The sequence below is a fragment of the Actinoplanes sp. NPDC051470 genome (assembly GCF_040682035.1).
GTDB lineage: Bacteria > Actinomycetota > Actinomycetes > Mycobacteriales > Micromonosporaceae > Actinoplanes.
On record NZ_JBFBAA010000045.1, the window covers coordinates 1 to 54,784 of the forward strand.

56 protein-coding genes and 1 pseudogene are annotated in these 54,784 nt (G+C 71.3%); 36 read left to right on the plus strand and 21 right to left on the minus strand.

All coding sequences use genetic code 11. From position 1 onward, the window contains the following. Positions 1-88: 88 nt before the first annotated feature. Together AB0M54_RS43725 and AB0M54_RS43730 are read right to left on the minus strand one after the other, a co-directional pair. Positions 89-1,261: a cytochrome P450 gene (locus AB0M54_RS43725; protein ID WP_364478475.1), complete on the minus strand. Its 1,173-nt coding sequence runs from the start codon at positions 1,259-1,261 to the stop codon at positions 89-91. A gap of 88 nt (positions 1,262-1,349) precedes the next feature. Continuing rightward, complete coding sequence (locus AB0M54_RS43730) at positions 1,350-3,941, minus strand: carboxypeptidase regulatory-like domain-containing protein (protein ID WP_364478478.1); 2,592 nt, start codon at positions 3,939-3,941, stop codon at positions 1,350-1,352. 200 nt (positions 3,942-4,141) lie between these two features. Between AB0M54_RS43730 and AB0M54_RS43735 the strand changes: the two genes are divergently transcribed. After that, entirely contained in the window at positions 4,142-5,227 is a 1,086-nt protein-coding gene (locus tag AB0M54_RS43735; RefSeq protein WP_364478481.1) for an RNA ligase RtcB family protein, read from the plus strand. A gap of 13 nt (positions 5,228-5,240) precedes the next feature. Here the strand turns inward: AB0M54_RS43735 and AB0M54_RS43740 are convergent, their stop codons facing one another. Further along, a complete protein-coding gene (locus AB0M54_RS43740) occupies positions 5,241-5,912 on the minus strand; it encodes a response regulator transcription factor (protein WP_364333348.1) in 672 nt (223 codons plus the stop codon). Then, positions 5,909-7,081 carry a sensor histidine kinase gene (locus AB0M54_RS43745; RefSeq protein WP_364333351.1) on the minus strand — a complete coding sequence of 391 codons (1,173 nt, stop codon included), beginning with the start codon at positions 7,079-7,081 and terminating at the stop codon, positions 5,909-5,911. Before AB0M54_RS43745 ends, AB0M54_RS43740 begins: the two co-directional genes overlap by 4 nt. Positions 7,082-7,200: 119 nt before the next feature. Between AB0M54_RS43745 and AB0M54_RS43750 the strand changes: the two genes are divergently transcribed. From AB0M54_RS43750 to AB0M54_RS43770, 5 genes are read left to right on the plus strand one after another with little or no spacing between them, the layout of a single operon-like run. Then, positions 7,201-7,800, plus strand: coding sequence for a VTT domain-containing protein (locus AB0M54_RS43750; protein ID WP_364333354.1), 600 nt, complete (start codon positions 7,201-7,203; stop codon positions 7,798-7,800). 13 nt (positions 7,801-7,813) lie between these two features. Next, complete coding sequence (locus AB0M54_RS43755; protein ID WP_364478484.1) at positions 7,814-8,998, plus strand: glycosyltransferase; 1,185 nt, start codon at positions 7,814-7,816, stop codon at positions 8,996-8,998. Next, positions 8,995-9,663, plus strand: a complete 669-nt coding sequence (locus tag AB0M54_RS43760) for a DUF998 domain-containing protein (RefSeq protein WP_364333360.1) — start codon at positions 8,995-8,997, stop codon at positions 9,661-9,663. The genes AB0M54_RS43755 and AB0M54_RS43760 overlap by 4 nt, the downstream gene beginning before the upstream one ends. Further along, the gene (locus AB0M54_RS43765; protein ID WP_364333363.1) at positions 9,663-10,349 is read left to right on the plus strand and encodes a DedA family protein; all 687 of its coding nucleotides are present in this window, start codon (positions 9,663-9,665) and stop codon (positions 10,347-10,349) included. The genes AB0M54_RS43760 and AB0M54_RS43765 overlap by 1 nt, the downstream gene beginning before the upstream one ends. A gap of 23 nt (positions 10,350-10,372) precedes the next feature. Beyond that, positions 10,373-10,852, plus strand: a complete 480-nt coding sequence (locus tag AB0M54_RS43770) for a response regulator (protein WP_364478487.1) — start codon at positions 10,373-10,375, stop codon at positions 10,850-10,852. 88 nt (positions 10,853-10,940) lie between these two features. Here AB0M54_RS43770 and AB0M54_RS43775 read toward each other — a convergent pair whose 3' ends face one another. Further along, positions 10,941-11,714, minus strand: a complete 774-nt coding sequence (locus AB0M54_RS43775) for an SDR family oxidoreductase (RefSeq protein WP_364333369.1) — start codon at positions 11,712-11,714, stop codon at positions 10,941-10,943. A 408-nt stretch (positions 11,715-12,122) separates the two neighbouring features. Between AB0M54_RS43775 and AB0M54_RS43780 the strand changes: the two genes are divergently transcribed. From AB0M54_RS43780 to AB0M54_RS43795, 4 genes and pseudogenes are all read left to right on the plus strand, one after another. Next, on the plus strand, positions 12,123-12,911 hold the full coding sequence (locus tag AB0M54_RS43780; RefSeq protein ID WP_364333372.1) for an NAD(P)H-binding protein: 789 nt from the start codon (positions 12,123-12,125) through the stop codon (positions 12,909-12,911). A gap of 9 nt (positions 12,912-12,920) precedes the next feature. Continuing rightward, the gene (locus AB0M54_RS43785) at positions 12,921-14,393 is read left to right on the plus strand and encodes a DHA2 family efflux MFS transporter permease subunit (RefSeq protein WP_364478490.1); all 1,473 of its coding nucleotides are present in this window, start codon (positions 12,921-12,923) and stop codon (positions 14,391-14,393) included. 62 nt (positions 14,394-14,455) lie between these two features. Further along, entirely contained in the window at positions 14,456-14,719 is a 264-nt protein-coding gene (locus tag AB0M54_RS43790; protein ID WP_364333378.1) for a helix-turn-helix domain-containing protein, read from the plus strand. A 72-nt stretch (positions 14,720-14,791) separates the two neighbouring features. Next, positions 14,792-15,214, plus strand: a pseudogene (locus tag AB0M54_RS43795) (HipA domain-containing protein); the annotation flags it as partial. Here the strand turns inward: AB0M54_RS43795 and AB0M54_RS43800 are convergent. Beyond that, the gene (locus AB0M54_RS43800; protein WP_364478493.1) at positions 15,117-16,238 is read right to left on the minus strand and encodes a serine hydrolase domain-containing protein; all 1,122 of its coding nucleotides are present in this window, start codon (positions 16,236-16,238) and stop codon (positions 15,117-15,119) included. The pseudogene AB0M54_RS43795 and the gene AB0M54_RS43800 overlap by 98 nt on opposite strands. A gap of 129 nt (positions 16,239-16,367) precedes the next feature. On the opposite strand from AB0M54_RS43800, the gene AB0M54_RS43805 reads away from it, so the two are divergent. Further along, the gene (locus tag AB0M54_RS43805; RefSeq protein WP_364478496.1) at positions 16,368-17,636 is read left to right on the plus strand and encodes a sensor histidine kinase; all 1,269 of its coding nucleotides are present in this window, start codon (positions 16,368-16,370) and stop codon (positions 17,634-17,636) included. A 19-nt stretch (positions 17,637-17,655) separates the two neighbouring features. Further along, positions 17,656-18,300, plus strand: a complete 645-nt coding sequence (locus tag AB0M54_RS43810) for a response regulator transcription factor (protein ID WP_364333387.1) — start codon at positions 17,656-17,658, stop codon at positions 18,298-18,300. 191 nt (positions 18,301-18,491) lie between these two features. Here the strand turns inward: AB0M54_RS43810 and AB0M54_RS43815 are convergent, their stop codons facing one another. Beyond that, on the minus strand, positions 18,492-20,801 hold the full coding sequence (locus AB0M54_RS43815) for an EAL domain-containing protein (RefSeq protein ID WP_364333390.1): 2,310 nt from the start codon (positions 20,799-20,801) through the stop codon (positions 18,492-18,494). 292 nt (positions 20,802-21,093) lie between these two features. On the opposite strand from AB0M54_RS43815, the gene AB0M54_RS43820 reads away from it, so the two are divergent. The 7 genes from AB0M54_RS43820 to AB0M54_RS43850 all read left to right on the plus strand — a co-directional run bounded on the left by AB0M54_RS43820 (position 21,094) and on the right by AB0M54_RS43850 (position 28,311). Further along, on the plus strand, positions 21,094-21,855 hold the full coding sequence (locus tag AB0M54_RS43820) for a DeoR/GlpR family DNA-binding transcription regulator (protein WP_364333393.1): 762 nt from the start codon (positions 21,094-21,096) through the stop codon (positions 21,853-21,855). Between the two features lie 47 nt (positions 21,856-21,902). Next, the gene (locus AB0M54_RS43825) at positions 21,903-23,264 is read left to right on the plus strand and encodes a sugar ABC transporter substrate-binding protein (protein WP_364333396.1); all 1,362 of its coding nucleotides are present in this window, start codon (positions 21,903-21,905) and stop codon (positions 23,262-23,264) included. A 64-nt stretch (positions 23,265-23,328) separates the two neighbouring features. Next, positions 23,329-24,261, plus strand: coding sequence for a sugar ABC transporter permease (locus tag AB0M54_RS43830; RefSeq protein ID WP_364333399.1), 933 nt, complete (start codon positions 23,329-23,331; stop codon positions 24,259-24,261). Beyond that, positions 24,258-25,115 carry a carbohydrate ABC transporter permease gene (locus AB0M54_RS43835; RefSeq protein ID WP_364333402.1) on the plus strand — a complete coding sequence of 286 codons (858 nt, stop codon included), beginning with the start codon at positions 24,258-24,260 and terminating at the stop codon, positions 25,113-25,115. Before AB0M54_RS43830 ends, AB0M54_RS43835 begins: the two co-directional genes overlap by 4 nt. After that, positions 25,112-26,101, plus strand: coding sequence for a zinc-dependent alcohol dehydrogenase family protein (locus tag AB0M54_RS43840; protein WP_364333405.1), 990 nt, complete (start codon positions 25,112-25,114; stop codon positions 26,099-26,101). Before AB0M54_RS43835 ends, AB0M54_RS43840 begins: the two co-directional genes overlap by 4 nt. 73 nt (positions 26,102-26,174) lie before the next feature. Beyond that, a complete protein-coding gene (locus tag AB0M54_RS43845) occupies positions 26,175-27,686 on the plus strand; it encodes an APC family permease (RefSeq protein WP_364478499.1) in 1,512 nt (503 codons plus the stop codon). Between the two features lie 58 nt (positions 27,687-27,744). Next, positions 27,745-28,311 (plus strand): hypothetical protein, encoded by a 567-nt coding sequence (locus tag AB0M54_RS43850; protein WP_364333411.1) that lies wholly within the window; start codon positions 27,745-27,747, stop codon positions 28,309-28,311. 87 nt (positions 28,312-28,398) lie between these two features. Here AB0M54_RS43850 and AB0M54_RS43855 read toward each other — a convergent pair whose 3' ends face one another. Next, positions 28,399-28,905: a hypothetical protein gene (locus tag AB0M54_RS43855; RefSeq protein WP_364478502.1), complete on the minus strand. Its 507-nt coding sequence runs from the start codon at positions 28,903-28,905 to the stop codon at positions 28,399-28,401. A gap of 123 nt (positions 28,906-29,028) precedes the next feature. Between AB0M54_RS43855 and AB0M54_RS43860 the strand changes: the two genes are divergently transcribed. Next, entirely contained in the window at positions 29,029-30,786 is a 1,758-nt protein-coding gene (locus AB0M54_RS43860) for an MFS transporter (protein ID WP_364333417.1), read from the plus strand. Here AB0M54_RS43860 and AB0M54_RS43865 read toward each other — a convergent pair. Continuing rightward, positions 30,783-31,379 (minus strand): TetR/AcrR family transcriptional regulator, encoded by a 597-nt coding sequence (locus AB0M54_RS43865; protein ID WP_364478505.1) that lies wholly within the window; start codon positions 31,377-31,379, stop codon positions 30,783-30,785. The two genes, AB0M54_RS43860 and AB0M54_RS43865, sit on opposite strands and share 4 nt — an antisense overlap. Before the next feature lie 125 nt (positions 31,380-31,504). On the opposite strand from AB0M54_RS43865, the gene AB0M54_RS43870 reads away from it, so the two are divergent. After that, positions 31,505-33,091: an alpha/beta hydrolase gene (locus AB0M54_RS43870; protein ID WP_364478508.1), complete on the plus strand. Its 1,587-nt coding sequence runs from the start codon at positions 31,505-31,507 to the stop codon at positions 33,089-33,091. On the opposite strand, the gene AB0M54_RS43875 is transcribed toward AB0M54_RS43870, so the two are convergent. Further along, positions 33,051-34,013 carry an NAD(+)/NADH kinase gene (locus AB0M54_RS43875; protein ID WP_364478511.1) on the minus strand — a complete coding sequence of 321 codons (963 nt, stop codon included), beginning with the start codon at positions 34,011-34,013 and terminating at the stop codon, positions 33,051-33,053. The genes AB0M54_RS43870 and AB0M54_RS43875 overlap by 41 nt on opposite strands. An 18-nt stretch (positions 34,014-34,031) precedes the next feature. Here AB0M54_RS43875 and AB0M54_RS43880 point away from each other — a divergent pair, with 18 nt between their 5' ends. The 8 genes from AB0M54_RS43880 to AB0M54_RS43915 all read left to right on the plus strand — a co-directional run bounded on the left by AB0M54_RS43880 (position 34,032) and on the right by AB0M54_RS43915 (position 39,639). Next, positions 34,032-34,700: a cyclase family protein gene (locus tag AB0M54_RS43880; protein WP_364478514.1), complete on the plus strand. Its 669-nt coding sequence runs from the start codon at positions 34,032-34,034 to the stop codon at positions 34,698-34,700. A gap of 28 nt (positions 34,701-34,728) precedes the next feature. Beyond that, positions 34,729-35,001 carry a hypothetical protein gene (locus AB0M54_RS43885; protein ID WP_364478517.1) on the plus strand — a complete coding sequence of 91 codons (273 nt, stop codon included), beginning with the start codon at positions 34,729-34,731 and terminating at the stop codon, positions 34,999-35,001. A gap of 59 nt (positions 35,002-35,060) precedes the next feature. After that, the gene (locus AB0M54_RS43890; protein ID WP_364333438.1) at positions 35,061-35,756 is read left to right on the plus strand and encodes a hypothetical protein; all 696 of its coding nucleotides are present in this window, start codon (positions 35,061-35,063) and stop codon (positions 35,754-35,756) included. A 171-nt stretch (positions 35,757-35,927) separates the two neighbouring features. Further along, positions 35,928-36,914 (plus strand): PTS mannitol transporter subunit IICB, encoded by a 987-nt coding sequence (locus AB0M54_RS43895; RefSeq protein ID WP_364333492.1) that lies wholly within the window; start codon positions 35,928-35,930, stop codon positions 36,912-36,914. A 2-nt stretch (positions 36,915-36,916) separates the two neighbouring features. Then, positions 36,917-37,192 (plus strand): PTS lactose transporter subunit IIB, encoded by a 276-nt coding sequence (locus AB0M54_RS43900; RefSeq protein WP_364333495.1) that lies wholly within the window; start codon positions 36,917-36,919, stop codon positions 37,190-37,192. A 76-nt stretch (positions 37,193-37,268) separates the two neighbouring features. Further along, positions 37,269-37,721 carry a PTS sugar transporter subunit IIA gene (locus AB0M54_RS43905; RefSeq protein WP_364333441.1) on the plus strand — a complete coding sequence of 151 codons (453 nt, stop codon included), beginning with the start codon at positions 37,269-37,271 and terminating at the stop codon, positions 37,719-37,721. Further along, on the plus strand, positions 37,718-37,963 hold the full coding sequence (locus tag AB0M54_RS43910) for an HPr family phosphocarrier protein (RefSeq protein WP_364333444.1): 246 nt from the start codon (positions 37,718-37,720) through the stop codon (positions 37,961-37,963). Before AB0M54_RS43905 ends, AB0M54_RS43910 begins: the two co-directional genes overlap by 4 nt. Continuing rightward, complete coding sequence (locus AB0M54_RS43915; protein ID WP_364333447.1) at positions 37,960-39,639, plus strand: putative PEP-binding protein; 1,680 nt, start codon at positions 37,960-37,962, stop codon at positions 39,637-39,639. The genes AB0M54_RS43910 and AB0M54_RS43915 overlap by 4 nt, the downstream gene beginning before the upstream one ends. Here the strand turns inward: AB0M54_RS43915 and AB0M54_RS43920 are convergent. From AB0M54_RS43920 to AB0M54_RS43930, 3 genes are read right to left on the minus strand one after another with little or no spacing between them, the layout of a single operon-like run. Next, complete coding sequence (locus AB0M54_RS43920) at positions 39,636-40,214, minus strand: hypothetical protein (protein WP_364478520.1); 579 nt, start codon at positions 40,212-40,214, stop codon at positions 39,636-39,638. The two genes, AB0M54_RS43915 and AB0M54_RS43920, sit on opposite strands and share 4 nt — an antisense overlap. Then, positions 40,214-40,732 carry a SigE family RNA polymerase sigma factor gene (locus AB0M54_RS43925; RefSeq protein ID WP_364333453.1) on the minus strand — a complete coding sequence of 173 codons (519 nt, stop codon included), beginning with the start codon at positions 40,730-40,732 and terminating at the stop codon, positions 40,214-40,216. The genes AB0M54_RS43920 and AB0M54_RS43925 overlap by 1 nt, the downstream gene beginning before the upstream one ends. A gap of 58 nt (positions 40,733-40,790) precedes the next feature. Next, entirely contained in the window at positions 40,791-41,264 is a 474-nt protein-coding gene (locus AB0M54_RS43930; RefSeq protein ID WP_364478523.1) for a hypothetical protein, read from the minus strand. 293 nt (positions 41,265-41,557) lie between these two features. Here AB0M54_RS43930 and AB0M54_RS43935 point away from each other — a divergent pair, with 293 nt between their 5' ends. From AB0M54_RS43935 to AB0M54_RS43955, 5 genes are all read left to right on the plus strand, one after another. After that, the gene (locus AB0M54_RS43935) at positions 41,558-42,847 is read left to right on the plus strand and encodes an NAD(P)/FAD-dependent oxidoreductase (protein WP_364478526.1); all 1,290 of its coding nucleotides are present in this window, start codon (positions 41,558-41,560) and stop codon (positions 42,845-42,847) included. 58 nt (positions 42,848-42,905) lie between these two features. Next, complete coding sequence (locus tag AB0M54_RS43940; protein WP_364478529.1) at positions 42,906-43,127, plus strand: hypothetical protein; 222 nt, start codon at positions 42,906-42,908, stop codon at positions 43,125-43,127. 74 nt (positions 43,128-43,201) lie between these two features. Then, entirely contained in the window at positions 43,202-43,912 is a 711-nt protein-coding gene (locus AB0M54_RS43945; RefSeq protein ID WP_364333465.1) for a LamG-like jellyroll fold domain-containing protein, read from the plus strand. A gap of 158 nt (positions 43,913-44,070) precedes the next feature. After that, the gene (locus tag AB0M54_RS43950) at positions 44,071-44,910 is read left to right on the plus strand and encodes a helix-turn-helix domain-containing protein (RefSeq protein WP_364333468.1); all 840 of its coding nucleotides are present in this window, start codon (positions 44,071-44,073) and stop codon (positions 44,908-44,910) included. 63 nt (positions 44,911-44,973) lie between these two features. Further along, positions 44,974-45,555, plus strand: coding sequence for a dihydrofolate reductase family protein (locus AB0M54_RS43955; protein WP_354787329.1), 582 nt, complete (start codon positions 44,974-44,976; stop codon positions 45,553-45,555). A gap of 64 nt (positions 45,556-45,619) precedes the next feature. Here the strand turns inward: AB0M54_RS43955 and AB0M54_RS43960 are convergent, their stop codons facing one another. Continuing rightward, positions 45,620-46,780, minus strand: a complete 1,161-nt coding sequence (locus AB0M54_RS43960) for a glycoside hydrolase family 18 protein (protein WP_364333470.1) — start codon at positions 46,778-46,780, stop codon at positions 45,620-45,622. Between the two features lie 94 nt (positions 46,781-46,874). Between AB0M54_RS43960 and AB0M54_RS43965 the strand changes: the two genes are divergently transcribed. Next, a complete protein-coding gene (locus AB0M54_RS43965; RefSeq protein WP_364333472.1) occupies positions 46,875-48,857 on the plus strand; it encodes an alkaline phosphatase family protein in 1,983 nt (660 codons plus the stop codon). Here the strand turns inward: AB0M54_RS43965 and AB0M54_RS43970 are convergent. The 5 genes from AB0M54_RS43970 to AB0M54_RS43990 all read right to left on the minus strand — a co-directional run bounded on the left by AB0M54_RS43970 (position 48,757) and on the right by AB0M54_RS43990 (position 52,445). Next, positions 48,757-49,632 (minus strand): SDR family NAD(P)-dependent oxidoreductase, encoded by an 876-nt coding sequence (locus tag AB0M54_RS43970; RefSeq protein WP_364333474.1) that lies wholly within the window; start codon positions 49,630-49,632, stop codon positions 48,757-48,759. The two genes, AB0M54_RS43965 and AB0M54_RS43970, sit on opposite strands and share 101 nt — an antisense overlap. Next, positions 49,632-50,261, minus strand: coding sequence for an HAD-IA family hydrolase (locus AB0M54_RS43975; RefSeq protein WP_364333476.1), 630 nt, complete (start codon positions 50,259-50,261; stop codon positions 49,632-49,634). The genes AB0M54_RS43970 and AB0M54_RS43975 overlap by 1 nt, the downstream gene beginning before the upstream one ends. 153 nt (positions 50,262-50,414) lie before the next feature. Continuing rightward, positions 50,415-51,167 (minus strand): hypothetical protein, encoded by a 753-nt coding sequence (locus AB0M54_RS43980; protein ID WP_364478532.1) that lies wholly within the window; start codon positions 51,165-51,167, stop codon positions 50,415-50,417. A gap of 104 nt (positions 51,168-51,271) precedes the next feature. After that, entirely contained in the window at positions 51,272-52,015 is a 744-nt protein-coding gene (locus tag AB0M54_RS43985) for a DedA family protein (protein WP_364478534.1), read from the minus strand. A gap of 37 nt (positions 52,016-52,052) precedes the next feature. Then, positions 52,053-52,445 carry a DNA polymerase ligase N-terminal domain-containing protein gene (locus AB0M54_RS43990; protein ID WP_364333483.1) on the minus strand — a complete coding sequence of 131 codons (393 nt, stop codon included), beginning with the start codon at positions 52,443-52,445 and terminating at the stop codon, positions 52,053-52,055. 21 nt (positions 52,446-52,466) lie between these two features. Here AB0M54_RS43990 and AB0M54_RS43995 point away from each other — a divergent pair, with 21 nt between their 5' ends. After that, positions 52,467-52,838, plus strand: a complete 372-nt coding sequence (locus tag AB0M54_RS43995) for a nuclear transport factor 2 family protein (RefSeq protein WP_364333486.1) — start codon at positions 52,467-52,469, stop codon at positions 52,836-52,838. A gap of 537 nt (positions 52,839-53,375) precedes the next feature. On the opposite strand, the gene AB0M54_RS44000 is transcribed toward AB0M54_RS43995, so the two are convergent. Continuing rightward, entirely contained in the window at positions 53,376-54,608 is a 1,233-nt protein-coding gene (locus tag AB0M54_RS44000) for an MFS transporter (RefSeq protein WP_364478537.1), read from the minus strand. Positions 54,609-54,674: 66 nt separating this feature from the next. Continuing rightward, positions 54,675-54,784, minus strand: a 110-nt coding sequence (locus AB0M54_RS44005) for a sigma factor-like helix-turn-helix DNA-binding protein (RefSeq protein WP_364478540.1), incomplete at its 5' end; no start/stop codon positions are given.

The window sequence follows — 54,784 nt, forward strand, 5'->3', positions numbered from 1 at the left end:
CATAAGTCACCGCTTCAACCAAGACCCATCCCACGCCGCTTCGCGCCGCGGGATGCTGCCGCGTATCTGGTCACGGTCGATTTTCGAGTTAGAGGGTGACCGGCAGGTCGTGGAGGCCTCGGAGGAGCAGGCCGGGGCGCCAGGACAGTTCGGAGGGCGGGACGGCCAGGCGGAGGTCGGGGAAGCGGTCGAGGAGCTTGTCGAAGGCGATCACCGCCTCGAGGCGGGCCAGGGGCGCGCCCAGGCAGTAGTGCAGGCCGTGGCCGAAGCCGATGTGGGCGTTGGACGGACGGTCGAAGCGGAGCTCGTCGGGGGCGTCGAAGCGGGCCGGGTCGCGGTTGGCGGCGGCCAGCGCGACCAGCACCACGTCGCCGGCGCGGATCTGCTGGCCGGCCAGTTCGAAGTCTTCGGTGGCGACGCGGCCGGTGGAGAGCTCGACCGGGCCCTCGTAACGCAGGAACTCCTCGATCGCGCCGGGCAGCAGGCCACGGTCGGCGCGCAGCCGCTCCCAGCGGTCGCGGTCGCTGAGCAGCAGGTAGGTGCCGTTGCCGATCAGGTTGACGGTGGTCTCGTGGCCGGCGATGAGCAGCAGGAACACCATTGAGGTGAGCTCGTTCTCGGTGAGCCGGTCATCGCTGTCGCGCACCGCGATCAGGCCGGAGAGCAGGTCGTCGCCGAGGTTGCCGCGGCGGTACTCGATGAGGCCCCGGATGTAGCCGATCAGCGACCCCATGGACGATTGCATGCGTTCCGGGCCGGTCACCTCCGAACCGGACACGATGTCGTTGGACCAGGAGCGGAACTTGTCCTGGTCTTCCGCGGGGATGCCGAGCAGCTCGCAGATCACCTGGATGGGCAGCGGGAACGCGAACGCGTCGATCAGGTCGACCCGGTCGTGTGAGCTCATCGCGTCGAGCAGGGCGTCGGTGATCTCCTCGATGCGGGGCCGCAGCGCCTCGATCCGCCGGGTGGTGAACGTGGCCGCGACCAGCTTGCGCAGGCGGGTGTGGTCGGGCGGGTCGGTGGCCAGCATGTGCCGGCTGATCGCGGTGTCGACGGCATGCGACTGCGGGCCGCGCGGCGCCTTGGACAGCCGCGGGTCGGTCAGCGCCTTGCGCGCGTCCTCATAGCGGGTGACCAGCCACGCGTCGAAGCCGCGGGGCATGCTGACCCGCCGGATCGGGCCTTCGGCCTGCCACTCGGCATAGACCGGATAGGGGTTCGCCGCGAACAACGGGTCAGCGAAGTCCTGCTGGGTCATGGCGCGTCCCCTCCGAGTCGGTAAACGTCCGTTCACACGCTACCCCGCGGCGGGCGGGCGTCCAGATTGGAGGCCCGCCCGCGACGGGTCAGCCGATGGTCAGGTCGAGCCGCTTGGCGCCCTCCGCGGGAACGCTGACCGGGCCCTCGTGCTGCCCGGCGGCCTTGGTCACCGGGTTGGCCAGGTGCCAGTCGATGGTCACCGGCCGGCCGCCGATCACCGTGAACTCGTAGTCGCCGCCCTGACCGGGAACGTCGACCACCGCGAGCAGGTCACCGCTGGCCACGTTGCGGGCCTTCAGCCGGCCGCCGCTCCACGCCGGACCGCCCGGCTTCACGGTGACCGTGCCGCTGACCGTGGTGCCGGCCGACAGCGCCATGTCGTAGGGGGTGGTGGCGCCGCTGGTCAGCGCGATCGTCTCGGCCTGGAAGCGGTTTCCGGTGGCGCCGGAGAACTGCCGCGGCAGGTCCCAGGCCGGGGTGAAGAGCAGCGGCCACGAGTACGGCCCGAGGTCGCGCAACGTGTATCGCCCCTGGTTGTCGGTGGTGGCGAGCGGGGTGCGGGCGGCCCCGGGGAGTTCGTGGGCCAGGACCCCGACGTTGACGCCCGCCACCGGCTGCCCGGCCGGGTCACGGACCACGCCGCTGACCGTGCCGGCCCGGTCGAGCAGCGCCGTGCCGGCCTTGATGGTGTGGCCGGCCCTCACCCGGAACTTGGTCGCCTCGCGTTGGTCGCCGGTGCCGCCCTCGGGGGTGTACCACTGCGACCCGGACGAGCTGGTGCCCCGGACGAACAACTGGTAGACGCCGACCGGCAGGGCCGCGGTGGTGGCCTTGCCGTTCCGGTTGGTGCAGGAGGAGCCGGGCGTTCCGGTGCCGGTTCCCACCTCGACCGCCACGATGCACGCGCTGTCGAACGGCGCTCCGGTCGCCCGGTCGTGAACCTCCAGGTGAAGCCGGCCACCGAGGGTCACCGGCACCGTCACCCGGGTGTTCCCGCCATCGGTGACCGTCACCGCGACGTCGCGGGTGACGAGGTGGTCCTTGTCGCCGCCTCGCGGGGTCAGCGTGAGCAGGGTCGGGCCGGCGGCGAGGCCGGCGGCGGTCACGGTCGAGCCGGGGGTGCAGTATTCGCCGGACTTCGCGATCACGGTGGCGCAGAAGCCGGTGACCGGCGCGCCGGTCTCGGCGTCGACCGCGGTGACGGTGACCGCGCCGCCCCGCTGCCAGGCGGTGTCCACCGTCGCCGTGCCGCCGGACGAGGTGGTGACCAGTCCGCCGTCCTGGGTCAGCTTGCCGGTCGGGTTGGTGAGCGTGAGCCGGTAGGTCTCCGGGAACACACCGTTCATCCGCCAGGTGCCGTCGGGGCCGGTGGTGGCGGTGTAGCCGAGCGTCACGCCGTCGACGGCGGCGTCGGCCCGGACCTTGATGCCGGGCAGGGGCTCGCCGGTCGGCAGGGTCACCGTGCCGGTGAGGGTGCCGCCGGCGGGCTGGTAGGCCCAGATCTGCTTCCGCTTGCCGGGTCGCACCTTGACCCGGGTGGCGTTCTCGATCCGGACCGTGCCCGGCGCGTAGAAGGTGGTGCCGGCGCCCGAGGTGTAGCCGAAGATGTACTCGCCGGGAAGCAGGGTGTTGAAGTAGTTCCGGCCCAGCGTCGTGCCGCGGGTGGAAGCGATCAGCTCACCGTCGTGCCAGACGCCGAACGTCCACCGGGACAGGCGCAGGCCCGGGGTACGCAGCGCCACCCTCAGCTGGCCGGTCGGCCGCATCCGGTCGTGCAGCCGGGTCGGCCGCCCGGCCCTGACCTCGAAGATCTGGGCGTCGGCGCGGTCGATCTGGCCGGGCACCCACTGGTAGGAGGCGATCCTCACCTGCCAGCGGCCGACCGGCACGGTCAGGCTGAAGGTGCCGTCGGCGGCGGTCTGCCCGCCGACGAAGTTCGTGCCGTCGACCTGGTAGGCGTACACCGTCACCGGCCGGGTGGTGCGGTTGATCTTCCCGGTCAGCGTGCCGGTCGGCAGCAGACTCTCGTCGATCGTCAGCCGCTCGCCGGCGGTCAGCGTGAAGGTGGTGGCGGCCGGCGCGCTGCCGGCGTCGTGTCCCCATTGGGTGAGGGAGTTGGCGTTGAACGAGATCGTCAGCGGGCCCGCGGGCACGCCGGCGACCGCGTAGCGCCCGTCGTCGTCGGTGCGGGCGGCCAGGTACAGCTGACCGAACGGCGTGGTGATCGAGGTCGAGCCGTTGGTGACCGGGGCGCCGGCGGCGGTGGTGAGCCGGCCCTGGACGGTGCCGGTCGGGACCTTGCGCTCGTCGATGACCGTGGTCAGGCCGGGCACCACGGTGAAAAGCCCAGCCTGGGCCTGCGGCTTGCCGGGGGCGTACTGGGTCACGCGCTCGTGGGTGAAGGACACCGTGATCGGCCCGGCCGGAACGCTGTTGAGCTGATAGCGGCCGCGCGCGTCGGTGGTCGCCGAGCTGGTGCGGCCGTCGAACTCCGGGCTTCGTGAGGTCACCGACGCGCCGGCGATGGGGGCGCCGGCCTGGTCGGTGAAGACGCCCCGGACGGTGCCGGTCTCGGGTGACGGCGCGACGATCACGTTGGCCGCGGCGGCCGGCGTGGTCGGCGCGACGAGGATCAGGCCGGCGGCGAGCAGGCCGGCGGATAAGAGTCTTCTGAGCATGCGAGTCGAACCCCCGCTGGGTGATGGTCCACTGAGGATCCGAGCCTATGCGAGAACGCTCACCGGGGAGGCCCCTGTGGATGAGCGGAAAATCGATTGCCGGTGGTGATCACGTAGGGCATCGTTTTCGGCATGACGTTCTGACGGAGCACCCACGCCACACACCGCCCGTCCCGCCCGCTTCCAGGGAGAACGTCGTTTTGTCAGTTCACCTCCTCGCGTCCTCGTCCAGCTGGATCGAGTCCGACGCGGTCGCTCAGTGTCACCAGGTGGCCGCCCTCGACGGCATGCTGCACGTCGCCGGGATGCCCGACCTGCACCCCGGCAAGGGCGCCCCGATCGGCGCGGCCATGCGCTCGCGGGTGCTTTATCCCTTCCTGGTCGGTTCCGACATCGGCTGCGGCATCGCGGTCTTCCCGGTCGGCCTCAAGCGGGCCGTCCCCGAGAAGCTGGCCGCCCGGTTCCCCGACCTGGACCGGGCCGTCGACCCGGCCGAGGTGGACGAGGAGATTCCGGCCGGACACACCGACAGCCTGGGTACGGTCGGCCGGGGCAACCACTTCGTCGAGCTGGCCCGGGTCGACGCCGTGCTCGACGCCGTCCACGCCGAGCGGGCCGGCCTGGCCTGGGGCGACCTGGTCCTGATCGTCCACAGCGGTTCGCGCGGGCTCGGCGAGCGCATCCTGCGCGCGCACACCGAGACGCACGGCGCCGGCCCGGCCGAAGATCCGGCCGCCTACCTGGCCGCGCACGACGACGCGGTGCGCTGGGGTTCGCTGAACCGCCGCCTGCTGGCGGCCCGGGTCGGCGAGGCGATCGGCGCCGACATCGGCGAGGCGGTCGTCGACGAGTGCCACAACCTGGTCGAGGTCCTCCAGAACAACGAAGACGACGGCCACTACCTGCACCGCAAGGGCGCGGCCCGGGGCGACGGCCGGGACGTGCTGATCGCCGGCACCCGGGGCACACCCTCGTTCCTGGTCGCGGCGCACGCCGGTCCGGAGGCGAACTGGTCGGTGGCCCACGGCGCGGGCCGCAAGATGTCCCGCTCCGACGCGCTGACCCGGGGCAAGGCCAAGCACACCGTCGAGGAGCTGCGCCGGACGCCGGTCGGGTCGCTGGTGGTGTGCGGCGATCGGCAACTGCTCTTCGAGGAGGCGCCGACGGCGTACAAGAAGATCGAGCGGGTGATCGACGATCTGGTCGCCTTCGGCCTGGCCACGCCGATCCTGAGCACCCTGCCGCTGGTCACCTACAAGACGGCCGAGAAGGGGCGGCGGCGATGAGCGCGCACCTGCCCTAACGGCTGCCCGGAACCACCAGACCGGACTCGTAGCCGAAGACCACCGCCTGCACCCGGTCGCGCAGGCCGAGCTTGCCCAGGATGCGGCTGACGTGCGTCTTGGTGGTCTGCTCGGCGATGAACAACTCGGCCGCGATCTCGGCGTTCGAGCGGCCCAGGGCGATCAGCCGCAGCACCTCGCGCTCGCGGTCGGTCAGGCCGTTGAGCTGGGTCGATCCGGTGGTGGCGCGGGGGCGGGCGGCGACGAAGTTCTCGATCAGGCGGCGGGTCACGCTGGGCGAGAGCAGGGCCTCGCCGCCCGCGACCACACGTACGGCCTGGAGCAGCTCGTCCGGCTCACTGTCCTTGAGCAGGAAGCCCGAGGCGCCCGCCCGCAGCGCCTCGTAGATGTAGTCGTCCAGGTCGAACGTGGTCAGCATCAGCACCCGCGGGTGGTGGCCCTCGGCGCGTTCCGGCCCGAGCAGCGCGCTCGTCGCGGCCAGCCCGTCCAGGACCGGCATGCGTACGTCCATCAGCACCAGGTCGGGCCGCAGGCCACGGGTCTTGTCGATGCCGGCGCGCCCGTTCTCGGCCTCGCCGACCACGGTCATGTCGTCCTGCGACTCGAGGATCGCCCGGATGCCGACGCGGATCATCGACTGGTCGTCCACGATCAGGATCCGGATCACGCCACCCCTCCCACCGGCAGTCTCGCCGCCACCCGGTAACCACCCTCGGGCAGTGGGCCGGTCTCCAATGATCCACCAAGCATGCGAACCCGTTCCCGCATGCCGTGGATGCCGTGCCCGCCCGGCGCCGGGTCGTTCTTCGTCTCGGTCGGGTCATTTCGGATGACCAGCGACAGAGCGCCACCATCGAACGTCACCGACACGTCGGCGGCTGCCCCCGGCGCGTGCCGGATCACGTTGCTCAGCGACTCCTGGACAATCCGGTAGGCCGCGGCGGCCACTGTGTCGGGGATATCCGGGATCACAGACATCGTCAGATCGACGGGTACGCCGGCCAGCCGCGTCGACGCGGCCAGATCCTCGATCCGGTCCAGCCCCGGCACCGGCGCCAGCGTCGCGCCGCTGCTCTCGTCCCGCAGCACCGACAACAGCTGGCGCATCTCCCGCATCGCCGACCGCGCGTTCGCCGCGATCCGGGTGAACTCGGCCTTCGACTCCGGGTCGGCGTTCTTCAGCCGGTACGACGCCGACGTCGCCTGCATGTGGATGACCGACATGCTGTGCGCGACCACGTCGTGCAGTTCGCGGGCGATCCGGGTGCGTTCCTCGGCGACCGCCCGCTGACTCTGCTCGACCGCCACGTCCCGGCGGGCCTCGGCCAGCTGCCGGCGGATCCCGGACCAGTGCCGCACCACCATCGCCGCGATCAGCAGCAGCGCCGAGTCGGTGCTGTAGATGATCATCGTGACGTCGGCGTTGCGGGCGGCCATCCCCCGCGAGTCGAGCACCCCGATCAGGATCAGCATCAGCGAGCTGGCCCACCAGGCGACCATCCCGGCCCGCCAGCTGTGCCGGGCGCCGACCAGGCCCACATGCAGGATCAACGCGATCATCCCCGGAATCGTCAGCGGCCAGGTCAGGCCCGGGTTGACCGGCATGGCCAGGGCGAACGTCGCCACCCCGGCGAACTGGATCACGGTGGCCTCGACCGGCCGGCTGAGCGTCAGCGGGATGGCCACACCCTGCGCGGTCGCGGCCACGAACGAGATGAGCAACGGCACGTCGTACGCCGACGCCGCGATCGGCACGGACACGACCAGCACCGCCACGCCCAGCGTGCCGGTGACGAACCACCAGAGCAGGGTGGGCGACGGCCGTCGCATCCGCATGTCAACCACTACCTGACCGTACCTAGGGGTGAAGAGGCGTCACGTCACTCCGCGGTATGGGTGCGGATGAAACCCCGGAGGGACGCGAGGGGTACGGCCTCGAACCCATAGTCACCGCCATGGATGTGGCACAGGTGCTCTGGAACGCGGTGGTCGACCACCCGTACACCCTGCTGGGACCGCTTGTGCTGGCCGAGGGGCCGGCCGCGACGGTGCTCGCCGGGTCGCTGGTCGGCGCCGGTCTGGCCGCGTTCTGGCCGATCCTGCTGATCGTCGTGGTCGCCGACGTGGCCGCGGACAGCGCGCTCTACCTGCTCGGCCGGTTCGGCACCCGGCCACGGATCGCCCGCCTGCTGCGCCGGCTCGGGCTGACCGAGAAGCGCCGGGTACGGCTCACCGGCGCCGTCGTGGACAACCTGCCCAGGGTGGTCGCCGGGGCCAAGGCGATCGACCTGGCGGCGATACCCGCGTACCTGGCCGCCGGGCTGGCCCGGATCCCGTACCGCCGGTTCGTCGGCTGGGTGGGCCTGGCCAGCGCGATCCGGGCCGGGGTGCTGATCGGCCTCGGCGTGATCTTCGGACGGCAGGCCGCCGACCTGCTCAACTCCCCGGCCACGGCGATCGCCTGCACGGTGGGGCTGGCCGTCGTCGTGACCTCGATCCACCTTCTCGTCCGGCGGTGGGCCGGGCGTCGATTTCGAGTAACACCGGCTCTCTGAGGGGTTTTCTGACATGCGCATTCTCATCGCTGCCGACACGTACGCACCCGACGTCAACGGCGCCTCCTACTTCGCCCAGCGTCTCGCCCACGCGCTCGTCCCGGCCCACCAGGTGCACGTCGTCTGCCCGGCGACGTCGGCCGAGAGCCGCACCGTCTTCGTCGACGGCGTGGTCGAGCACCGGGTCCGGTCGCTGCCGGTCCTGCGGCGCAAGGGATTCCGGTTCTGCGCCCCGGTCGGGCTGGTCACCTCGGCCCGGAAGATCCTGGAGTTCGTCCGGCCCGACGTGGTGCACGCGCAGAGCCACATGCTGCTCAGCCGGGCCGTCATCACCGCCGCCAACGAACTCGGCATCCCGGTGATCGCCACCAACCACTTCATGCCCGAGAACCTGTCGCACTACCTGCCGGTGCGCGGCGCACTGCTGGAGAAGGTGGAGGCGTGGGCGTGGCGGGACTGCGCCAAGGTGTTCACCAAGGCCGACGTGGTGACCGCGCCCACGCCGTACGCGGCCGCGCTGGCCGAGCGCAAGGGTGTGCCCGGGCCGGTGCTGCCGATCTCCTGCGGCATGGACCTGTCCCGGTTCCGGGTGGGCACGCCGGCCGCCGCGTTCCGGCTCAAGTACCGGGTGCCGCAGCGGCCGACCATCGCCTACGTCGGGCGCCTGGACAAGGAGAAGAACCTGGACGTGCTGGTCCGGGCGCTCCCCATGGTCCGCCGCAGGGTCGCCGACGCCCAGCTCGTGCTGATCGGCCAGGGTGACCAGCAGCACCGGCTGGAGGCGCTGGCCCAGCGGCTGGGCGTGGCCGACGGGCTGATCTTCACCGGCTTCGTGGCCGACGCCGACCTGCCCGCCGCCTACTCCGCCGCCGACGTCTTCGTCAACGCGGGCACGGCCGAGCTGCAGAGTCTCGTGGTCCTCGAGGCGATGGCGGCCGGTCTGCCCGTCCTCGGCGCCGACGCGTCCGCGCTGCCGCACCTCGTGCACCACGGCCACAACGGCTTCCTGTTCCCCCCGGGCGACCATGACCGACTCGCCGAGCACCTGACAACCGTGCTGTCCGACCACCACAAGAAGGCCGAGATGGGGGTACGTAGCAGAGCGATCGCCGAGCGACACGACGTGGCCACCACCGTGAAGGAGTTCGAGCGCCTGTACGCGCTGCGGACCCAGCCGGCCGTCCTGGAAGCGGCATGACGCCGCTGGTGATGCTCGGCCTGGCGGTGTGCGTCGTGGCCGGGGTGAGCCTGCACCTGGTGGCCAACCTCGACCCGGTCAACACGATGCTCAGCGACGCGGTGGTGTCGGTGCCCGGTGCGGTGCTGCTCGGCATCGCCTGCGCCGGGCTGGTCGCGGTGGCGGGTTCGCTCGCCGTCGAGGCCGCCCGGCACGGGCCCTGGCGCCGGCTCGTGCCGACCCTGCTCGGTGTGTGGTCGGCCGCGCTGGCGGCGATCGTGGTGTTCCCGACCAACCCGCCCGGGATGCCGGTGGACACGGCGGCGGTGATCCACCGGTACGGGGCGGCGATGCTTGCGGTCGTACCCCCGGTCGTGGGTCTGCTCGTGGCCCGCACCCGCCGGCTGCGGATCGCGGCCTGGACCACCGCCGGGGCCGCCGGGCTCTTCGGCCTGCTGCACGGGCCGGCGGTGCTGCTCGGCGAGGACGTCGTCCCGTACGCCGGCCTCACCGAACGCGTGCTCTTCGCCCTGATCCTGGTGCTGCTGGCGCTGACCGCACGCGAACTTCGACCGCTTACGTCCGTCTCCGCTTCGCCTCATGGCGATCGGCCGGTAACCGCCCTGTCGCCCCCCGCAACCACGATGGTGCCGAACGCACCCCCGACGATCGCCGAGGTGGCGTGATGGTGGATCTGCTCGCGATGATCGAGCCGTGGATGACGTCCCCGTGGATCTACCCGATCACCGCGGGCATGGCGGCGGGCGACGTGCTCTTCCCGGCCATCCCCGCCGAGGGCGCGGTGATCGGCGCCGGGGTCTTCGCCGCCTCCACCGGCACACCCAACATCTGGCTGATCATGGCCGTGGCCGCGGTGGGGGCCATCGTCGGTGACCACATCTCGTACGCGATCGGCCGCAGTGTTCTGGGCCCGCGCCTGATCGGCCGCTCCCGCCGCCTCGCCGCGGCTGTGGCCCACATCTCCCGGCAGCTCGACAAGCGCGGCGGCTCGATGATCGTGGCGTCCCGGTTCATCCCCGGCGGGCGCACCGCGGTCACCCTGGCCAGCGGCACGGCCGGCTACCCGCTGCGCCGCTTCACCCGCGCCACCGTCCTCGGCGGCGTGCTGTGGGCGGCCTACAGCGGCGTGATCGGGCTGCTCGGCGGCACGGCGTTCGCCCACAACCCGGTGGTCGGCATCCTCGCCGGCGTCGGCCTGTCCCTGCTGATCACCGGTGCCGTCGAGGTCGTCCGCGTACTGATGAGACGGCGGGCCGGCCGCACCAGCCCCACCGACCCGGCCAACCTCATTGACCACAAGCCCTCAGCGGATTTCGCGGACGTGCCGAACAGTCCTGCTGTACGGCTCTAGCTTTCTCTGATCGGGGATCCGCCATGGTTACAGTGCTCGTCGCCGACGACGACGCGGACCACCGCGAGCTGATGGCGCTGTCGCTGCGGCGGTTCGGCCACGAGGTGGTCGCCGCCGCCGACACCGGCCACGCCTCCGACCTGATCGCCCGCGGCGGCATCGACGCGCTGCTGCTCGACGTCCGCATGCCCGGCGAGTCCGGCATCGACTTCTGCCGCCGCCTGCGCGTCTCGCCGGCCACCGCCGCCCTGCCCATCATGCTCGTCACGGCCGACGTCAACGACCACCGCATCCTCGCGGCCATGGAAGCCGGCGCCGACGACTACCTGACCAAGCCGTTCCACCGCTCCGAACTGGCCACCCGCCTGGACAACCTGCTGCTGCGGCGCACCACGGCACCCGGCCGCTCGGCGTCCGCGGCCACGGCCGCGATGCTGGCGGCGCGGCACTCCATCCACCAGGCGCCCGCGCGACCGTCCATGCGCCTGAGCCGTGCTTCATGACCCGGCCAGGGCATCGGCGTGGCCCAGAGCGCGCCTGACGGCAGGTGTTGTATGTCGGTGTTCCGCGGCCGACGGTTATGAAACACGCTCAGCGGGCTGACCACCCACCATCGGAGGCGATGGTCTGGCCGGTGACCCAGGCCGCCTCGTCGCTCAGCAACCAGGCCACCAGCTTCGCCGTGTCCGACGGCGTGCTCCACCGCCCGCCCGGCGTGAGCGCGGTGACCTCGGCACGGGTCGCGGCGTCGGCCCAGCCGGTCTCGTTGGGACCCGGGTTGACACAGTTGACCGTGATGCCCCGGGGAATCAGATGCACCGCGAGGCTGCGGGTCACCTCATGCAGGGCCGCCTTGGACGCGATGTAGGGCAGCTCGCCCGGCTGGGCGCCGTGATACTGCCCCGACGTGAAGAACAGCACCCGCCCGCCCGGCCGCGCATCATCATGCTGCGCGGCGAAGGCCTGCGTCAGCAGCAGGGTCGCGCGCGTGTTGACCGCGTAGGTGACGTCGAGCTCGGCGGCGGTCAGCTCCTCGAGCGACTGGCCGAAGCCGCGGGCATGGTTGGCGACGACGGCGTCGACATGGCCGAAGGCCTCGCGGGCGGCCGTGATCAGGGTTGCCGGCGCGCCGGCGTCGGCCAGGTCGGCTTCGAGATGGGCGACGTCGCCGCCGGCCGCCCGGAGCTCGTCGACCAAGGCGTTCGGGGTGTCGCCGCCCCAGGGTTGCTCGGCGTCATAGGGCGTCCACGAATGCAGGAAGACCGAGGCGCCGTCGGCGACGGCCCGGCGGGCGATGGCGGCACCGATGGCGATTCGCCGACTGGCGCCGGTGACGAGCACGACGCGGCCACTCATGGAAGACATCAGCCGATGATCCCCGACGCGGCGCTTCCGCGTTGTCCACAGCCTGTGGACAACGCCGCGAGGGCGGCGGTCGGAGGTGCTAGCTTTCCTGCCCACCCAGTGCCGGGGTGGGGGAGGCGGCGGCTCGTCGATGCGCGCAACCCACCCACCACCGAGGTGGGCGTTGGCGGCGGCGGCGCGGGGCGGGCTGGGCGGCGACGGGCGGGCAACGAGGGGCGCGGCGGCCGCGCGGGGCCTGGCGAGGACCGGGACGCGGCGGTGGAGCTGGGCTGCGGCGAGGGCCGGCGGGGCGTGGGCGGTGACGGGGCTGGGCGGTGACGGGGCGGGCGGAGGCGGGGCGGGCGGAGGCGGGGCGGGCGGGGGCGGCGCGGTTGACTTGAAGTGAGCTTGAGGTGTGAGGGTCTCGGCATGATTCTCGTTACGGGTGCTACCGGGAACGTGGGCCGGCATGTTGCCGTGGGGCTGGCTGAGCGCGGGGCCGAGGTGCGGACCTCCAGTCGCGGCGGTGGGGATGTGCCGGCTGATCTGAGTGACCCGGGCCGCCTCGACCAAGCGCTCGACGGGGTTGACTCCGTGTTTCTCGTCTGGCCGGGACCGGCCGTGCCCGGGATCGCGGAAGCCGTCGCCACGATCACCGCCAGGGTGCGGAAGGTGGTCTATCTGTCGGCGGCGGGGGCCGAGCACGGGTTCTGGGGTGAGGTCGAGAAGGCGGTCGAGCACTCCGGGGTCGAGTGGGTGTTTCTGCGGCCCGGCGGGTTCGCCACGAACACGCTGGGGTGGGCGGGGATGATCCGGGATGACGGGGTGGTGCGGTGGCCGTACGGGGAGGCGCGGCGGGCGTTGATCCATGAGCGGGACATCGCCGACGTCGCGGTCACGGCGTTGCTGAGCGGGGCGCTCGACGGGCGGCGGCCGCATCTGACCGGGCCCGCGAACCTGACGCAGGTCGAGCAGGTGCGGCTCATCGGGGAGGCGATCGGGCGGGATGTGCGGTGGGTCGAGTTGCCGCGGGAGGACGCGCGGCAGCAGTTGCTCGCCGAGTGGGGGAACGAGGGGTTCGTGGACGCGTCCCTGACGTACTGGGCGTCCCTGGTTGGAACCGGCGAACCGGTCACCGAGGACGTTGCCCACATTATCGGGCGCCCGGCCCGTGCGTTTCGCGACTGGTGCAGCGACCACGCCGCGGATTTCCGGTAACACTGACGCATGGATCAAGGTCTTGTCCGGTACGGCACCGCCGCCGGCCGCTGGGTGCTGTTCGCCACGGTGCTCGGGTCGAGTCTCGCGTTCATCGACGCGACGGTGGTCAACATCGCGCTTCCGGCGATCGGCCGAGATCTGGGCGCGGACGCCGCGGATCTGCAGTGGACGATCAATGGGTACGCGCTGAGCTTGGCGTCTCTCATCCTGCTGGGTGGGTCGCTCGGTGATCGGTACGGCCGGAAGCGCGTCTTCCTGGTCGGTGTCGGCTGGTTCGCGGCCGCCTCGCTGCTGTGTGGCGTGGCGCCGAACGTCGAGCTGCTGATCGCCGCGCGGGTGTTGCAGGGCATCGGGGGAGCCCTGCTCACCCCGGGCGCGCTGGCCATCCTGGAGGCGTCGTTCGAGCCGGGCGACCGGGCCCGGGCGATCGGCGCGTGGTCGGGGCTCGGCGGCGTCGGCGGCGCCTTGGGGCCGTTCCTCGGCGGCTGGCTGGTCGAGGTGGCCGACTGGCGGCTGATCTTCCTGATCAACGTACCCGTCGCCGCCCTGGTGTTGATCGTCGCGGCCCGCCACGTGCCGGAGTCGCGCAACCCGGCCGCCGCCCGCCGGCTCGACGTGGCCGGCGTGCTGACCGGGGCGGCCGGGCTGGGTGGGCTGACCTACGGCTTCACCGCGTGGCCGGAGCAGGGGCCGGGCAGCGTCGCGGTGCTCGGGTCGCTGGCCGCCGGGGTGGCCGGGCTGGTGGCGTTCGTGCTGGTCGAGCGGCGGTCGGAAGATCCGATGCTGCCGCTGGGTGTTTTCTCGTCCCGGGCGTTCAGCGGCGCCAACCTGGTCACCTTCCTGGTGTACGCGGCGAACGGCGGCGTCTTCTTCCTGGTCGTGCTCAACCTGCAGGTGGTGGCCGGGTTCAGCCCGCTGACCGGCGGCATCGCGCTGCTCCCGGTGACGGTGCTGATGCTCGCGCTGTCGTCCCGGGCGGGCGCGCTGGCGCAGCGGATCGGCCCGCGCATCCCGATGACCGCCGGCCCGCTGATCAGCGCGGCCGGCCTGGTGCTGTTGTCGAGGATCGGCGCCGGTTCGTCGTACCTGGGGAATGTCCTGCCCGCGGTGATCATCTTCGGGGTGGGCCTGTCGCTGCTGGTCGCCCCGCTCACGGCGACCGCCCTGGGCGCCCTGGAGGACCGCTACGCCGGCATCGCCTCGGGTGTGAACAACGCCGTGGCCCGCGCGGCCGGCCTGCTCGCGGTGGCGGTGCTGCCGCTGGCCGCGGGCCTGGGCGGCGGCAGCCTGACCGAGGCGTCGACGCTGCACCCGGTCTACCGCAACGCCATGCTGATCTGCGCGGGCCTGCTGGTGGCGGGCGGGGCGCTCGCGTTCCTGACCATCCCGCGCCGGATGCCCACCCACCACGCGCCGCGCTCCTTCTGCGACCCGGCGGGCCCACCGGCCCATGCGCACGTACGTGCACAAGCCGATTGATGTGCACGTACGTGCTCATCGGGTAGGGTGTGCACGTACGTGCACACGACAGGAGGGTGGCCATGCGCGTCGGCAATGTGGGCGATCTGGGGCGACACCTGCGTGAGCGTCGCCGTTCCGCCGGTTTCACCCAGCAGCAGCTGGCCGAGCGGGCGGATGTCAGCCGTCGATGGTTGTCGGGCCTGGAGGCGGGCAAGCCGAGCGCCGAGATCGGCCTGGTGCTCCGCGTCGTCGAAGCCCTCGGGCTGTATGCGGACATCCGGCCCGCCCCGCAGCCCGACATCGACCTGGACGCCTACCTCGAGTCCTTCGAAGGCCCACGATGACCACCGACCTGACCGTTCTGCTCGGCGGCCGGCCCGCCGCGATCCTCGCCCAGCGCAAGCGCCCAGGCCAAGACCGCGCTCCACCTCGAGCCGGGCACGGGACGATGGGGCGACCCGGCCGGCGCCACGCCCACGACGCACATCCTCAAACCGGCCATCACCGGCTTCGACGACCACGACCTCAACGAGCATCTCAGTCTCACCGCCCTTCACTTCGCCGGGCTGCGGGCCGCGCGTTCCCGGGTAGTGGCTTTCGGCGACGAGCGGGCCGTGGTGGTTGAACGGTACGACCGGGCACCCGCCGTCGACGGTGCTGTGAAGCGGATCCATCAGGAGGATCTTTGCCAGGCGTTGGGCCTGCCACCTACGTGCTCAGCGGCGCCTGGCCCGGACGGCACTAGCTGGTCGGGACGGGCGCGTTGGCCACCGTGGAACGGATCAGTTCGGCCACGCCCTCCATCGGGCCGCCGTCGTTGGTGCCGAGGTGGTTCTTGAGGCAGGCGATCGACAGGTTCAGCTCGGGATACATGCCGGCCAGGCCGCCGCCCATGCCGGCCCAGCCGCAGCGCTGCCCGCCCACCTCGACGGCGTAGCCCAGGGACTTCGGGCTCTCGCCGCCGAACGACCAGTCCGGTCCGTGCGTCGCCACCCCGGTGATCTGCCGCAGCCGGTCGGGTGAGACCAGCCGGACGCCGTCCACCTCGCCCATCAGCGCGGCGTACATCCGGGCGATGCCCTTGGCGCTGACCGTGCCCACCGAGGGGATGTCGGTGCGGAGGATGTCCCGGCGGTTGCCCAGTGACGCCTCCGGGCGTACCCCGGCGGGTGCGATCTTCTCGAAGTTGGGCAGGTGCTCACTGAGCGTCTCGAGCGAGGCGGACCAGTTACGGTCGGTCAGTCGCGCGAGGTGACCCAGCGGGATCTTTTCGGGTACGCCGAAGAACAGCTCGCGGTCGGCGTGCAGCGGCCGGGCGACGTCCTCGGCGAGCACCCAGGAGAGCAGCCGGCCGGTGGCCCGCCGCACCGTCTCGCCGATCAGCCAGCCGTACGTCCAGGCGTGGTAGCCCTGCTGCGTTCCAGGCTCCCAGAGCGGGGCGGACATCGCGATCGTCCGGCACATCCGATCCCAGTCGAGAAAATCTTCGGGCGTCGTGTACGACGGCAGGTGTGGCACCCCGGCCGAGTGGGTCAGCAGGTGCCGCAGCGTGGTGTGCTCCTTGCCGTGCCGGGCGTACTCCGGCCAGACGTCCACGATCCGCAGGTCGTAGTCGATGCGCCCCTGCTCGGCCAGCACGTGGACGCAGGTGCTGGTCAGCCCCTGGCCGGTGGAGAAGCTGAAGAACGGCGTGTCCGGGGTGACCTGGTGGCCGTTGGCCGCGTCGGCCAGGCCGGACACCGCGTTCACGATCAGCCGGCCGTCCAGATAGGCCGCGACCTGCACGCCGACCTCCCGGCCGGAGCCGACCAGGCCGTCGATCGCCTTGAGCACCTGCGCTTGCAGGGCGGTCCAGTCTTCCATCCGATTACTCCAGGTTCGTCCCCACGCTCAGGCTAGCGCCGGGTTGAGCTTCTGGTCGGGTTATCCCTACCCTCGATCCGGCGGACAGCGGGATCGGACGGGGAGGCCTGGATGCCTAGCGTCAGACCTATGACCGCAACCCGCGCACTTCGCCAGCTCGGCATGGACACCCAGTACGTACTCCTCGGCTTCCCGCTCGGCCTGATCGCGGTCGTGCTCAGCATGACCCTGTTCTGGCTGGGCGTCGGCCTGACCGTCCTCTGGGTCGGCTTGCCGATCCTGACCGGCATCTTCCTGCTGGCGCGCGGTCTGGCGGTGATGGAACGCGCCCGGGTCGGCCCGGTGCTCGGCGGCCGGCTGCCCCACGTGCACTACAAGCGCGCGGTCGGACGGAGCTTGTGGCGACGGGTCGTCACCCCGCTCGGCGACGGGCAGAACTGGCTCGACCTGCTGCACGCGATGTTCCGCTTCATCCCGTCCACGATCGCGTTCTGCTTCGTGCTGGCCTGGTGGGTCGGCGCGGTCGGGGGCCTGACCATCATGCTCTGGGACTGGTCGATCCCGCGCGGCCCGGAGGCCCACGACCTGCCCTGGCTGCTCGGCCTCGGCGACGGTGTCGGCGTCCGGTACACCTTCTACATGGCCTGTGGCCTGTTCTTCGCGCTCACCCTGTACCCGGTCGTGCGCGGCATGGCGATCATGGAGACCGCCTTCGCGCGGCTGCTGCTCAGCCGGGTCAGCGACCTGCGCGAGCAGGTCGCCCAGGCGGAACTCGCCCGGGACACCGCCCGCTCCCAGAAGAACGCCGCGGTCTCGGCCGAGGCGGTCGCCCTGCGCAAGCTGGAACGCGACATCCACGACGGCCCGCAGCAGCGGCTGATCCGGCTGGCCATGGACCTGGGCCGGGCCGAGCAGCAGTTCACCAAGGACCCGGACGCGGCCCGGGCCACGGTCACCGAGGCGCTCACCCAGACCCGCGAGACGCTGGACGAGTTGCGGGCGCTCTCCCGCGGCATCGCTCCGCCGATCCTGGTCGACCGCGGGCTGCCGGCCGCGCTGACCGCGGTCGCCGGGCGCTGCACGGTGCCGGTCGAGCTGATCGTGCCGGGCATCGAGCGCCTCGACCCGGCGGTGGAGTCGGCTGCGTACTTCGTGGTGGCCGAGTCGCTGACCAACGTGGCCAAGCACAGCCAGGCGACCGAGGCCAAGGTGACCGTGCGGGAGCTGGCCGGCCGGCTGCTGATCGAGGTGGCCGACGACGGTGTGGGCGGCGCCTCGGTCGCCAAGGGGAGCGGCCTGGCCGGGCTGGAGGACCGGGTGCACGCCGCGGGCGGCGAGTTCGAGGTGTTCAGCGCGGCCGGGGAGGGAACGGCGATCCGGGTAGCGCTGCCCGTGTGAAAGACGACAGTATGTCGCCATGCGTGTGGTGATCGCCGACGACGCGGTGCTGCTGCGCGAGGGCCTGGTCCGGCTGCTGGAAGAGAACGGGCACACCGTTCTCGCCGCGGTCGGCGACGGCCCCGCGCTGGTGTCCGCCATCACCGAACACCGCCCCGATGTGTCCATCGTGGACGTCCGGATGCCGCCCTCGCACACCGACGAGGGGCTGCGCGCCGCGGTCGAGGCCCGGTCCCTGGTGCCGGGCACGCCGATCCTGGTCCTCTCCCAGTACGTCGAGGTGGCGTACGCCGAAGATCTGCTGGCCGACCGCGCCGGCGCCGTCGGCTATCTGCTCAAGGACCGCGTCTCCGAGATCACCGACTTCCTCGACGGGCTGACCCGGGTGGCCGGCGGCGGGACGGTGCTCGACCCGGACGTGGTGTCCCAGCTGCTGGTGCGCCGGCGCCGCGACGACCCGCTGCGCAACCTGACGCCGCGCGAGCGCGAGGTGTTGTCGCTGATGGCCGAGGGCCGCTCGAACACGGCGATCGCCCGGCGCATGGTGGTCACCGACGGCGCGGTCGAGAAGCACGTACGCAACATCTTCACCAAGCTCGACCTGCACCAGGACGAGGAGCAGCACCGCCGCGTGCGCGCCGTCCTCACGTACCTGCAGGGTTAGCTCGCCGGTAGCGGCGACCGGGGCGGACGTGGCGGCGTCCACCCCGGTCTGTCCGGGGCGGCGCGAGCCGCTCCCGAGGACGCCACATTAGATGATGATCTTGACCGATGATCACGCGGCATCATGCATGACAGCGAATCGTTACGCAGTAGCCCGCCGGCGTAGCCAGGCGTTCGCGATGTGTGGGTCTTTCACGTTCCGTCGACGGCCGCGGAGTCGACGGCCGCGGAGGCGGAAGCCGGCGCGGAGGCGGGCGCGGCGGCCGCCCCGGCGTCGGCCTGCGCGAAGTCGGCCGGGTCGGAGTCGAAGAGGAGCGCGTCCATCGCCTGCTCGGTCAGCGGCTCGGCGAAGTAGTAGCCCTGCCCGAGCTCGCAGTTCCCGTCGGTGAGCTCGGAGAGCTGCCCGGCGTCCTCGATGCCCTCGGCGATGGTCGAGAGCCGCAGCGCCTGGCCGAGCTGGATGATGCCCAGCGTCAGCGCGGCGGCGGCCGGCTCGTCACCCACGTCGTCGACGAACGACTTGTCGATCTTGATGATGTCGACCGGGAAGCGCCGCAGGTAGGCCAGCGATGAGTAGCCGGTGCCGAAGTCGTCGATGGCCAGGCGTACCCCGAGGGCCTTGACCTCTTCCAGCTGTTGGATGGTGTTCGGCCGATGGTCCACCAGCAGGCTCTCGGTCAGCTCGATGACCAGGCAGGTCGCCGGCAGGCCGGTCTCCGCGAGCACCGACTTGACCAGGCCCGGCAGCACACCCTGGTCGAGCTGGACGGCCGAGAGGTTCACGCTGACGGTCAGCGGGACGTCGCGGCGCTCGTTCCACTGGGCCGCCTGCCGGCAAGCCTCGCGCAGCACCCACTCGCCGATCGGCACGATCAGGCCGGTCTCCTCGGCCATCGGGATGAAGTCCAGCGGCGGGATCGTCCCGCGCTCCGGGTGCTGCCAGCGGATCAGCGCCTCGAGACCGCTGATCTTCTTCGTCCGCAGGTGCACGATCGGCTGGTAGCGCAGCTGGAACTCGTGCCGGACGATGGCCCGGCGCAGGTCCGCCTCCATCTGCAGGGCGGCCTGGAACTCGGCCTGCATGGCCGGTTGGAACATCTCGTACCGGTCCTTGCCCTGCTTCTTGGCCTGGTACATGGCCAGGTCGGCGCGGACCATCAACTCCTGGCCGTCGTGCCCGCGGGCCTCGCCGAAGGCCACGCCGATGCTGCAGCTGACGAAGGTCTCCTTGCCGCTGAGCACGAACGGCTCGCGGATCGCCTCGAGGATCCGCCGGGCCACCGGTATGACCTCCTCGACCGTGGCGGCCGAGGGCAGCAGCACGGCGAACTCGTCGCCGCCGAGCCGGGCCGCGGTGTCGTCCTTGCGCAGGCAGCGCTCGATCCGCGCGGCCACGCCCCGCAGCAACTGGTCGCCGGCGGCGTGCCCGAGCGAGTCGTTGACCACCTTGAAGCGGTCCAGGTCGACGAAGAGGGCGGCCACGCCGTGCGGGCCGCCGTCGAAGGCGCTCTCCAACCGGGTCATGAACAGCGCACGGCTGGCCAGACCGGTCAGCGAGTCGTGGAACGACTGGTTCATCGCCTCGAGCGTGCGCGCGTCGGTGACCGCCAGGCTGACGTGCTCGGCGAAGGCGCGGAGGATCTCCTGGGACGCCTGGTCCCAGTGGTGTCCGGGCCGGCGGGTGGCGACCGAGAGGCAGCCGACCACGCGGCCGTTCTCGTGGACGGGCACCGCCATCACCGCGGTCAGGCCGTTCCGGGCGATCGACGGGATCGCGATCGGCGACTGCTCGTAGTTCTCCACGGCCACCAGCTCGTCGCCCATGATGGCCAGGCCGGCCACCCCGGCGGCGGGCAGCGGCACCCGCTGCATCTGCCCGAAGACCTCGGGGGTGAAGCCGTGGCAGGAGACCATGCTGCCGACCGTCGGGTCGTCCGTCTCGAGCATGTTGAGCGTGGCGATCTCCACGCCGATCAGCTCGGAGGCGCCGCGGCTGACGGTGTCCAGGATCTGCTGCAGCGGCGCCCGCCGGGCGATCGCCCGCTGGATGGCCGAGAGCTGCTCGAACAGCCGCTCGCGCTCCTTGAGGGTGTCGGTCCGCTCGGCCTCGATCACGGCCAGGGCGTGCAGGCTGAGCTCCAGCACCCGGGCCATGCCGCGGAGCAGGCAGACGTCCTCGGCGCTGAAGGCCGCGGCCCGCCGGGCCAGGACCAGGATGCCGGGGGAGCGGCCGTCGATCTCCGCGTGGGTGATCGCGTACGGGCCACCGGGCAGGTCGATCCCGGTGGAGCCGGACGCGACCTGGCTGAGCTCGTACGCGGAGATCTGGTCGGCGGACACGCCGATCGCCGCCGCCACCTCCCCGTCGATCACGAGCACCGCGAGGTCGGCCTCGAGCGCACGTGCCGCGCACTCGACGGCAGCGTGCTGGGCGGCCGGGCCCGGGGGGCGGTCGGCCACGACGGAGAGGAACTCCGTCAGTTGCTGGGTTGCAAGTGCCACGGTGTTGACGGTCGGCGGGCTAGCTCCGGAACTGAGTGATTCGCTCAGTCGGTGCGGTGCCCGAACGCACATCCCCGGGCGGGCACTCCCACACCTCGGGCAGAGTTCGGGCACCGATCCTGCCCAAACGGTCATGACCTTGCTCCGCTTTCATACATCTCTGTCATAGTTTCGAGCGGGTTGAAGTTGCCGGGAAACGGTCAAGGACACAGGCAAGTCGCCTAGTCTGTGATGGGGGCCACACGTTTCGCCGGTGTTAAAAAGAAGCACGGCATGGCGGGAGGTGGACTGGATGAATGCGGACGAGCGGCAACATCAGATCGTTGCTCTCGCTCGACGGCAGGGCGAGGTCGATGTCGCCAAACTGTCGGCCGAGCTTGTTGTTTCCGCCGAGACGATCCGCCGCGACCTGCGCCGGCTGGAAAAACACGGACTTCTCCGCCGCACCCATGGCGGCGCCTATCCGGTCGAGACCGCCAAATTCGAGACCGACCTCGCGATGCGCACCACCCGCGGAGTGCCGGAGAAAAGGCGGATCGCGGCCGCCGCCGTGGGCCTGATCGGTGACGCCGAGACCATCTTCATCGACGAGGGATTCACGCCGCAGCTGATCGCCGAGGCGCTGCCCACCGACCGGCCGCTCACCGTGGTGACCGCGTCGCTGAACACCGCGGCCTGGCTGGCCACCAACTCGCCGGTCACCGTGCTGCTGCTCGGCGGCCGGGTGCGGGGGCGCACCCTGGCCACCGTCGACCACTGGGCGAGCACGATGCTGTCCGGTTTCGTGCTCGACCTGGCGTTCGTCGGGGCCAACGGCATCTCCCGTGAGGTGGGGCTGACCACGCCCGACCCCGCGGTGGCCGACGTGAAGGCGCAAGCCGTCCGCGCGGCTCGCCGGCGCATTTTCGCCGGCATTCACACCAAGTTCGGCGTCCGCACATTCTGCCGGTTCGCCGAGATATCCGAATTTGAATCACTGGTCACGGACACCGGCCTGCCGGCGTCCGAGGCGCAACGCTATTCCCGGCTCGGGCCTCAGGTGCTCCGAGTCTAGTAATCCCGCTTTTGCAATTGATAGCGCATTTCGACGGAGGATCAACCGTGCAAAAAACAGGTAGGAAACTGTCGATCGCGCTGGCCGGAGCATCGGCCGTCGCGCTCGTTCTCTCCGGGTGCTCGGGCGCCGGCTCGACGGGCGGCGGGGGCACCGAGGGCGGCGACAACACGATCACCGCGCTCATGGTCGGCAACCCGCAGATGGAGGACATCCAGAAGCTGACCGCCGACAACTTCACCAAGCAGACCGGCATCACCGTGAAGTTCACGATCCTCCCGGAGAACGAACTGCGCGACAAGGTCACCCAGGACGTGGCCAACCAGGGCGGTCAGTACGACGTCGCGACCGTCGGCGCCTACGAGGTGCCGATCTGGTCGAAGAACGGCTGGCTGCACGAACTCTCCACGCAGGCCGCCGCGGACAGCTCGTACGACCAGGCCGACCTGCTCAAGCCGATGGTGCAGTCGCTCACCGGCGAGGACGGCAAGATGTACGCCGCCCCGTTCTACGGCGAGTCGTCCTTCCTCATGTACAACAAGGACATGTTCGCCGCGGCCGGCATCACGATGCCGGAGAAGCCGACGTGGGCCCAGGTGGCGGAGTACGCCCAGAAGCTCAACAAGGACGGCGTCGCCGGCATCTGCCTCCGCGGCCTGCCCGGCTGGGGTGAGGTGTTCGCCCCGCTGACCACGGTCGTCAACACCTACGGCGGCACCTGGTTCGAGAAGGACTGGACGCCGAAGGTGAACTCCCCGGAGTTCAAGGAGGCCACCAACTTCTACGTGAACCTGGTGAAGAACTACGGCGAGAAGGGTGCGCCGCAGGCCGGCTTCACCGAGTGCCTCAACACGTTCAGCCAGGGCAAGGCGGCGATGTGGTACGACGCCACGTCGGCGGCCGGCACGCTGGAGGACCCGGGCGCGTCGAAGGTGGCCGGCAAGGTCGGCTACGCGTACGCCCCGGTGAACAAGACCGAGTACTCCGGCTGGCTGTGGACCTGGGCGTGGGCCATGCCCAAGACCACCAAGAAGTCCGAGAACGCTTGGAAGTTCATCTCCTGGGCCACCGGCAAGGACTACGAGAAGCTGGTCGGCTCCAAGCTCGGCTGGTCGCGGGTCCCGTCCGGCAAGCGCACCTCGACCTACGCGATCCCGGAGTACAAGGAATCGGCCAAGGCGTTCGCCGACATCACCCTGAAGTCGATCGAGAACGCCAACCCGCAGAATCCGGGTCTGCAGCCCCGGCCGGCCCTGGGTGTGCAGTTCGTCGGCATCCCCGAGTTCGCCGACCTCGGCACCAAGGTGTCACAGGAGGTCAGCGCCTCGATGGCCGGCAGCAAGACGGTCGACCAGGCACTGAATGACGGTCAGAAGCTCGCCGAGGACGTCGCGAGCAAGTACAAGTAGTGCCCCGCGGCGGCGCCGCCCTTCCCTGGAGGGTGGCGCCGCCGTACCGACCGGAAGGCTCACCATGACCGACGTCATCACCCGGGCGGAAGAGAAGAAGAAGACACCCCCGGCCTTACCCCCCAAGGGCGGTGCGAAGGAGCGGTGGTCACGCCGTGCTCCGCTGCTGCCCGCTCTGATCTTCGCGATCATCATCACGCAGGTGCCGTTCCTGTTCACGATCTACTACTCGACCCTGAGCTGGAACGCGCTGCGACCCGGCGTCAAGGACTTCGTCGGCTTCGACAACTACCTCACCGTCCTGACCGACGACCGGCTGCGCTCGGCCCTGCTCAACACCGTCATCCTGACCGCCGGCGCGGTGATCTTCTCGATGATCCTCGGCCTCGGCCTGGCCATCCTGATGGACCGCAAGTTCCTCGGCCGCGGCATCGTGCGCACCATGCTCATCACGCCGTTCCTGATCATGCCGGTCGCCGCCGCCCTGCTCTGGAAACACGGCATCTTCAACCCCGACTACGGCCTGATCAACGGCCTCTTCGGCACCGACACCGCCTGGACCACCAGCTATCCGAAAGCGGCCATCATCACCACCCTGGTGTGGCAATGGACGCCGTTCATGATGCTCATCCTGCTCGCCGGCCTGCAGTCACAGTCCACCGAGATCCTGGAAGCCGCCCGCGTCGACGGGGCTGGAGCCTGGCGGATCTTCACCACCATGACCCTGCCCCACCTGCGCCAATACCTCGAACTCGGCGCCCTGCTCGGCTCGATCTACCTGGTCAACACCTTCGACGCGATCTTCACCATCACCCAGGGCGGACCCGGCACCGCGACGACGAACCTGCCCTACGAGATCTACCAGACCATCTTCAGCAAGTACGAATACGGCGAAGCCTCCGCCGCCGGCGTGGTCGTCGTCATCCTCACGATCATCGTCGCGAACTTCGCCCTGCGGGTCATCTCCGGCCTGTTCAAGATGGAGGAGGGCCGATGACCACGGCAACCGCGACCCTGCCGAACACGAGCCCGGCCGCCCGCCGCCGGCTCACCGGCTCGATCTGGGGCGTGGTGGCCTGGATCGCCGGGATCATCTTCGTGTTCCCGGTGATCTGGATGGTCCTGACCGCGCTCAAGCAGTCCAAGGACGTCACCACCAACCCGCCGGTCTGGTTCTTCACCCCGACCCTCGAACACTTCTCCACCGTGCTCAACGGCAACATCACCCCGTTCCTGCTGAACTCGCTGATGGCCAGCGTGTTCTCGACACTGCTGGTGGTCGTGCTGGCCACCCCGGCGGCCTACGCGCTGTCGCTGCGACCGGTCCGCAAATGGACCGACGCGCTGTTCTTCTTCATCTCCACCAAGATGATGCCGCCGGTCGCCGCCGTGCTCCCGGTCTACCTGCTGACCGTGCAGATCGGCATGAAGGACAACATCTGGACCATGGTCATCCTCTACACCTCGATGAACCTGCCACTGGCCATCTGGATGATGCGCTCGTTCCTGCTCGAAGTGCCCAAGGAGGTGCTGGAAGCCGGAGAGGTCGACGGTGCCGGCCTGATCACCTCGATCCGGAAGATCATCCTGCCGATCGTCGCGCCCGGCCTCGCCGCCACCGCGCTGATCTGCTTCATCTTCACCTGGAACGAGTTCTTCCTCGCCGTCAACCTCACCGACACCGTGGCCTCGACGGCGCCGATCTATCTGCTCGGCTTCATCTCCGGCCGCGGTCCGTTCCTGGCCGACCTGTCGGCGGCGGCCACCCTGCTCTCTCTCCCGGTGCTGATCGCCGGATGGGTGGCCCAGAACAAGCTGGTCCGTGGTCTGTCGATGGGCGCCGTCAAGTGAAGGCAGCCGTCGTCGTCACCCCGGGGACGATCGAGATCCAGCAGGTTCCCGACCCCGCGCCCGGCCCCACCGACGTGGTGGTCAAGCCGGCCGCGGCCGGGATCTGCGGCACCGACCTGCACATCATGCAGGGCGAGTTCGCGCCCGCCTTCCCGATCGTTCCGGGGCACGAGTTCGCCGGGGAGATCGTCGCGGTCGGGTCCGGGGTCACCGGGTACGCGGTCGGCGACCAGGTGGCCGTCGACCCGTCGCTCTACTGCGGGCACTGCTACTACTGCAAGCGGGCCCGGGGCAACCAGTGCGAGAACTGGGCCGCCATCGGGGTGACCGTGAGCGGCGGGGCGGCCGAGTACGTGGCCGCGCCGATGGCCAACCTGTTCGCGCTGCCCGCGGGTCTGAAGGCGGCGGACGCGGCGCTCATCGAGCCGCTGTCCTGTGCGCTGCGGGGCTTCGACGTGCTGCCCCGGAACATGGCCGACAACTTCCTCATCTACGGCTCGGGGACGATGGGCCTGATGATGATGGAGCTGGCCAAGCGGGCCGGCGCGGCCACCGTGTCGATGGTCGACCTCAACCCGCAGCGGCTCGAGACGGCCGAGCGGCTCGGCTGCACCGCGGCCGTGACCAGCGCCGACGAGCTGGAGGCGCCCCGCGGCTGGGACGTCGTCATCGACTGCACCGGGGTGGCCGCCGCGATCAAGGACGGTCTCGGCCGGGTCGGCCGGGGCGGCACGTTCCTGCAGTTCGGGGTGGCCGGTTACGACACCAAGGTCGAGATCGAGCCGTACGACATCTACCGGCGGGAGATCACCATCGCCGGGTCGATGGCGGTGCTGCACACCTTCGACCGGGCCGGCCAGCTGATGGCCGCCGGCGTGCTCGATCCGGAGGTGTTCGTCAGCCACCGGTTCCCGCTGGACGACTACGCGGCGGCGCTGGCTCAGTTCCAGGCCGGGGTCGGCCGCAAAATCATGATTGAACCCTGACTCATGCCACTTTGAGTTAGGACTTCATCACTGCGGGTTGCAACGGGCGGGGTTCATGGGTCGTAATGGATCTATGCCCCCGCCCGCGACGCACCCCCTCGCCGCCGGACGGCTCGGCGCGACCGCGTTGGTCTTCGTCGCCGTCGCCGCCACGGCGCCCCTCTCGGTCGTCACGACAACCATCCCGATCGCGTACGCGGGGAACGACGTACCCTTCGTACCCCTGCTGTTCCCGGCCCTTGCCGTTGTCCTTCTGCTCTTCTCGGTCGGGTACGCGGCGATGGTCCGCCGCTCGCCCAACGCCGGCGCCCTCTACTCGTTCATCGCGCGCGGCCTCGGCCGACCGGCCGGCACCGGCGCCGCCTGGCTGGCCCTGCTCTCCTACAACGCCCTGCAGATCGGGCTCTACGGCGCCGTCGGCCTGCTCGCCGCGCCGATCCTGGACAACACCCTCGGCGTGATCGCTCCCTGGTGGATGGTCGCAGCGGGTTGCTGGCTCGTGGTCACGCTCTGCGGCCTGTTGCGGGTGGAACTGGTCGGCGCCCTGCTCGCCCTGATCGTGCTGGCCGAGGTCGCGGTGATCGCCGGCTTCGGCGCGGCCAACCTGCTCGAGCCGGCCGACGGCCGTGTCACCACCGACACGCTGGTGCCCACCGGCATCGTCGACCGCCCGGCCCTGGGGCTGCTCCTGGTGGTCGCCGCGTTCGGCTTCGCCGGATTCGAGACCACCGCCGCGTACGGGGAGGAAGCCGCACGTCCCCGCCGGTCGGTCGCCCGCGCCGCGGTCCTGGCCGTGCTCGGCCTGTCCCTGCTCTACGCCTTCTCGGCCTGGACCACCAGCGTGGCCACCGGACCCGGCCAGGTGGCCACCCGGTCCCTGGACGGCGGCGAGCTGCTCTTCGAGCTGATCGGCGACCGCCTCGCCCCCTGGGCCGTCACGCTCGGTCGCGTGATGCTCCTGACCGGCGTCGTGGCCGCGATGATCTCCCTGCACCACACCATCGCCCGGTACACGTTCGCCCTGGCCCGCGAGGGTGTCCTGCCGTCCCGCCTGGGCCGCACCGGCGCCCGCAACTCGGTGCCGTTCACGGCGTCGGTGACCCAGAGTGTGGTCGCCCTGCTGGTGCTGACCCTGTCCGTCGCCCTCGGCTGGGAGCCGTTCACCGAGCTCTACCCGTGGCTGACCACCGTCGGCGGGCTGGGCGTCCTGCTCCTGCTGTTCGCCGCCGCCCTGGCCACCATGCTGTTCCTCAACCGGGCGCCGAACGACGAGGGCCCGTGGCGGGCCTTCGTGGCGCCGGTGCTGGCCACGGTGCTGCTCGGCGCCCTGATCTACCTCGCCGCGGTCAACCTGCCCGCGCTCCTCGGCGTCCCGTCCCGGCACTGGCTGGTGATCACCGTGCCCTGCCTGTTCGCGGCGGTGTTCGGCGCCGGGCTGCTGTTCGGGGTGGCGCTCAAGGCCCGAAGCCCCATCACGTACGCCGGGATCGGGCTCGGCGGCACGGCCGTGGTGGTGGCTCCGGCCGTACCCCAGCAGAGATCTCCCGGCGCCCACCGCCCCGACCGCATCCAGCGATCCGCCTGACCGGTTGTCGTACCCACGGGTTAGATTCGCCGATGCTCGACATGACGGGGAGGGGTCGATGGCGCGCGCCGGTGGGGTGTTCTGCGTTGAGGGGCAGTGGGACGACGATCTGACCAGGCAGGGCTCGGTGCTGCCGCTGCTCGAGCTGCTCGAGCGGCTCGGCCGGATCCGGTTCATCCATCGCGACACGGCGACCCCCGACGAGCTTCACCACTACCTGGATACCTGGCTGACCCGGCGGTACTCGACCTTCAAGGTCGGCTTCTTCGCGATGCACGGCAACCCCAGCCAGCTCTGCCTGAGCGGCAAGCAGACCGTCGAACTCGACGAGGTGGCCGGCTGGATGTCCGGCCGGTGCGAGGGCAAGAAGCTCTACTTCGGCGCCTGCTCGATCCTCCGCGCGCCCAACGGCGACCTGCGGGACTTCCTGCACGAGACGGGCGCCACCATGCTCTGCGGCTACACCAAACAGATCGACTGGATCGAGAGCGCGGCCCTCGAGACGCTGGTCCTCGACACTCTGGTCAACGGCGGCCGGGTCGACAGCCTGGAACGGCTGATGCGCTCGGCCCGCTGGCAGGCGCTGGCCGACCACCTGGGCTTCCGGGTGATCTACGCGACCTGACCGGCGGGGCCGGCGCGCCGCCATCGTCGCCGACCGTCGTGGCGTGGGGACGGTTCGGGCCGGCGAGCTTCGCCGGGTGATCCGCGCTCAGCCGAAGAACTCGTGGATCTGGGCCAGGGTCAGATAGCCCTGCTGGTGCTCCAGTTCGCGGGGGGCGCTCGGCAGCGACTTGGTGGTCACCTCGACCGCCGGGGTTCCGGCCGGGAGGTCGGGCAGCACGGGCAGGGGCGGGAGGCCGGGCAGGCCGATGGCCTCGCGGATCACCTCGAACATCCCGGTCAGCTCGGTCGCGGCCAGGGTGACCAGGTCGGCCTTCCGGTCGGTGGAGGCGGGGGCGGGCGTGCTGGTGAAGTTGGCGCGGACGTGGGTGCCGTGCTGGCGGATGTCGGCGCTGGGGCGGAGGTGGTCGAGCTTGTCCTCGGCGACGATGCCCAGCTCGCAGGTGGTCAGGCCGGCGTCACGCCACCAGGAGCGCCACGCGGGGTCGGCGTCCAGGGTGCGGGCCACGTGTTGCAGGGCCGCCATGTAGGCCTTGGGAGCGCGAGCGTCGTCCCGGGTGGTCGTACCCAGCTGGGGATGCAACCACGTCTCCATCACCGCATGGTGACAAACGGCGGGCCCGGCCGGCCGGAGCCGGTCGTGGCGCGTCCGGGTGGATGGTGATCGTCACACGGCCGCCACCGGTTTACCTGTATATACCAGTGATATACATCAGGGGTGCTCTCCGTTGACCACCCCCGCTACAAGTGGGTCGCGTTGTCGAACACCACCCTCGGCACGCTGCTCGCCACCATCAACGCCTCGATCGTCCTGATCTCGCTGCCGGCGATCTTCAAGGGCATCGATCTCAACCCGCTGGAGCCGGGCAACGTCAGCTACCTGCTCTGGATGCTGATGGGCTACATGCTGGTCACGGCGGTGCTGGTGGTCACCCTCGGCCGGCTGGGCGACATGTACGGCCGGGTCCGGATCTACAACGCCGGCTTCGCGATCTTCACGCTGACCTCGATCGTGCTGTCCCTCGACCCGTTCGGCGGCGGCTCCGGCGCGCTCTGGCTGATCGGCTGGCGGGTGGTGCAGGCGATCGGCGGGGCGATGCTGATGGCCAACTCGGCGGCGATCATCACCGACGCGTTCCCGGCCCGGCAACGCGGCATGGCGCTGGGTGTGAACATCGTGTCGGCGCTGGCCGGCTCGTTCATCGGCCTGGTCGCGGGCGGCGTGCTGGCCGAGTGGGACTGGCGGTCGGTGTTCTGGGTGAACATCCCGCTGGGCATCCTCGGCACCGTCTGGGCCTACCGCTCACTGCACGACAGCGGCGTCCGCCGCAAGGCGAAGATCGACTGGTGGGGCAACCTGACGTTCGCGGTCGGGCTCACCGCGGTGCTGGCCGCCATCACGTACGGCATCCAGCCGTACGGCGGCCACACGATGGGCTGGACCAGCCCGTGGGTGATCACCGGGCTGGCCGGCGGCGTGCTCGTGCTGGTGGTCTTCGGCTGGATCGAAGCCCGGGTCAAGGAGCCGATGTTCCCGCTGGCGCTGTTCCGCAACTCGGCCTTCACCAGCGGCAACGCGGCCAGCCTGCTGGCCTCCATCGCCCGTGGCGGCCTCCAGTTCATGCTGATCATCTGGCTCCAGGGCATCTGGCTGCCGCTGCACGGGTACGACTACGAGTCGACTCCGCTCTGGGCCGGCATCTACCTGCTCCCGCTGACCATCGGCTTCCTGGTCGCCGGGCCGCTGTCCGGCTGGCTCTCCGACCGCTTCGGCTCCCGCCCGTTCGCCGCGGGCGGCCTGCTGGTGATGGCGGTGTCGTTCGCCGGGCTGCTGCTGGTGCCGGGCGATTTCTCGTACCCCGTCTTCGCGACCTTGATCTTCGTGAACGGGGTGGGCGGCGGGCTGTTCTCGGCGCCGAACACCTCGCTGGTCATGTCCAGCGTGCCGGCGAACATGCGGGGCGCCGCCTCGGGCATGCGGGCGACCTTCATGAACGCGGGCCAGGTGCTGTCCATCGGGGTGTTCTTCTCGCTGATGGTGGCCGGTCTGGCCGACCACCTGCCGGGCACGCTGAGCGCCGGGCTGATCGCCCAGGGCGTGCCCGCGGCGACCGCCGGCCAGGTGGCGAGCCTGCCGCCGGTGGGCACGCTGTTCGCGGCGTTCCTGGGCTACAACCCGATCGCCGAGCTGCTCGGCCCGCAGGTGCTCGGCGCGCTGCCACCGGGCAACGCGGCCGAGCTGACCGGTCTGGCCTTCTTCCCGCGGCTGATCTCCGGCCCGTTCCACGACGGCCTGGTCATCGTCTTCTGGATGGCCATCGGCCTGGCCGTGCTGGGGGCGCTCGCCTCGCTGGTCCGCGGCCCCCGTACGCCGGACGCCCCGGACGAGGTGGCCCGGGAGGCCGAGCGTCAGGCCGAGGTGGCCGAGGCCCAGCCGTTGACCCCGGCAACCCCCGCCGCCCCGGCCACCAATTAGGCCGGATTTGAAACCGCGGGCTGTACCTGCGCTCGCAGGAGGGTGGCCGCCACCGCGCGGGCGTCGGCCATCGCCTGTGGGCGCCGGTCCATCCGGGCGCCCGCCATGGCGCCGTCGTAGAGCACCATGAGCTGGGCGGTCAGCAGTTCCGGGTCGCGGGCGCCGGCGTCCTTGGCGAGCTCGGTGAACAGCCCCCGGGTCCAGGCCCGGGTGGTGTCGCACACCTCCTGCACCGCGCCGCCGTCCGGCGATTCGGCCGAGGCGTTGTAGAACGCGCAGCCCCGGAACGTCGGCGTGCCGGCGATCTCGGCCAGCACGTCGAACACGCCGAGCAGGCGCTCCCTCGGGTCGTCGTACGCCGCCAGGCTCTGCAGCAGGCGCACCCGGCGCCGTTCGTGCTGGGCCTCGAGGTACGCCCGGACCAGCGCCTCCTTGCTGCGGAAGGCGCTGTACAGGGAGGCCTTGGCCACGCCGGCGCGATCGATGACCCGGTCGATGCCGACGGTGTGCACGCCCTCGGCATAGAACAGCTCGTCGGCCGCGGCCAGCAGCCGGTCACGAACCGGCGGCTTCTTGATCGTCACAGCGGTCATGTTTCGACGCTAACCGACAGAACTGTCGTATTGAGGTGCATTTCACCCGTGTCGCCACTCCGGGCGACCCGTTTCGCGGGGTGACGCTCAGAAGATTTCGAGCGCGACCCTACGAGAGGTATGGAATGCGAAGGATTCTGGTGGCCGCCACGGCCATCGGCGTGACCCTGGCCGGCGCCGCGGTGGCCGCGAACGCCTGGGCCGAGGAAGACCGTCCGGCGCCCGGGTACGCCCCGCCGATCGCCTGGGGCAAGTGCGCGGACCAGGCGTTGGCGTCGCGCAAGGCGGAATGCGGGTTCCTGGCGGTGCCACGGGACCATGACCGTCCGGACGGGCCCAAGCTCAAGCTCGCGGTGTCCCGGATCAAGCACACGGCGGCCGACTACCAGGGCGTCATGCTGGTCAACCCGGGCGGGCCGGGCGGGTCCGGGCTCACCCTGTCGGCGCTCGGCGACTACGTGCCGGACGGGGCCGGCAAGTCGTACGACTGGATCGGCTTCGATCCGCGCGGCGTCGGCTCCTCCAAGCCCGCGCTGAGCTGCGACCCGACCTACAACGGCTACAACCGTCCGCCGTACGTGCCCAGCACCGCCGCCGTCGAGAAGGACTGGCTGGCCCGCACGGCCGAGTACGCCGCCGACTGTGCCACGTCCGGCGGCAAGCTGCTCGACCACCTGAGCACGGTCGACACCGTCAAGGACATGGACCTGCTCCGCCGCGCGCTGGGCGAGAAGCAGATCAACTTCTACGGCTTCTCGTACGGCACGTACCTGGGCCAGGTCTACGCCACGATGTTCCCGCAGCAGGTCCGCCGCATGGTGATGGACGGCAACGTGAACCCGGCCCGGGTCTGGTACGACGCCAACCTGGACCAGGACCTCGCCTTCGACAAGTCGATGAAGGTGTTCTTCGCCTGGGTGGCCCAGCACCACGACGTCTACCAGCTGGGCACGACGGCCAAGGCGGTCGAGAAGCGCTACTACGACCTGCAGGCCAAGGTCGCCTCCGCGCCGGCCGCGAAGGTGGTCGGCCCGGCCGAGCTGACCGACGTCTTCCTCCAGGCCGGGTACTACGTGTTCGGCTGGGCGACGGTCGCGCAGGCGTTCTCGGCGTACGCCAACAAAAATGACGCGGCGCCGCTCAAGAGGCTCTTCGACGAGGGCAACCCGCAGGTCGAGGACGCTGACAACGGGTACGCCATCTACCTGGCCGTGCAGTGCACCGACGCCGCGTGGCCCAAGTCGTGGTCCCGGTGGAAGACCGACAACTGGAAGGTGCACCAGCAGGCGCCCTTCGAGACCTGGGGCAACGCCTGGTTCAACGCCCCCTGCCGGACCTGGGGCGCGAAGGCCGGCCAGCCGGTCGAGGTGACCGGGGCCAAGGCGCCGCCGGTGCTGCTGATCAGCGAGACGCTGGACGCGGCCACCCCGTTCTCGGGCAGCCTCGAGGTGCGCAAGCGGTTCCCGCGGGCGGCGCTGATCGAGGGCGTCGGCGGCACCACCCACGCCGGCTCGCTCTTCGGCAACAAGTGCGTGGACGGCGCCGTGGCGGCGTACCTGAAGAACGGCGCCCTGCCCAAGCGGGTCAAGGCCAACACCTCGGACCTGCGGTGCAAGCCGATCGCGCCGCCGGCCGCGGCCGCCGCGGCCGAGAAGCGCGCGGCTCAGCCGCTCAGCCGAACGGACCTCCAGCGCCGGATCGGCGTGCGTTGATCTCCGCCGCCTCCTGACGCAGCTCCGCCGGGATCAGCTCGAGCAGCTGGTCCCGGCGCAGTGGCAGGTCGAGCAGGCTGAGCTTCACCCGGCTGCGGCCGGCGTGCGCGCCGGCGTCGAGCCGGACCACCTCGGCCGCGTGCACCCGCAACCGCGCGGTCAGGGTGTCGCCGGGCTGGAGCTCGCCGGCCGCGGTCCCGTCCACGTCGACCGCGACCGGCGCGCTGTCCGCGGCCACGCTCAGCGACACCTGGTCGCCGACGCCGAGCACGACCGCCCGGCCGATCCCGGCCATCGGCGCCACCGGGGTGATCACCGTGCAGGCGGCCGAGGGGGAGAGGACCGGGCCGCCGGCCGCGTAGTTGTACGCCGTCGAGCCATTCGGCGTGGCCAGCACCACGGCGTCGCACTTGTAGTAGCCGTACCGCATGTCGTTGACGGTCAGGTCGATGGACACCGCGCCGGTGCGGCCGAGCCGGGCCAGCACCACGTCGTTGAAGCCGTACCCGGTGGTCAGCGCCGGGCCGGAGGTCTCGGCGACCAGGCAGCCGTGCTGTTCCACGGTGAAGTCGCCCTCGGCCAGCTGGGCCAGCGCCTGCTCGAGCCCGGACGGGTTCACCTCGACCAGGAAGCCCAGGTTGCCGTGGTTGACCCCGAGCACCGGGACCGGCCGGTCGGCCACCAGGCGCATCGCCCCCAGCATGGTCCCGTCGCCGCCCAGCGCGACCACGCCGTCGACCCGCCGCCGGAACTCCGCCTCGGACACCACGTCGACGCCGGCCGGCACCCGGTCGCGATCGACCTCGCGGACGAGCACCCGGCCCTCGCCCCGGCGGGCCCACTTCAGGATCGTCTCCACCGACTCGCCGACCGCCTTGCGCGGGTGCAGCACCAGCCCGATGGTCTCGACTTCATGGTCCACGTCACCCACGATAGGGGCATGCTGGTCGAGTTGAGCCACGTCATCGAGGCGGGCATGGTCACCTACCCGGGGCTGCCGGGACCCGAGATCGGCGAGCACCTGACCCGCGAGGCGTCCCGGGCGTCGTACGCGCCGGGCACCGAATTCTCCATCGGCCGGATCACCATGGTCAGCAACACCGGCACCTACCTGGACACCCCGTTCCACCGGTACGCCGACGGCACCGATCTGGCCGGGCTGCCCCTGTCGGCCTTCGCCGACCTGGACACGGTCGTGATCCGCGACCCGGCGGCCCGGGGTGTGGACGTCGCCGACCTGGCCGGGCGGGACGTGGCCGGCCGCGCGGTGCTGCTGCACACCGGCGGTGACCGGGGCTGGCGCACCCCGGCGTACGCGGAGGACGCGCCCTTCCTCACCGAGGCCGGCGCCTCCTGGCTGGCCGAGCGGGGCGCCGCGCTGGTCGGCATCGACGCGGTCAACATCGACGACATCTCCCCGGCCGCCGAGGGCCGGCGCCCGGCCCACACGATCCTGCTCGCCGCCGGCATCCCGATCGTCGAACACCTGACCAACCTGGCCGCCCTGCCGCCGGCCGGCGCCCGCTTCACCGCCGCCCCGCCCCGGGTGGCCGGTTTCGGCACGTTCCCGGTCCGCGCCTTCGCGATCCTCGGGCCATCCGGCTCATGAACCCGGGAGCCCTGCCGACAGCAGGCGGGTGACCCCCGATCCCGAGTTCGACCACGAGGCCCGGCGCCGGGCGCTGCTGGGCCTGGCCCTGGGCAACCCCGAGGACGCCGAGGCGCGGCAGCGACTGGCCGCGCACGTCGTCAACCCGCCCGTTCCGGTTCTTGGTTTCCTGGCCGCGATCGGCGCCGCCTGCGCCATCCTGGCCGTGGTCGCCCTGCTCGCCGGGCTGGACGTGACCGCGATCCTGCTCGCCGTGGGCGGCCTCTACACGGTCGTGATGATCCGGCGGCGGCGTCCCTAACGGGGAGAATCTTCCGGATTCGGCTCATGCCGGGCGTCCGCCTGCCGATGATGGCCTGTGTGAGCCATGACCTTCGCACCGACATCGAGGGCATGACGCCCACCGAACTGGGTGTGGCGCGTGCCGCCGCGCTGTTCGAGCGGGTCGACCCCGCCAAGGCCGCCGCGCGGCTGGACCAGGTGCTGGCCGCCGACCCGGCCTCGGCGGCGGGCTGGATCCTGATGGCCCGGATCCGGCTGGTGCTCGACCTGCCCGAGGGCGCGCTGGACGCCGCGGCCAAGGCGATCGGGCTGGCGCCCGAGGACGCGCGCCCGCTGGCCTCGGCCAGCCGCGCGCTGACCCTGATGGGCCGGCACGAGGAGGCCGTCACGATGGCCTACCGGGCGGTGATCGTGGAGCCGAAGAACCCGCTGTGGCACGACCGGGTGGCGTGGGCCCTGCTCGCCGCCGACCGGCAGATCGCCGACGCCGAGCAGGCCGCGCGTACGGCCATCGGGCTGGACCCGAACGAGGCGCACTACTACTTCACGCACGGCGTGGCCCTGGACGCGCTCGGGCACGCCGACCAGGCCCGCCAGGCGCTGCTGATCTCGCTGCGGCTGGAGCCGGAGAACCCGGTCGCCCAGCACCGGCTGGCCGTCCTCAACGGGGAGACCCAGCGGGTGGTCGAGCCGAAGAAGCGCGGCTGGAAGCTGTTCGGACGGTCCAAGAAGGAATCCGCGAGGCCGGTCCGCCCGGAGGAGTTTCTGCCGTAACGCGCCCCAGCCGTTGACAGTAGGTGATCTCGTCGGTACAACGAGGACCACCTTTCTCCCCTGCAGCGGCCTAGGAGCTTCCCCGTGGCTGAGCTCTATGCCCCAGCCCCGCCCGCCGGCGACACCGGCGTCAAGGCCCGCGTCCAACGGTTCGGCGGACACCTGGCCGGCATGGTCATGCCGAACATCGCCGCCTTCATCGCCTGGGGCCTGATCACCGCGCTGTTCATCCCGGGCGGCTGGCTGCCGAACGAGAAGCTCGCCACGCTCGTCGACCCGATGGTCCACCTGCTGCTCCCGGTCCTGATCGGATACACCGGCGGCGGGATGGTGCACGGCCGGCGCGGCGCCGTGGTCGGCGCGGTCGCCACGGTCGGCCTCGTGGTCGGCGCCGACGCCCCGATGTTCTTCGGCGCCATGGTGATCGCGCCGCTCACCGCGTACCTGCTGAAGTTGATCGACGGTTTCACCAAGGACCGGATCAGGCCGGGCTTCGAGATGCTGGTCGACAACTTCAGCGCCGGGATCCTCGGCGCGCTGTTCGCGATCGCCGGGGTGCTGGCCATCGGCCCGGTCATGGAACTGTTCACCGAGGCCGCCGGCGACGGCGTGAACTTCCTGATCAGCCACTCGTTGCTGCCGGCCGCCGCGCTGCTGATCGAACCGGCCAAGGTGCTCTTCCTGAACAACGCGGTCAACCACGGGGTGCTCGGCCCGCTCGGCGTCGCGGAGTCGGCCGACACCGGGCGGTCCGTCCTGTTCATGCTGGAGACCAACCCGGGGCCCGGATTCGGCATCCTGCTGGCGTACCTCTGCTTCGGACCGAAGGCGCTCCGGCCGAGCGTGCCCGCCGCGATGGCGATCCAGTTCCTCGGCGGCATCCACGAGATCTACTTCCCGTACGTGCTGATGAAGCCGACCATGGTGCTCGCCGCGATCGGCGGTGGCGCCGCCGGGATCGGCACGTTCATGGCCACCGGCGCGGGCCTGGTCGCCACCCCCTCGCCGGGCAGCATCTTCGCGTACCTCGCCAACACCCCGCGCGGCGCCTACCTGGGCGTGCTCGCCGGCATCGCGATCGCGGCCGGGGTGTCCTTCGTGATCGGCTCGCTGCTGCTCGGCTTCGGCCGGCTGAGCCGGGCCGAGGAGGAGCGGTGACGATGATCGGCAAACTGGTCGTCGCCTGCGACGCGGGCATGGGCAGCAGCGTGATGCTCGCCAGCACGCTCAAGCGCGAGCTCCGGAGGTTCCCGGTCCAGGTCGAGCACTGCCCGGTCGCGGCGATCCCGGCCGACGCCGACGTGGTGCTCTGCCAGACCGGCCTGTACGACCGGGTGCGCGCCGCGGCCCCGCACGCCGAGGTGGTGCCGTTCCGGCTCTTCCTCGGCGATCCGGCGGTGGCGAAGGTGGTCGCCGCGATCAAGGATGGTCGATGACCCCCGGCGCGCTGGTCACCCGGAACCCCGACGACAATGACGGCGTGCTGGGGCGTGCGCTGGTGAGGATGGCGGGATGACCGCGGGGATCGGCGCGGTGCTCGACCCTCGGGCGATCCGCACCACGGAGTCGGCCGTCGACCGGCTGGTGGCCGTGCACCGGTGCGCGGACGTGCTCGAGGAGATCGGCGCGGTCGAGCGCGGCTACCGGCCGGCGATGCTCGAACGCGAACGGCTGATGTCCACCTGGCTGGGCGAGGGTGTGGCCATCCCGCACGGCGTGGACGGCTCGCGGGCGCTGGTCCGCCGCGACTCCCTGGCGGTGCTGCGCTTCCCGGCCGGCGTGCCCTGGGACGGTGGCCGGGTCATCGTGTGCGTGGCGATCGCGGTGCGCGGCGACGGCCACCTCGCGGTCCTCTCCACCCTCGCCGGCATTCTGCTCGACCCGCGCCGGGCCGCCGCGCTGCGCTCGTCCACCGACCCCGCCGCCATCCGGGCCATGCTCGACCCGGCCGAGGCGGTCACATGATCGTGGCGGTCACGGTCGGCAGCGCGACCGGGTTGCACGCGCGGGAAGCGGCGCGCGTCGCGGCAGTCGCCGCTTCCTGTCCGACCCCGGTGTGGGTACGCCGTGACGGCGGCGCCCCGGTCCCGGCCGACTCGGTCCTGTCCCTGCTGACGCTGGCCGCACCCCAGGGCACGGAGCTGCTCCTCGAATCGGCGTCATCATCCTCGTTGGAACTCGTGGCACAAGCGATCGGGGCATCATGACGGCTCTTCTGCTCCGTGGCCTTGGTGCCAGTCCCGGCTCCGCCACCGGTCCCGCGTACCGGCTGGCCGACCCGCCCCGCCTGCCCGCGCCTCGGCCGGTCACCGACCCCGACGCCGAGGTCGACCGGGCCTTCGCCGCCATCGAGGCGGTCAGCCGTGAGATCGGCGCCCGGGCCGACGCCGCCGACGACCCCACCACCAGCGAGATCCTCCGGGTGCAGGCCGCACTGGCCGCCGACCGGACGCTCCGCGACGGCATCGCGATGGCCGTCCGCGCCGGGCACGAGGCCCCGCACGCCGTGGCCGCCGTGCTCGGCGAACACCGGTCCGCCCTGCTCGCCGCGGGCGGCCTGCTCGCCGCCCGGGCCGTCGACCTGGACGACCTCCGCGACCGGGTGGTGGCCGGCTGCCTCGGCCTGCCGATGCCGTCGCTGCCCCACCCCGGCCGCCCGTTCGTGCTGGTGGCGGTCGACCTCGCCCCGGCCGACGCGGCGCTGCTCGACCCGGCCCAGGTGCTCGCCGTGCTCACCTCGGCCGGCAGCTACGTCAGCCACACCGCGATCCTGGCCCGCGCCCGCGGCGTCCCGACCGTGGTCGCCTGCGCCGGCGCCCTGGACATCACCGACGGCACCACGGTCACGGTGGACGGCACCACCGGCCGGGTCACGGTCGGCGTCGGCGGCCCGGTGACCATGGTCGACGGCGCCACCGGGCAGGTCACCGCCACCCCCGGACGGGCGGTGGCCCAGGTCGACGACCAGTCCCGCACCCTGCCGTCCGACGTGCGTGGCGTGACCCGGGACGGTCATCCCGTACCGCTGCTGGCCAACATCGGCAGCGCCGCCGAGCTCGCCGGGGTGTCGGTGGAAGGGGTCGGCCTGTTCCGGACCGAAATGCTCTTCCAGCACCACCTCGACGCGCCCGGGGTGGCCGAGCAGGAGGCGGCGTACGCGGCGGTCTTCGAGGCGATGGCCGGCCGGCCGGTGGTGGTCCGCACCCTGGACGCCGGCTCGGACAAGCCACTGCCGTTCCTGAGCGACGACCGCGAGCCCAACCCCGCGCTGGGCATCCGTGGGCTGCGGGTGGCCCGCCGGCGCGACGACATCCTGCGTACCCAGCTGACCGCGATCGCCTCGGCGGCCCGGAAGTCCTCGGCCCGGGTGGCCGTGATGGCCCCGATGGTCACCACCGTCGGCGAGGCCGCCCAGTTCGCGGCGCTGTGCCGGGACGCCGGCCTGCCCAAGGTGGGCGCGATGGTCGAGGTGCCGGCCGCCGCCGTGCGGGCCCGCGAGTTCCTCCAGGCCGTCGACTTCCTCAGCGTCGGCACCAACGACCTCAGCCAGTACACGTTCGCCGCCGACCGGCGCAGCGGCGAACTGGCCGACCTGCTCGACCCGTGGCAACCGGCGCTGCTGTCGCTGGTGGCGTTGTGCGCCGCGGCCGGTCAGGTGATGGGCCGCCCGGTCGGCGTCTGCGGCGAGGCGGCGGCCGACCCCGACTTCGCCGTCGTGCTGGCCGGCCTGGGCGTGACCAGCCTGTCGATGGCCCCGGCGTCGATCCCGGCGGTCGGCGCGGCGCTGGCCGCGCACACCCTGGACGAGTGCCGGGCCGCGGCCCAGGGCGCCTTGGCGGCCGGCGACCCGGCCGCCGCCCGAGCCGCCGCCCGGCGTCGTTAGTCCTTGCCACAGAACGGCGGGTTGCCGCTGGTGATCCCCAGGTCGGCGCAGTGAAATCCGCTGCCCTCACTGTGGAGTCGCCATCCCGTGCCGGCCTTGTACTTGAACAGGAAGACACCGTCGCCGACGTCCGGACCCTCCGGGACCGCCGTGGCCCAGGTTCGCCAGCACTCCACCTGTGAGGGACGGAAACGCCAGTCCGCCGGCAGGTCGGCCAGCTTCTCCAGGGTCTTCGCGGAGGGGCAGTCCGGATACTGAGGCCGGTTACTGGTCGTGGTTTTGTTCGGCGCCGGGGGAGTCGGGGTGACGCTGGGCGCCGCCGAGGTCGGTGCGACGCTGGGTGACGGCTTCCCGGTCGCCACCGGGGCCGGCGGACCCGGCCGGTCGGCGTTGACCAGGGCGACCGCACCACCGATGGCGAACACCGCCACCGCGGCCGCGGCGGCCGCGGCGACCCGGACGCGTCGTTGCACCTGCCGAGACTTGTGCAGCGACCGCTCGTACAGGTCGGTGCTGCCGCCGTGCTCGGCCAGATCGGACATGGCCTGACGCAGCGGCCCGAGGTTGTCGGTCATCAGGCTTCCTCCAACACGGCCGAGAGCAGGTCGGGCGCCATCTCGCGGATGCGGGCCAGCGCCTTGCTGGTCTGGCTCTTGATCGTGCCGACCGAGCAGTGCAGCAGGTCCGCGGCCTCGGCTTCGCTGCGATCCTCGAAGAACCGCAGCACCAGCACGGCCCGCTGCCGCCGGGTGAGCTGGTCGAGGACCTGATGCAGGGCGAGCTTGAGGTCGGTCCGGCGGGCGTGGTCGCTGCCCGGCTGAGCCACGTCGGCCAGGTCGCCCGGCAGGGACTCGGCCACCTTGCGCCGTCGCCACCAGCTCACGTGCTGGTGGTACATGGCCGTCCGGGTGTACGCCTCGAAATGCCCGGGGTCGTCCAGCCGATGCCGGCCCCGATGGGTGCGGGCCAGCGCGTCCTGCACCAGGTCCTCGGCCAGGTGCCGGTCACCGGTCAGCAGGAACGCCGTCCGCAGCAAGGCCGGCGACCGGGTCCGGACGAACTCGCTGAACAGGTCGTCGATGGATCGGGTCACGCTCGGCTCCTGCTCCCCCGTACGACGATGCCGTACACCGTAAGCGGTCTGAACCATCTCAGGGGTATTGGCAGAACGGCGCGGCCTCGTTGATGCCGAGCTCCTTGCAGTGGTATCCGCTGCCCTGGCTGTGGTAGCGCCACCCCGAACCGGCCTGGTTCCGGAACAGGTAGACGCCGTCGCCGGTGGCCGGGCCCTCCGGGGAGGCGGTCGCCCACCCCTTCCAGCACTCCACGCTCGACGGCACGAAATGCCAGTCCTTGGGCAGGTCGGTCAGCTTCTCGAGGGCCTTGGCCGAGGGGCACTTCCCGGCCGCGGCCGTCGTCACCGGCTGTTTGGTGGCGGGGCGGGTCGACGTGGGAGTCGCCGCAGCCGTGGAAGTCGCTTCAGCCGTGGGGGCGGGCGCGGCCGAGGTGGGAGCAGCTGAGGGCGCGGCGGCCGGGATCGGAGCGGGAGCCGGCGTCGAACCGCAGGCGGTGAGCCCGAAGAGGATGGCGGCGACGGGCAGCAGCAGACCGTGACGTGCGGACATTTCAGATCCCCCGAATGGTGATGACGCATGCTTACATCCGGGTACATGCGATCCGCGGCTGGCGGGTTGCCGCCGATCGGAAAAATCTTCAAATTTTCTCGCGCGCGCGTCTCCGCCCCCGCCCCCACCCCCGATGGGTGGGCGGAAATGTAGCGCGGCGATGTCACGAATCGGCTGGTTATCCACAGGCGCGCGACGGCTCGTCGTTTTCGCTAGCGTGGGACGGGCACGGAGGCCTTCGCCAGCGCCGGACGGGCACGGAGGCCGGAGCCCGCCGGACGGAAGGACCTGCCATGGCACGCCCACGGATCGTTGTTGTCGGGGCCGGCTTCGCCGGGTTCACGGCGGCGCGCAAGCTGGCCAGACTGTCCGGCGGCAGCGCCGACATCGTGGTGATCAACCCGACCGACTACTTCCTCTACCTGCCGCTGCTGCCCGAGGTGTCGGCCGGGATCCTGGAGCCGCGCCGGGTCACCGTCTCGCTGATCGGGGCCCTGCCCGGCGTCGAGGTGATCCTGGGCGAGGTCGATTCGTTCGACCTCGAGGCGCGTACGGTCGGCTACGTCGACCCGGACGGCGGCAAGGGCACGGTCGGCTACCACCGGCTGGTGATCGCCGCCGGCAGCGTGAACAAGCTGCTCCCGGTGCCGGGCGTGACCGAGTATGCCCATGGCTACCGCGGCATCCCCGAGGCGCTGTTCCTGCGCGACCACATCACCCGGCAGATCGAGATGGCGGGCACCTCGTCCGACCCGGCGGAGCGGCGGGCGCGCACCACGTTCGTGGTGGTCGGGGCCGGTTACACGGGCACCGAGGTGGCCGCTCAGGGTGTGCTCTACACCGACGCGCTGACCAGCCACCGGCCCGATCTGCACCCGGAGTGGCTGCTCCTCGACACCGCGGACAAGGTTCTGCCGTCGCTCGACCAGCGGCTGGGCGCGGCGTCCGACCGGGTGCTCCGCGAGCGCGGGGTCGAGGTTCGATTGGGTACGAGTGTGCGCGAGGCGACCGCGAACGGCGTACACCTCAGTGACGGCGACTTCGTGCCCACCCGCTCGCTCATCTGGTGTGTCGGCGTGCGGCCCGACCCGCTGATCAACAGCCTGGGCCTGGCCACCAAGCAGGGCCGGCTGGTGGTCGACGAGTTCCTCAACGTCCCGCAACACCCCGAGGTGTTCGCCTGCGGTGACGCGGCCGCCGTGCCCGACCTGACCCGGCCGGGCGAGATCACCGGCATGACCGCTCAGCACGCGACACGTCAGGGCACCACGGTGGCGAAGAACATCGCCGCGTCGTACGGGCGGGGCAAGCGCCGGCCGTACCGCCATCATGATCTTGGTTTCGTGGTGGATCTCGGTGGTTTCGACGCGGCGGCCAACCCGCTCGGCGTGCCGCTGTCGGGGTTCCCGGCCAAGGCGGTGACCCGCGGCTACCACCTGCTGTCGATGCCGGGCAACCGGGTGCGGGTGGCCGCCGACTGGCTGCTCGACGCCGTGCTGCCGCGGCAGGGTGTGCAGCTCGGGCTGGTGCCGGGCAGCGCCGTGCCGCTGGACAGCGCCTCGCCGGAGACCGAGTCACCTTGACCACACGAGCGCTACGCTCAATGCCACCCAGCAGGTCGGCGGCTCGCTCGGCACCGCGTTGCTGAACACGATCGCGACCAGCGCGATCACCGCGTACCTGGCCGCTCATGGTCCGGCCACCCCGGCCGGGCCGGTGCGGGCCCAGTTGCAGGCGCAGGTGGACGGCTATGCGGCGGCGTTCCGGTGGGCGTCCGTGCTGATCGTGGTCGCGGCGGTGTTCATCAAGGTCCAGAAGGACGATCTGCCGGCGCCGGAGGTGGCTCCGGCGCACGTCGGCTGATCGGCCATCAGGATCGGACGAACGGCGGGGCGGCCTCTTTCCGATCAAAACCTGCCACAAGTAATAATTCGGGCATGAAGCGAAGCCTGTTCGCCGCCACCCTCGTCGCGAGTCTGCTGCCCGGCGTCCTGCCCGCGTCGGCCTCGACGTCGTCGCGGATCGTCGCGCGGTACACCTTCGACGGGCGGCCCGCCGACATGTCGGACGGCTCCGGCCACGGGCACACCATGCACGTGATCTCCCGGCGCGGCGGCCGGCTGGGCACCGTCGCGCACGGCAGCGGCCTCGGCCTCCAGTTCCCGCCGAAGTGCAACGGCGCCAGGTGCCCGCACGTGGTGCTGCAGACCCCGCACGCCGCCGACCTCAACCCCGGGCGCCGGCCGATCCTGTTCGGGGCCACCGTCCGGCTGTCCGGGGCCGAGACCACCAAGGGCCAGAACGTGGTGCAGAAGGGCTACTCGAAGCAGGGCAGCCAGTACAAACTGCAGATCGACGGGCGGATGGGCCGGCCCAGCTGCGTGCTGGTCGACGTGGCCAAGCGCGGCATCCGGCTGGCGTACAGCTCGGTCTCGGTGACCGACGGCGGCTGGCACGCGATCCAGTGCCGCCGCATCGGCCGGAACCTCAGCGTGCTGGTCGACGGCCAGGTGCGCGGCAGCGCCGCCGTGCCGGCCACGCTGTCGGTGATCAACCGGGCGCCGCTGAGCATCGGCGGCAAGGGCGCGTACCGCGACAACGACCAGTTCCAGGGCGCCGTCGACGACGTCTGGGTGCAGATCGGCTAGGCCGGGTTTTGAAACACGGCCTAGTTCTGGCCGGTGGGGTGAACATCAGCCGGAAGAGGTGGGGCTGCCGGCGGCCCAGGTCGATCAGCGCGGTCAGCACCCGGCGCAGCTTCTCGGCCGGCTCGAGGCCCGGATGGGCCGTCGGCAATGATGTCGGCGTGGAGTATGTGTCCAGGGTGCCCGGTCCGCCGCTGGACGGGCTGATCGATGACCTCTATTACCTGGAGGGCACCCCGCCGTACTCCCGGTTGATGCTGCCGGCGGCGCCCGCGCCATTGCTCATCGTCAACCTCGGGGCGCCATTTCTCATCCGCGCGGGCACCGACGTAGACGCCGTGGAGTACGCCGACGGCTGCGCGGTCACCACGCCCACGCGTGCGTGGGAGTTCAGCTACCCAACCCCGACCCGGTCCGTGGGCGTCCACTTCAGGCCGTGGGGCCTGGCACCGTTCCTTCCGATGCCCGCGGCCGAGTTGTGTGACCGACCTGCGACGGTGGAACAGATCTGGGGCCGGCCCGCTGCCGCTGAATTGCGACACCGACTGACCTTGGCCGACGGACCGCACGAAATGCTGATGTTGCTCGAGGAGGAACTGGTGCGACGGCTGCGGGTGATCGACGGTCTTGACCTGGTGCGCCACCTGAGCAGCGCCGTCGCGGCAACCGGCGGGACAGTGCCGATCAGCGACATCGGTGTGGCGGCCCGCGCCAGCAGCACGTATGTGGCGAAGCGGTTCAAGGCCGTAGTCGGTGTCACGCCAAAACGGCTGGCTCGCAGCTACCGCTTCAGCTCCACCGTGTTGGCACTCGACGTCGCTGCACCGATCGACTGGGGAGACGTTGCCGCCGGCGCGGGCTACTTCGACCAGGCCCACTTCGTGCGCGAGTTCCGGGAGTTCACCGGGCTGACGCCGACCCGGTACGCCGAAGTCCGGCGGCGATTCCTGCGCGATCATCCCGACCACGTCCTGGACGGCTGGCCGCTCCCGGCCGATTGATTTCGTACAAGAGCGACAGCTCACGCCGCACAAGACTTGGGACTTCGAACAGAGGAGGAGTCCATGGGAAAAGTGGTCATGAACGCGTCGGTTTCGGTGGATGGTTTCATCGCGGCTGAGAACGACGATCCCGGTCCGATCTTCGAGTGGCTGGTCAGCGGTGACGTGCCGTTGGACGACAGTGGCGTTCTGAAGGTGTCGCAGGCTTCGTTCGACTACGTCCGGCCGTACTGGGACGAGGTCGGGGTGACCATTGCCGGCCGTCACGCCTTCGACATCACCGACGGCTGGGATGGGACGCCTCCGAGTGGGATCGACCATGTGGTCGTGGTGAGTCACCGTGGTGCGCCCGAGGGCTGGGACCTCCAGGCGCCGTTCCACTTCGTTGACGGCATCGAGGCGGCCGTGGCCAAGGCGCGGGAGCTTGCGGGTGACCGCACTGTCGAGTTCGCCGCCGGCGACGTCGGCGGTCAGGCGCTCGCCGCAGGTTGGGTCGACGAGGTACGCATGGACGTCGCACCCGTCGTACTCGGGTCCGGTAAGCGTTACTTCGGCTCCGTCGACGCGCAGCACCTGCTGGAAGGCCCAGACGTAGTTGTTCAGGGCAACCGGGTGCTTCACCTGCGCTATCGGGTGCGCCGTTGATCGATTCGAGTGGGTACGCAAGAAGACCGCTGCGACGCCGGTTACCAGGCGACGCCGGCGGTGGTCACTCGGACGTGGGTGGTCTGAGCGCGGCGTTCATCGCCCGGAGCAGGGTCGCCGACCGGGTGTCGCCGGAGAGTTCCCAGGCGAAGGCGCCGCCGAGGGCGTTGCTGCGGGCGTACGCCATCTTGGTCCTGATCGTCTCGGGGGTGTCGTAGCTCCACCACTGCGTGCCGCATGAGGCGTAGGACGTGCCGCCGACGGTCGCGGTCGGTGGGCAGCGGCGGCTCAGGACGCGGTAGTCCTCCAGGCCCTTCTGGTGGGTGCCGGGGGCGGGGCCGGTGCCCGGTGTGCCGGGTGCGGGGGAGCGCACGCCGGTCCAGCCGCGGCCGTAGAAGCCGACGCCGAGCAGGATCTTCTCGGCGGGAACACCCAGGTCGCGGAGGGTGCGCACGGTGGTGTCGGCGGTCGCGGCCGGGTTCGGGATGCCGGGGTACGCGGTGAGCGCCGAATGGGCCGCGGTGGGGCCGGCCGTCCCGCCGGTGCCGAAGAAGTCGTACGTCATCGCGCTGAGCCAGTCGGCCTGCCGGGCCGCGGCCGCGTAGTCCGACCTGCGGAGCTTGCCGGGGTCGCCGGAGACCGCGGCGCTGACCAGCGGAAACTTCGGGCGTAACGCGGTCAGCAACGCGGCCAGGGCGTCGGGGCCGCTGGTGTCGCAGGTCTCGCCGCACGCGTTCGGGTACTCCCAGTCGATGTCGATGCCGTCGAAGACACCGGCCCAGCGCTGGTCGTTCAGCAGCGCGGCGCAGCTGTCCGCGAACCGGGCGGGGTCGCGGGCCGCCTCGGTGAAGCCGGCCGACGAGGACCAGCCCCCGAACGACCACAGCACCTTCAGCCGGGGGTGGGCGGCCTTCAGCTTGGCCAGCTGGCCGATGTTGCCGCCCAGCGAGCCGGGGCCGGACAGACCGTTCGGGATGGGCTTCTTGATGTCGGCCCACTCGTCGCCGGCCACGCACCGGCCGTCGGTGACCTCGCCGAAGGCGTACACCAGATGGGTGAGCTGATCGGCGGCCACGTCCCGGACCTGGAAGTCCCGGGCGTACGTACCCCAGTTGGGGAAATAGCCGACCACGCGCATCGACCTTTCCGCGACCGGCGGCGGCGTCGGCGACGAGCAGCCGACGAGGGTCAGCAGGGCGAGGAGTGATGCGAGGCGGCGAAGCACCAGGGCGAAGGTACCGGTCGGTTTGTCCGGCCTTCAACGTGTCCTCGGGTACGTCACCCATCCGCGTCACTCGCCCTGTGCGATTGTTTGACCCGTGACCGTACGCACGACCTCCTGGCAGGGTGAGCTGCGAGCGCTGTTCGGGCGGCGGCGCATCCTCAACCGGCTGCGCGCGGTGCTGCGCAGCGCCCTGGTCACGTTCGTGGTGCTCACCCTGACCCTGTGGCTGATGCCGGGCGTCGTCAGCGGCGACGTGCTCGACACGCTCAACCTGGTCGTGCTGGTCGCAATCGTCGGCGCCGTGCTGCGCCCGCTGCTGCTGGTCGGCATCACCGTGCTCGGCGGCTGGGGCGCCATGCTGTTCGGCGTGGTCGCCCAGGTGGTGATCATCGTGGTGGCGTTCGAGCTCGACCCCGACAACCGCGTCAGCGGCCTGCCGTCGGTGGTGGCGGCCGCGATCCTGGCCGTGGTGTTCGCGGCCATCCTCGACTGGATGGCCGACAGCGGCTCCGACGACACGTTCGTCAAGGAGGCGCGGCGGCTGATGCGGGGCGTACGCCGCCGGCAGACGGGCCGGTTCTTCTCGTTCCGCCGCCCGCTGCCCGGCACCGAGCCGGGACTGCTGATCATCCAGCTCGACGGGGTGGCCGAGCCGGTGCTGCGCTGGGCCGTCCGGGCCGGCAACCTGCCGACGATCGGCAGCTGGCTGCGGTCCGGCAGCCACACCATGGTCCGCTGGCACACCGGCGTCCCGTCCACCACGCCCGCGTCACAGGCCGGCATCCTGCACGGCGCCTCGTCCCAGATCCCCGCCTTCCGGTGGTTCGAGAAGGACACCGGCAAGCTGATGGTCACCAACAAGCCGCGGGACGCCGCGCTGATCGAGCCGCGGCTCAGCGACGGCAGGGGCCTGCTGGCCGACGGCGGCGTGAGCATCGGCAACGCGTTCAGCGGCGACGCCGGCCTGAGCCTGCTGACGATCAGCCACGCCCGGCTGCCCGGCCGGACCGCGCGGGGCTGGGCGGCGTTCATGGCCTCGCCGTACGGCTTCACCCGGGCGCTCGTCCTCGGCGTCGGCGAGGTGATGGTCGAGCTGCACCAGGCCCGCCTCCAGCGGCGGCGCAACCTGTTGCCCCGGGTCAGCCGCTCCGGCAACTTCCTCGCTCTGCGCCCGGCGTCGATGCTGCTGCGGGACGTGAACGTGTCACTGGTCGCCGAGCAGATGGCCCGCGGCGCCCCGGTGGTCTACTGCAACCTGGTCGACTACGACGAGGTGGCCCACCACGCCGGCCCGGCCCGCCCCGAGTCGATGCGCCAGCTCGAGAGCCTCGACCGGATGCTCGGCGTCCTGGAGCGGCTCGCGCCCGAGGCGGCCCGGCACTACCACCTGGTCGTCGTCTCCGACCACGGCCACAGCCAGGGCGCCACGTTCCGTCAGCGCTGGGGCGAGACGCTGGTCGAGGTGGTCGAGCGGGCCGCCGGGCCCGGTGTGCCCGTGGTCTCCTCCGGCAATCTGTCGCTGGTCTACCTGCCGGATACCCAGGGCCGGCAGACGCTGGCCCAGATCGAGCACGCGTACCCCGGGATGGTCCCGGCTCTGGCGGCGCATCCGGGCATCGGGCTGGTGGTGGTCGACGCCGGCGATGAGGGCCCGATCGCGTTCGGCACGGCCGGCAGCCACCGGTTGCGGGACGGCCTGGTCCGGGGCGAAGATCCGCTCACCCCGTACGGGCCGCGGGCCGCCGCCGACCTGCTGCGCCACCAGTCGGCCGCGCACGTCGGCGACCTGGTGCTGATCAGCGCCGTCGACCCGCTGACCGAAGAGGTGGCCGCGTTCGAGGAGCTGGTCGGCTCGCACGGCGGGCTGGGCGGCTGGCAGACCGAGGCGGTGCTGGTGCACCCGCGCGACTGGCCGCTGATGGCCGACGACCTGGACGGCTCCGACGCCGTGCACCGTCAGCTGATCGCCTGGCTGGTCATGCTCGGTCTGCGGGCCGAGCCGCAGCCGATCGACCCGTCGCCGATCCTCGACGAGCCGCGAATCGTTCTGCGAGATTCCAGTACCGCGCGGGCATGAGCCGCACCATCACGTCGATGGCCCGGGCCTCCCGGGTGATGACCAGGCGCGGACGCCGGGCCTGAACCGCGGCCACGATCTGCCGGGCCGCCTCCTCGGGCGGCATGCGCAACGCCTTCTCGGTGAACTCGCGAGCCATGGCCGCCTGAACGCCCTCCGGGTCGGCGCCGCTGATCCGGGCGCTGGTCGCGATGTTGGTGCGAATGCCGCCCGGGTGCACGACCGTCACCCCGGCGCCGCGTGGCCGGAGCTCGTGGCGCAGCGCCTCGGTGAACCCGCGCAGGCCGAACTTGCTGGTCGCGTAGGCCACCTGCCCGGCCGGCGCGAGCAGCCCGAACAGGCTGGAGATGGCCACCACGTGAGCGCCGGGCCGACGCAGCAGTTGTGGCAGGAACGCCTTGGTCAGCCGGATCGGCGCGTGCAGGTTGATCTCCAGCAGCCAGTCGACGTCGGCCATGCTGTTCTGTTCGAATGTGCCGGTCAGGCCCACGCCGGCGTTGTTGACCAGCAGGTCGGCGCCGCCGTGCCGGCTCGCGACGGATGCCGCCAGGTCGAGCCGGTCGCCGCCGTCGGCCAGGTCGATCACATGCTCGTCGACCGCCGCCGCGCCGACCTCGCGGGCCAGCGCCGCCACCCGTCCCAGCCCGGCCGCGTCCCGGTCGATCAGCACGAGCCGGGCCCGGCGGGCGGCGACGTTCAGGGTCAGCGCGGCCCCGATCCCGCTCGCTGCCCCGGTGATCACACAGGTCCGCCCGGCGAACGCGAATCGCTCCATCACCGCAGTCTGAGCGCCCCGATCAGCTCGGACAAGGACGAAATGGGCAGATCACCCGGCAGACCGCGCAACGCCGCCGTCTTGGCCCCGGCCGCGCGTGCCGCCCGCAGACCCACTTCGGCGTCCTCGACGACCAGACACTTCTCCGGGGGTACGCCGACCAGCGCGGCCGCCCGCAGCCAGCCCTCGGGGTCGGGCTTGCCGGTCCGGACGTCGTCGTTGGTGACGAGCAGCGGCGCCACGATGCCGGCGGCGCCCAGCCGGGCCGTGGCCAGCCGCCGGTCGGCCGACGTGAACACCGCCCACGGCACGCCGTTGCGGTCGAGCGCCGCGATCAGGTCGAGCGCGCCCGGGGTGGGCGCCACGTCGGCGACGTCGTCGTACTGAAGGACCATCTGCCGTCCCACCGCGGCCATGATCTGGTCTTCGGTCGCCTCGGACAGCAGCTTGCGCACCGTGGGTTCGCTGGGGCTGCCGTGCGCCAGCGTGATCGCCGCGTCGCCGTCGACCCCGAATTCCGAGCCCCAGGTACGCCAGGCACGTTCCACCGCCGCGTCGGAATCGACCAGCGTGCCATCCATGTCGAACAGGACCGCCGCCACATCCAGGCCCGCCACCAGCACCTCCATCAGTCAGACGTCACCACAGTCTGGCTGGCCGGGCCGGTCTTCCGTGGCAATGATGACCAACGCCACCCGGCCTGTCGACGGTCCACAGAGGACGCGACACGACGGCCCGCCCGGCGATCGGGGTTGATCGTGGGCGGGTCGCGCTGCCCGGAATCAGCGCTGCGTCGTGGTCCCGGCGCGGCTGCGCGGGGTGCGCGTCGTCGTCCCGGCGTTGGCCGCCGTCTTGCGGGCGGCCGTGCGCACAGCCGTCGTGGTGCCGGCGGCCGGCTTCTCGGGAGCCGGGTCGGCCGAGGCGGCCGAGGCGGTCCGCCGGGCCGGGGTGCTCGCGGTCTTGCCGGCCGGCGGGGTGGCCTTCGCCGCCGTAGCCTTCGCGGCCGTGGCCTTTGCCGTATTGGCCCTTGCTGCCGGGGCCTTCTCCGCCGGGGTCTTCGCTGCCGCGGTCTTCTCCGCGGCGGACGCGGTGGCCTGCTGTGTCGCGGGGGACGCGGCCGGCGTGGCCGCCGTGTCGACCGGGGTGGTGGTCTGCACCGGCGGGGTGGCCGGGGCCGCGGTCTCGCGGTCGCGCTGCTTCTCGCGGCGGACCAGGTCGGCCAGCACCGCCTTGTCGTACTTGGCCTCGGCCGCCGACGCCCTCACGGTCGCCCGCTTGGCCCGGCCCACGGCCTTCGCCCGCTGCTTGGCCAGCTGGCTCTTCTCCTTGGCGGAGTTCTTCAACAGCCGCTTGAGGCGGAGCGTCTCGGCCTCGAGGTTGCGCAGCGAAACCCGCTGCTGCTTGGTCAGCTCGTCGTTGTTCTTCAGCCGCTGATCCAGCTCCGCGACGCCGGCCTGAGCCTGCTGAGCGGCGTCATGGGCGGCCGCCGCCCTGCTGCGACGTTTGTCCAGCGGCGTGGTGGCGGTTGCGGTCATGTCCATCACTCCTTCCTTCAATTGCCTTACCCGACAACTCCTGTACGAATCGCGTTCACCTTAGATACCCAAGGTGAACAACTTCGGGTGAGTCCCGTCACGGGTCAGGCCGGCGGCCCGGAGACCGAAGCCGTGGGTTCGACGCCGGCGTCCTCGTCGTCCGCGGCCTCGATCTGTGGGGCCTCGATCTGTGCGGCCTCGATCTGCTCCGCGGCCTCCCGGGCGCGGCGGCGACGGATATGCCGGATGTGGAAGAACGCGTAGGTGCCGATGGCCAGGATGACCAGCGGGATCGCGAACCAGCGGTAGCGATGCGCGTGCTCGATGATCTCGACCAGGCGGGTGCCGAGGAAGTACGAGACGGTGACCCACCAGCCGACCCACAGGAACGCGCCGATCGCGTTGTAGAGCAGGAAGGTGCGCCACGGCATCGCGGTGATGCCGGCGATCACGCCGTTGAGCTGACGCAGCCCGTCGATGAACCGGGCCACCACCACGATGCGGTTGCCGCGCCGGACGAAGAACTTCTCGGCCCGTTCCAGCCGGGCCGGCGTGATGAACACGTACTTGCCCCAGCGGTGCACCAGCCGCCGCCCGCCGCGCACCCCGATCCAGTAGCCGATGTTGTCGCCGAGCACCGCGGCCACGAACGCGATGATGCCGACCACGAACACGTTCAGCCGGCCCGCCCCCGCGTAGATCGCCGCGGCCACCATGATCGTCTGACCGGGTGCGGGCACGCCGAAACTCTCCACGCCGATCACGGCGGCGACGGCGAAATAGCTGTACTTGTCCAGGAGAGGCGCGACACCCGCCAGGAACCCGGGCAACTCGTCGTGAGGAGGCATCGCTCCACACGGTAGCCGCCCCGGCAACTTCCAAACGTCAGTTCCGGGGTGGCCCGTCCCCCGGACGGCGGTCCCACGACGGTTGCTCCTTGGTCAGGTGCAACAGCCAGTTCACGCCGTCGGTGTGGATCAGGGCGTACCGCGCGGGCCCGCCGTTGCCGTGCAACGTGAAGACGAGCCGCTTCTCGTTGCGGTCACCCGGTTCCCACCACCCGCTGTCGGCGATGCTCTTGTCCGCGTCGGTGTAGGTCGCGTGCTCCAGCGCGTGATCGGGCACCGCCACGGCCAGCCGGTTCTTCCCCGGGTCGGTCGGCAGTCCCCGCGGCACCGCCCAGCTCTTCAACACCCCGTCCTCCTCGAGCCGCAGATCAAAATGCGGCCGCGGCTTCCGATGGTCATGCAGCACAAAAACCGGCCGACGATCACCCATCCATCAGGGATAGCATGGAGAGTGAGCATCCACAGCGAAGAAATCTTCCAGCGCTACATCCACGCCGGCGCCCTGACCCGCGATCCCGACGCGGTAGCGGCCCTCTTCACCGAAGACGGCGTCTACGAGGTGCCCCTGACCTCCCACAAACTGGTCGGCCGCGAGGCCATCCGCGCCGGCATCGGCGCCTACCAGCAGGAGCCCGTCGGAACCCCCGACCTTGCCAAGACGCGTTTCGTCCTCCACCGGACGACCGACCCCGACGTCTTCATCGCCGAGATCGACGCGGCCCTCAACACTCCCAGCGGCCCGCGGAATATGTCGCTCGTCCAAATCTTCCGCACCCGTGATGGGCTGATCTGCCATTTGCGCGACTATTTTGCAATGCCCTAGATCAAGATCAAGAGCTTGATGTCGCACCTGGGTGGTGTGTTCAGACCGCAGCTCCCGCCGAGGCCGGGCGCGCGGCTCCAAGGCCGCGGGGCGGCCAGAACAGAGCCGCGCACCCTTCATTCTGCGTAAGTGCCCAACGTCCCGGCGCTTCGCGCCGATCAAGCCGCCAGGCGCCCCCGCTGCCGCCCTCACCCCAGCCGTCCCCACACCAGCCGTCCCCACACCAGTGGTAGGCCCGGACGGTGTCCGGGCAAGCGATGCCGTCCTGCTCTACCACTGTCCGTTGCGGTGGTAGGTCCTGACGGTATTTCGGGTTGCGATGCCGTGCTGCTCTACCACTGTTCGTGGTGGTGGGTCCTGACGGTGTTTGGGTCTGCGATGCCGTCTTGCTCTACCACTGTTCGTGGTGACGGCATGCCGCTTGCGTCCTCGTTAGACCACGGCTCGGCAGTGAAGTGGCGGCGGCGAGGGTGAGTGGGCAGCTCGGGTGCCTGCTGCGCCCGAAGCTCTACTTATGACCGACGCGAGCGATGTCGGCTAGGACTCAGAGCTCTCCTCGGGTGGATGGCGGACCAGGCCAGTAGGACTCAGAGCTCTCCTCGCGTGGATGGCGGACCAGGCCAGGAAGATCAGAGCCGCCGCCTCCATCGCCGCACCGACCAGCGGGGTGGAGGCGTAGCCCCAGCCCGCGGTGATGGCGACGCCGCCGAGGTAGGCGCCGGCCGCGTTGCCCAGGTTGAAGGCCGAGACGGCGGCCGAGGAGGCGAGCAGGTTGCGGCCGTCGTCGCCCGCGCTCAGGATCACGTTGGTGGTCAGGCCGGGGACCGTGACGTAGGCGACGACCCCGAGGGCGAACAGGGTGACCGCCGCGGTGACGGCGCCGCGGGAGGTGAAGGCGAAGGCGATGAGTACGAGCAGCATGCCGGCCGACGCGAGCAGCAGGGTTCGGTGGAGGGCCCGGTCGGCGGCCCGGGCGCCGATCACGTTGCCGATCACCAGGCCCAGGCCGAAGAGGGCGAGCAGCCAGGGCAGGGCGCCCCGCCCGAAGCCGGCCACGTCGGTCATCAGCGGCGCCACATAGGTGAACGGTGCGTACACCGCGCCGAACGCCAACGCGGTGGCGATCAGGGCGAGCCAGACCGGGCGGGACCGGAACGCGCCCACCATCTCGCGCAGCGGCGGCGTCGACTGCGGCGTGGCGGCCGACGGGGGCAGGGCGGCGAGGGTCGCCGCGGCGGCCAGCAGGCCCAGGGCGGCCATCGTCCAGAAGGTGGCTCGCCAGCCGAAATGCTGGCCCAGCAGGGTGCCGAGGGGCACGCCGGCGACGTTGGCCACGGTCAGGCCGGACAGCATGGCGGCGACCGCGGAGTTACGCCGGGCCGGCGGGACCAGGGACGCCGCCACGATGGTGGCGAAGCCGATGAAGGCGCCGTGGCCGAGGGCCGCGACCACGCGACCGGTCAGCATCAGCTGATAGGCCGAGGAGAGGGCCGACAGGGCGTTGCCGGCCACGAAGAAGGCCAGCAACGCGACCAGGACCGGCTTGGGGGAGCGGCGGGCCACCGCGGCCGTCACCAGCGGGCCGCCGATCACCACGCTGAGGGCGTACCCGGAGATCAGCAGGCCGGCCCGCGGGATGGTCACCGCCAGGTCGCGGGCGATGTCGGGTAGCAGACCGGTGATCACGAACTCGGTCATGCCGATGGCGAAGGTGCCCAGCGCGAGGGAGGCCAGGGCCAGGGTGCGGCGCGCGGCGGAGAGGTCGGGCACGGCTACATGATCGCGAAAAAGAGCCGGCCCCGGGGGCCGGCTCTCTTCGTGTGGCGGGAGGTGCGACTACATGGTGTCGGTCGCCAGGTGGGTACGCAGCTTGGTGAGCGCCTTGGTGAGCAGGCGGGACACGTGCATCTGCGAGATGCCGACCTGGTCGGCGATCTGCGACTGGG

What these genes read in the sequence shown, in the direction of transcription:
- AB0M54_RS43870 (WP_364478508.1), top strand. Translation starts at nt 31,505, where the DNA reads ATGCGAAGGATTCTGGTGGCCGCCACGGCCATCGGCGTGACCCTGGCC.
- AB0M54_RS43820 (WP_364333393.1), top strand. Translation starts at nt 21,094, where the DNA reads ATGAATGCGGACGAGCGGCAACATCAGATCGTTGCTCTCGCTCGACGG.
- AB0M54_RS43865 (WP_364478505.1), bottom strand. Translation starts at nt 31,379, where the DNA reads ATGACCGCTGTGACGATCAAGAAGCCGCCGGTTCGTGACCGGCTGCTG.
- AB0M54_RS43905 (WP_364333441.1), top strand. Translation starts at nt 37,269, where the DNA reads ATGACCGCGGGGATCGGCGCGGTGCTCGACCCTCGGGCGATCCGCACC.
- AB0M54_RS43850 (WP_364333411.1), top strand. Translation starts at nt 27,745, where the DNA reads ATGGCGCGCGCCGGTGGGGTGTTCTGCGTTGAGGGGCAGTGGGACGAC.
- AB0M54_RS43990 (WP_364333483.1), bottom strand. Translation starts at nt 52,445, where the DNA reads ATGGGTGATCGTCGGCCGGTTTTTGTGCTGCATGACCATCGGAAGCCG.
- AB0M54_RS43955 (WP_354787329.1), top strand. Translation starts at nt 44,974, where the DNA reads ATGGGAAAAGTGGTCATGAACGCGTCGGTTTCGGTGGATGGTTTCATC.
- AB0M54_RS43730 (WP_364478478.1), bottom strand. Translation starts at nt 3,941, where the DNA reads ATGCTCAGAAGACTCTTATCCGCCGGCCTGCTCGCCGCCGGCCTGATC.
- AB0M54_RS43915 (WP_364333447.1), top strand. Translation starts at nt 37,960, where the DNA reads ATGACGGCTCTTCTGCTCCGTGGCCTTGGTGCCAGTCCCGGCTCCGCC.
- AB0M54_RS43855 (WP_364478502.1), bottom strand. Translation starts at nt 28,905, where the DNA reads ATGGAGACGTGGTTGCATCCCCAGCTGGGTACGACCACCCGGGACGAC.
- AB0M54_RS43810 (WP_364333387.1), top strand. Translation starts at nt 17,656, where the DNA reads ATGCGTGTGGTGATCGCCGACGACGCGGTGCTGCTGCGCGAGGGCCTG.
- AB0M54_RS43975 (WP_364333476.1), bottom strand. Translation starts at nt 50,261, where the DNA reads ATGGAGGTGCTGGTGGCGGGCCTGGATGTGGCGGCGGTCCTGTTCGAC.
- AB0M54_RS43880 (WP_364478514.1), top strand. Translation starts at nt 34,032, where the DNA reads ATGCTGGTCGAGTTGAGCCACGTCATCGAGGCGGGCATGGTCACCTAC.
- AB0M54_RS43745 (WP_364333351.1), bottom strand. Translation starts at nt 7,081, where the DNA reads ATGCGGATGCGACGGCCGTCGCCCACCCTGCTCTGGTGGTTCGTCACC.
- AB0M54_RS43805 (WP_364478496.1), top strand. Translation starts at nt 16,368, where the DNA reads ATGACCGCAACCCGCGCACTTCGCCAGCTCGGCATGGACACCCAGTAC.
- AB0M54_RS43750 (WP_364333354.1), top strand. Translation starts at nt 7,201, where the DNA reads ATGGATGTGGCACAGGTGCTCTGGAACGCGGTGGTCGACCACCCGTAC.
- AB0M54_RS43920 (WP_364478520.1), bottom strand. Translation starts at nt 40,214, where the DNA reads ATGACCGACAACCTCGGGCCGCTGCGTCAGGCCATGTCCGATCTGGCC.
- AB0M54_RS43980 (WP_364478532.1), bottom strand. Translation starts at nt 51,167, where the DNA reads ATGACCGCAACCGCCACCACGCCGCTGGACAAACGTCGCAGCAGGGCG.
- AB0M54_RS43830 (WP_364333399.1), top strand. Translation starts at nt 23,329, where the DNA reads ATGACCGACGTCATCACCCGGGCGGAAGAGAAGAAGAAGACACCCCCG.
- AB0M54_RS43770 (WP_364478487.1), top strand. Translation starts at nt 10,373, where the DNA reads ATGGTTACAGTGCTCGTCGCCGACGACGACGCGGACCACCGCGAGCTG.
- AB0M54_RS43945 (WP_364333465.1), top strand. Translation starts at nt 43,202, where the DNA reads ATGAAGCGAAGCCTGTTCGCCGCCACCCTCGTCGCGAGTCTGCTGCCC.
- AB0M54_RS43760 (WP_364333360.1), top strand. Translation starts at nt 8,995, where the DNA reads ATGACGCCGCTGGTGATGCTCGGCCTGGCGGTGTGCGTCGTGGCCGGG.
- AB0M54_RS43970 (WP_364333474.1), bottom strand. Translation starts at nt 49,632, where the DNA reads ATGGAGCGATTCGCGTTCGCCGGGCGGACCTGTGTGATCACCGGGGCA.
- AB0M54_RS43780 (WP_364333372.1), top strand. Translation starts at nt 12,123, where the DNA reads ATGATTCTCGTTACGGGTGCTACCGGGAACGTGGGCCGGCATGTTGCC.
- AB0M54_RS43775 (WP_364333369.1), bottom strand. Translation starts at nt 11,714, where the DNA reads ATGTCTTCCATGAGTGGCCGCGTCGTGCTCGTCACCGGCGCCAGTCGG.
- AB0M54_RS43895 (WP_364333492.1), top strand. Translation starts at nt 35,928, where the DNA reads ATGGTCATGCCGAACATCGCCGCCTTCATCGCCTGGGGCCTGATCACC.
- AB0M54_RS43790 (WP_364333378.1), top strand. Translation starts at nt 14,456, where the DNA reads ATGCGCGTCGGCAATGTGGGCGATCTGGGGCGACACCTGCGTGAGCGT.
- AB0M54_RS43930 (WP_364478523.1), bottom strand. Translation starts at nt 41,264, where the DNA reads ATGTCCGCACGTCACGGTCTGCTGCTGCCCGTCGCCGCCATCCTCTTC.
- AB0M54_RS43755 (WP_364478484.1), top strand. Translation starts at nt 7,814, where the DNA reads ATGCGCATTCTCATCGCTGCCGACACGTACGCACCCGACGTCAACGGC.
- AB0M54_RS43985 (WP_364478534.1), bottom strand. Translation starts at nt 52,015, where the DNA reads ATGCCTCCTCACGACGAGTTGCCCGGGTTCCTGGCGGGTGTCGCGCCT.
- AB0M54_RS43910 (WP_364333444.1), top strand. Translation starts at nt 37,718, where the DNA reads ATGATCGTGGCGGTCACGGTCGGCAGCGCGACCGGGTTGCACGCGCGG.
- AB0M54_RS43785 (WP_364478490.1), top strand. Translation starts at nt 12,921, where the DNA reads ATGGATCAAGGTCTTGTCCGGTACGGCACCGCCGCCGGCCGCTGGGTG.
- AB0M54_RS43835 (WP_364333402.1), top strand. Translation starts at nt 24,258, where the DNA reads ATGACCACGGCAACCGCGACCCTGCCGAACACGAGCCCGGCCGCCCGC.
- AB0M54_RS43935 (WP_364478526.1), top strand. Translation starts at nt 41,558, where the DNA reads ATGGCACGCCCACGGATCGTTGTTGTCGGGGCCGGCTTCGCCGGGTTC.
- AB0M54_RS43725 (WP_364478475.1), bottom strand. Translation starts at nt 1,261, where the DNA reads ATGACCCAGCAGGACTTCGCTGACCCGTTGTTCGCGGCGAACCCCTAT.
- AB0M54_RS43900 (WP_364333495.1), top strand. Translation starts at nt 36,917, where the DNA reads ATGATCGGCAAACTGGTCGTCGCCTGCGACGCGGGCATGGGCAGCAGC.
- AB0M54_RS43765 (WP_364333363.1), top strand. Translation starts at nt 9,663, where the DNA reads ATGGTGGATCTGCTCGCGATGATCGAGCCGTGGATGACGTCCCCGTGG.
- AB0M54_RS43845 (WP_364478499.1), top strand. Translation starts at nt 26,175, where the DNA reads ATGCCCCCGCCCGCGACGCACCCCCTCGCCGCCGGACGGCTCGGCGCG.
- AB0M54_RS43800 (WP_364478493.1), bottom strand. Translation starts at nt 16,238, where the DNA reads ATGGAAGACTGGACCGCCCTGCAAGCGCAGGTGCTCAAGGCGATCGAC.